This window comes from Sphingopyxis sp. J-6 (genome assembly GCF_046603995.1).
GTDB lineage: Bacteria > Pseudomonadota > Alphaproteobacteria > Sphingomonadales > Sphingomonadaceae > Sphingopyxis.
In genome coordinates, this window is record NZ_CP145810.1 from 2,652,289 (window position 1) to 2,707,114 (window position 54,826).

58 protein-coding genes (2 of these 58 running past the window's edge) are annotated in these 54,826 nt (G+C 65.9%); 22 read left to right on the forward strand and 36 right to left on the reverse strand.

Annotated features, from left to right (window positions below; genetic code table 11):
- From V6U71_RS12755 to V6U71_RS12770, 4 genes are all read right to left on the reverse strand, one after another.
- On the reverse strand, positions 1-1,411 hold the 5' portion of the coding sequence (locus V6U71_RS12755; RefSeq protein ID WP_411338824.1) for a TonB-dependent siderophore receptor. 764 nt of this gene lie to the left of the window's left edge; only the first 1,411 of its 2,175 coding nucleotides appear in the window; it begins with the start codon at positions 1,409-1,411; its stop codon lies beyond the left edge, outside the window.
- Positions 1,412-1,555: 144 nt separating this feature from the next.
- A complete protein-coding gene (locus tag V6U71_RS12760; RefSeq protein WP_411338825.1) occupies positions 1,556-2,596 on the reverse strand; it encodes a histidine kinase dimerization/phosphoacceptor domain -containing protein in 1,041 nt (346 codons plus the stop codon).
- Between the two features lie 44 nt (positions 2,597-2,640).
- A complete protein-coding gene (locus V6U71_RS12765; protein ID WP_411338826.1) occupies positions 2,641-3,087 on the reverse strand; it encodes a response regulator in 447 nt (148 codons plus the stop codon).
- Complete coding sequence (locus V6U71_RS12770; protein ID WP_411338827.1) at positions 3,080-4,582, reverse strand: sensor histidine kinase; 1,503 nt, start codon at positions 4,580-4,582, stop codon at positions 3,080-3,082. Before V6U71_RS12770 ends, V6U71_RS12765 begins: the two co-directional genes overlap by 8 nt.
- Before the next feature lie 467 nt (positions 4,583-5,049).
- Between V6U71_RS12770 and acnA the strand changes: the two genes are divergently transcribed.
- From acnA to V6U71_RS12785, 3 genes are read left to right on the forward strand one after another with little or no spacing between them, the layout of a single operon-like run.
- On the forward strand, positions 5,050-7,722 hold the full coding sequence (gene acnA, locus V6U71_RS12775) for an aconitate hydratase AcnA (RefSeq protein ID WP_411338828.1): 2,673 nt from the start codon (positions 5,050-5,052) through the stop codon (positions 7,720-7,722).
- Between the two features lie 19 nt (positions 7,723-7,741).
- Positions 7,742-8,038, forward strand: coding sequence for a ribosomal protein L7/L12 (locus tag V6U71_RS12780; RefSeq protein WP_411338829.1), 297 nt, complete (start codon positions 7,742-7,744; stop codon positions 8,036-8,038).
- Positions 8,039-8,062: 24 nt separating this feature from the next.
- Positions 8,063-8,332 carry a CBU_0592 family membrane protein gene (locus V6U71_RS12785; RefSeq protein ID WP_411338830.1) on the forward strand — a complete coding sequence of 90 codons (270 nt, stop codon included), beginning with the start codon at positions 8,063-8,065 and terminating at the stop codon, positions 8,330-8,332.
- Here the strand turns inward: V6U71_RS12785 and V6U71_RS12790 are convergent.
- Positions 8,329-9,786: an amidohydrolase family protein gene (locus V6U71_RS12790; protein WP_411338831.1), complete on the reverse strand. Its 1,458-nt coding sequence runs from the start codon at positions 9,784-9,786 to the stop codon at positions 8,329-8,331. The two genes, V6U71_RS12785 and V6U71_RS12790, sit on opposite strands and share 4 nt — an antisense overlap.
- 212 nt (positions 9,787-9,998) lie before the next feature.
- Here V6U71_RS12790 and V6U71_RS12795 point away from each other — a divergent pair, with 212 nt between their 5' ends.
- The 6 genes from V6U71_RS12795 (at position 9,999) to V6U71_RS12820 (ending at position 17,725) form a co-directional block, all read left to right on the forward strand.
- Positions 9,999-10,382: a nuclear transport factor 2 family protein gene (locus V6U71_RS12795; protein ID WP_411338832.1), complete on the forward strand. Its 384-nt coding sequence runs from the start codon at positions 9,999-10,001 to the stop codon at positions 10,380-10,382.
- 112 nt (positions 10,383-10,494) lie between these two features.
- A complete protein-coding gene (locus V6U71_RS12800; RefSeq protein WP_149037600.1) occupies positions 10,495-11,427 on the forward strand; it encodes a LysR family transcriptional regulator in 933 nt (310 codons plus the stop codon).
- A gap of 134 nt (positions 11,428-11,561) precedes the next feature.
- Entirely contained in the window at positions 11,562-12,353 is a 792-nt protein-coding gene (locus tag V6U71_RS12805; protein ID WP_411338833.1) for an alpha/beta fold hydrolase, read from the forward strand.
- Positions 12,350-13,567: an FAD-dependent monooxygenase gene (locus tag V6U71_RS12810; RefSeq protein ID WP_411338834.1), complete on the forward strand. Its 1,218-nt coding sequence runs from the start codon at positions 12,350-12,352 to the stop codon at positions 13,565-13,567. The genes V6U71_RS12805 and V6U71_RS12810 overlap by 4 nt, the downstream gene beginning before the upstream one ends.
- A 148-nt stretch (positions 13,568-13,715) precedes the next feature.
- On the forward strand, positions 13,716-15,809 hold the full coding sequence (locus tag V6U71_RS12815) for a TonB-dependent receptor (RefSeq protein ID WP_411338835.1): 2,094 nt from the start codon (positions 13,716-13,718) through the stop codon (positions 15,807-15,809).
- 113 nt (positions 15,810-15,922) lie between these two features.
- Positions 15,923-17,725 carry a gamma-glutamyltransferase family protein gene (locus V6U71_RS12820; RefSeq protein ID WP_411338836.1) on the forward strand — a complete coding sequence of 601 codons (1,803 nt, stop codon included), beginning with the start codon at positions 15,923-15,925 and terminating at the stop codon, positions 17,723-17,725.
- Positions 17,726-17,749: 24 nt separating this feature from the next.
- On the opposite strand, the gene V6U71_RS12825 is transcribed toward V6U71_RS12820, so the two are convergent.
- The 3 genes from V6U71_RS12825 to V6U71_RS12835 form a co-directional block, all read right to left on the reverse strand.
- Positions 17,750-18,232, reverse strand: a complete 483-nt coding sequence (locus V6U71_RS12825; RefSeq protein WP_411338837.1) for a GAF domain-containing protein — start codon at positions 18,230-18,232, stop codon at positions 17,750-17,752.
- Positions 18,233-18,263: 31 nt separating this feature from the next.
- A complete protein-coding gene (locus tag V6U71_RS12830; protein WP_411338838.1) occupies positions 18,264-19,304 on the reverse strand; it encodes a bile acid:sodium symporter family protein in 1,041 nt (346 codons plus the stop codon).
- Between the two features lie 88 nt (positions 19,305-19,392).
- Complete coding sequence (locus V6U71_RS12835; protein WP_411342353.1) at positions 19,393-20,601, reverse strand: MFS transporter; 1,209 nt, start codon at positions 20,599-20,601, stop codon at positions 19,393-19,395.
- 310 nt (positions 20,602-20,911) lie between these two features.
- On the opposite strand from V6U71_RS12835, the gene V6U71_RS12840 reads away from it, so the two are divergent.
- Genes V6U71_RS12840 through V6U71_RS12850 form a run of 3 tightly spaced genes read left to right on the forward strand, consistent with a single transcriptional unit; the run spans position 20,912 to position 23,456 of the window.
- Positions 20,912-21,340 carry a VOC family protein gene (locus V6U71_RS12840; protein ID WP_054587286.1) on the forward strand — a complete coding sequence of 143 codons (429 nt, stop codon included), beginning with the start codon at positions 20,912-20,914 and terminating at the stop codon, positions 21,338-21,340.
- On the forward strand, positions 21,337-23,052 hold the full coding sequence (locus V6U71_RS12845) for a gamma-glutamyltransferase family protein (protein WP_411338839.1): 1,716 nt from the start codon (positions 21,337-21,339) through the stop codon (positions 23,050-23,052). The genes V6U71_RS12840 and V6U71_RS12845 overlap by 4 nt, the downstream gene beginning before the upstream one ends.
- Before the next feature lie 29 nt (positions 23,053-23,081).
- A complete protein-coding gene (locus tag V6U71_RS12850) occupies positions 23,082-23,456 on the forward strand; it encodes a carboxymuconolactone decarboxylase family protein (RefSeq protein WP_411338840.1) in 375 nt (124 codons plus the stop codon).
- A 600-nt stretch (positions 23,457-24,056) separates the two neighbouring features.
- On the opposite strand, the gene V6U71_RS12855 is transcribed toward V6U71_RS12850, so the two are convergent.
- The 12 genes from V6U71_RS12855 to trbB are packed head-to-tail and all read right to left on the reverse strand — an operon-like array spanning position 24,057 to position 33,493.
- Positions 24,057-24,263, reverse strand: a complete 207-nt coding sequence (locus V6U71_RS12855) for a helix-turn-helix transcriptional regulator (protein ID WP_082395575.1) — start codon at positions 24,261-24,263, stop codon at positions 24,057-24,059.
- Entirely contained in the window at positions 24,260-24,484 is a 225-nt protein-coding gene (locus V6U71_RS12860) for a DUF2274 domain-containing protein (RefSeq protein WP_411338841.1), read from the reverse strand. The genes V6U71_RS12855 and V6U71_RS12860 overlap by 4 nt, the downstream gene beginning before the upstream one ends.
- Positions 24,484-25,719 (reverse strand): TrbI/VirB10 family protein, encoded by a 1,236-nt coding sequence (locus V6U71_RS12865; RefSeq protein ID WP_411338842.1) that lies wholly within the window; start codon positions 25,717-25,719, stop codon positions 24,484-24,486. Before V6U71_RS12865 ends, V6U71_RS12860 begins: the two co-directional genes overlap by 1 nt.
- Complete coding sequence (gene trbG, locus V6U71_RS12870; protein WP_411338843.1) at positions 25,716-26,552, reverse strand: P-type conjugative transfer protein TrbG; 837 nt, start codon at positions 26,550-26,552, stop codon at positions 25,716-25,718. The genes V6U71_RS12865 and trbG overlap by 4 nt, the downstream gene beginning before the upstream one ends.
- Positions 26,549-27,232 carry a conjugal transfer protein TrbF gene (trbF, locus tag V6U71_RS12875; protein WP_411338844.1) on the reverse strand — a complete coding sequence of 228 codons (684 nt, stop codon included), beginning with the start codon at positions 27,230-27,232 and terminating at the stop codon, positions 26,549-26,551. Before trbF ends, trbG begins: the two co-directional genes overlap by 4 nt.
- 4 nt (positions 27,233-27,236) lie before the next feature.
- The gene (trbL, locus tag V6U71_RS12880) at positions 27,237-28,517 is read right to left on the reverse strand and encodes a P-type conjugative transfer protein TrbL (RefSeq protein ID WP_411338845.1); all 1,281 of its coding nucleotides are present in this window, start codon (positions 28,515-28,517) and stop codon (positions 27,237-27,239) included.
- Positions 28,514-28,741 (reverse strand): putative entry exclusion protein TrbK-alt, encoded by a 228-nt coding sequence (gene trbK-alt / locus V6U71_RS12885; RefSeq protein ID WP_282950316.1) that lies wholly within the window; start codon positions 28,739-28,741, stop codon positions 28,514-28,516. The genes trbL and trbK-alt overlap by 4 nt, the downstream gene beginning before the upstream one ends.
- Before the next feature lie 25 nt (positions 28,742-28,766).
- Positions 28,767-29,477, reverse strand: coding sequence for a P-type conjugative transfer protein TrbJ (trbJ, locus tag V6U71_RS12890; protein ID WP_411338846.1), 711 nt, complete (start codon positions 29,475-29,477; stop codon positions 28,767-28,769).
- Complete coding sequence (gene trbE, locus V6U71_RS12895) at positions 29,474-31,915, reverse strand: conjugal transfer protein TrbE (protein WP_411338847.1); 2,442 nt, start codon at positions 31,913-31,915, stop codon at positions 29,474-29,476. Before trbE ends, trbJ begins: the two co-directional genes overlap by 4 nt.
- Positions 31,912-32,181 (reverse strand): VirB3 family type IV secretion system protein, encoded by a 270-nt coding sequence (locus tag V6U71_RS12900; protein WP_411338848.1) that lies wholly within the window; start codon positions 32,179-32,181, stop codon positions 31,912-31,914. The genes trbE and V6U71_RS12900 overlap by 4 nt, the downstream gene beginning before the upstream one ends.
- The gene (locus V6U71_RS12905) at positions 32,181-32,513 is read right to left on the reverse strand and encodes a TrbC/VirB2 family protein (protein WP_411338849.1); all 333 of its coding nucleotides are present in this window, start codon (positions 32,511-32,513) and stop codon (positions 32,181-32,183) included. The genes V6U71_RS12900 and V6U71_RS12905 overlap by 1 nt, the downstream gene beginning before the upstream one ends.
- Entirely contained in the window at positions 32,513-33,493 is a 981-nt protein-coding gene (gene trbB / locus V6U71_RS12910) for a P-type conjugative transfer ATPase TrbB (protein WP_411338850.1), read from the reverse strand. The genes V6U71_RS12905 and trbB overlap by 1 nt, the downstream gene beginning before the upstream one ends.
- A gap of 218 nt (positions 33,494-33,711) precedes the next feature.
- On the opposite strand from trbB, the gene V6U71_RS12915 reads away from it, so the two are divergent.
- Genes V6U71_RS12915 through V6U71_RS12930 form a run of 4 tightly spaced genes read left to right on the forward strand, consistent with a single transcriptional unit; the run spans position 33,712 to position 36,068 of the window.
- On the forward strand, positions 33,712-34,230 hold the full coding sequence (locus V6U71_RS12915) for a helix-turn-helix transcriptional regulator (RefSeq protein WP_411338851.1): 519 nt from the start codon (positions 33,712-33,714) through the stop codon (positions 34,228-34,230).
- 58 nt (positions 34,231-34,288) lie between these two features.
- Complete coding sequence (locus tag V6U71_RS12920) at positions 34,289-34,618, forward strand: hypothetical protein (RefSeq protein ID WP_077029197.1); 330 nt, start codon at positions 34,289-34,291, stop codon at positions 34,616-34,618.
- A 41-nt stretch (positions 34,619-34,659) separates the two neighbouring features.
- Complete coding sequence (locus tag V6U71_RS12925; protein WP_077029196.1) at positions 34,660-35,148, forward strand: hypothetical protein; 489 nt, start codon at positions 34,660-34,662, stop codon at positions 35,146-35,148.
- Entirely contained in the window at positions 35,097-36,068 is a 972-nt protein-coding gene (locus V6U71_RS12930; protein ID WP_411338852.1) for a JAB domain-containing protein, read from the forward strand. Before V6U71_RS12925 ends, V6U71_RS12930 begins: the two co-directional genes overlap by 52 nt.
- Here the strand turns inward: V6U71_RS12930 and V6U71_RS12935 are convergent.
- From V6U71_RS12935 to V6U71_RS13010, 16 genes are all read right to left on the reverse strand, one after another.
- Positions 36,044-36,475, reverse strand: a complete 432-nt coding sequence (locus V6U71_RS12935; RefSeq protein ID WP_077029195.1) for a CopG family transcriptional regulator — start codon at positions 36,473-36,475, stop codon at positions 36,044-36,046. The genes V6U71_RS12930 and V6U71_RS12935 overlap by 25 nt on opposite strands.
- Positions 36,472-38,460: a conjugal transfer protein TraG gene (locus V6U71_RS12940; RefSeq protein WP_411338853.1), complete on the reverse strand. Its 1,989-nt coding sequence runs from the start codon at positions 38,458-38,460 to the stop codon at positions 36,472-36,474. Before V6U71_RS12940 ends, V6U71_RS12935 begins: the two co-directional genes overlap by 4 nt.
- A gap of 18 nt (positions 38,461-38,478) precedes the next feature.
- On the reverse strand, positions 38,479-40,221 hold the full coding sequence (locus V6U71_RS12945) for a relaxase/mobilization nuclease domain-containing protein (protein WP_411338854.1): 1,743 nt from the start codon (positions 40,219-40,221) through the stop codon (positions 38,479-38,481).
- Between the two features lie 222 nt (positions 40,222-40,443).
- Positions 40,444-41,172, reverse strand: a complete 729-nt coding sequence (locus V6U71_RS12950; protein ID WP_411338855.1) for a lytic transglycosylase domain-containing protein — start codon at positions 41,170-41,172, stop codon at positions 40,444-40,446.
- A gap of 3 nt (positions 41,173-41,175) precedes the next feature.
- Positions 41,176-41,508 (reverse strand): DUF736 domain-containing protein, encoded by a 333-nt coding sequence (locus V6U71_RS12955; protein ID WP_411338856.1) that lies wholly within the window; start codon positions 41,506-41,508, stop codon positions 41,176-41,178.
- Entirely contained in the window at positions 41,505-42,095 is a 591-nt protein-coding gene (locus V6U71_RS12960) for a S26 family signal peptidase (RefSeq protein ID WP_411338857.1), read from the reverse strand. The genes V6U71_RS12955 and V6U71_RS12960 overlap by 4 nt, the downstream gene beginning before the upstream one ends.
- Positions 42,092-42,598, reverse strand: coding sequence for a DUF2840 domain-containing protein (locus V6U71_RS12965; protein ID WP_411338858.1), 507 nt, complete (start codon positions 42,596-42,598; stop codon positions 42,092-42,094). The genes V6U71_RS12960 and V6U71_RS12965 overlap by 4 nt, the downstream gene beginning before the upstream one ends.
- Before the next feature lie 35 nt (positions 42,599-42,633).
- Positions 42,634-42,885: a helix-turn-helix transcriptional regulator gene (locus tag V6U71_RS12970; RefSeq protein ID WP_054727809.1), complete on the reverse strand. Its 252-nt coding sequence runs from the start codon at positions 42,883-42,885 to the stop codon at positions 42,634-42,636.
- Positions 42,886-43,002: 117 nt separating this feature from the next.
- The gene (locus V6U71_RS12975) at positions 43,003-43,668 is read right to left on the reverse strand and encodes a DNA -binding domain-containing protein (protein ID WP_411338859.1); all 666 of its coding nucleotides are present in this window, start codon (positions 43,666-43,668) and stop codon (positions 43,003-43,005) included.
- Positions 43,574-43,846, reverse strand: coding sequence for a transcriptional regulator domain-containing protein (locus V6U71_RS12980; protein ID WP_368389942.1), 273 nt, complete (start codon positions 43,844-43,846; stop codon positions 43,574-43,576). Before V6U71_RS12980 ends, V6U71_RS12975 begins: the two co-directional genes overlap by 95 nt.
- 121 nt (positions 43,847-43,967) lie before the next feature.
- Positions 43,968-44,285 (reverse strand): DUF736 domain-containing protein, encoded by a 318-nt coding sequence (locus V6U71_RS12985; protein ID WP_054727811.1) that lies wholly within the window; start codon positions 44,283-44,285, stop codon positions 43,968-43,970.
- Positions 44,286-44,566: 281 nt separating this feature from the next.
- Positions 44,567-45,034, reverse strand: coding sequence for a hypothetical protein (locus V6U71_RS12990; protein WP_411338860.1), 468 nt, complete (start codon positions 45,032-45,034; stop codon positions 44,567-44,569).
- A gap of 126 nt (positions 45,035-45,160) precedes the next feature.
- Complete coding sequence (locus V6U71_RS12995; RefSeq protein WP_167346271.1) at positions 45,161-45,325, reverse strand: hypothetical protein; 165 nt, start codon at positions 45,323-45,325, stop codon at positions 45,161-45,163.
- 252 nt (positions 45,326-45,577) lie between these two features.
- Positions 45,578-45,997 carry a type II toxin-antitoxin system VapC family toxin gene (locus tag V6U71_RS13000; protein WP_137893785.1) on the reverse strand — a complete coding sequence of 140 codons (420 nt, stop codon included), beginning with the start codon at positions 45,995-45,997 and terminating at the stop codon, positions 45,578-45,580.
- Positions 45,994-46,239 carry a FitA-like ribbon-helix-helix domain-containing protein gene (locus V6U71_RS13005; protein WP_411338861.1) on the reverse strand — a complete coding sequence of 82 codons (246 nt, stop codon included), beginning with the start codon at positions 46,237-46,239 and terminating at the stop codon, positions 45,994-45,996. The genes V6U71_RS13000 and V6U71_RS13005 overlap by 4 nt, the downstream gene beginning before the upstream one ends.
- A 100-nt stretch (positions 46,240-46,339) precedes the next feature.
- Positions 46,340-46,666 (reverse strand): DUF736 domain-containing protein, encoded by a 327-nt coding sequence (locus tag V6U71_RS13010; protein ID WP_054727820.1) that lies wholly within the window; start codon positions 46,664-46,666, stop codon positions 46,340-46,342.
- Between the two features lie 464 nt (positions 46,667-47,130).
- On the opposite strand from V6U71_RS13010, the gene V6U71_RS13015 reads away from it, so the two are divergent.
- The 6 genes from V6U71_RS13015 to V6U71_RS13040 all read left to right on the forward strand — a co-directional run.
- The gene (locus tag V6U71_RS13015; RefSeq protein WP_411338862.1) at positions 47,131-47,862 is read left to right on the forward strand and encodes an ImuA family protein; all 732 of its coding nucleotides are present in this window, start codon (positions 47,131-47,133) and stop codon (positions 47,860-47,862) included.
- Positions 47,783-49,330, forward strand: coding sequence for a DUF6504 family protein (locus V6U71_RS13020; RefSeq protein WP_411338863.1), 1,548 nt, complete (start codon positions 47,783-47,785; stop codon positions 49,328-49,330). The genes V6U71_RS13015 and V6U71_RS13020 overlap by 80 nt, the downstream gene beginning before the upstream one ends.
- 127 nt (positions 49,331-49,457) lie before the next feature.
- The gene (locus V6U71_RS13025; RefSeq protein ID WP_137893787.1) at positions 49,458-52,778 is read left to right on the forward strand and encodes an error-prone DNA polymerase; all 3,321 of its coding nucleotides are present in this window, start codon (positions 49,458-49,460) and stop codon (positions 52,776-52,778) included.
- A gap of 113 nt (positions 52,779-52,891) precedes the next feature.
- On the forward strand, positions 52,892-53,335 hold the full coding sequence (locus tag V6U71_RS13030; RefSeq protein ID WP_411338864.1) for a glycine zipper 2TM domain-containing protein: 444 nt from the start codon (positions 52,892-52,894) through the stop codon (positions 53,333-53,335).
- A gap of 265 nt (positions 53,336-53,600) precedes the next feature.
- Positions 53,601-54,725, forward strand: a complete 1,125-nt coding sequence (locus V6U71_RS13035; RefSeq protein ID WP_411338865.1) for a diguanylate cyclase domain-containing protein — start codon at positions 53,601-53,603, stop codon at positions 54,723-54,725.
- 70 nt (positions 54,726-54,795) lie between these two features.
- Positions 54,796-54,826: the start of a hypothetical protein gene (locus V6U71_RS13040; RefSeq protein ID WP_411338866.1), read on the forward strand. The gene runs 464 nt beyond the window's last position; 31 of the gene's 495 nt are visible here — the first part of the coding sequence; it begins with the start codon at positions 54,796-54,798; the stop codon falls past the right edge of the window.

Consider the following 54,826-nt stretch of genomic DNA (forward strand, 5'->3'; position numbering starts at 1 on the left):
GCGTATAGAGCGCGACCTCTTCGCTCCGCTTGTACCAGCTCAGCCGGCCGCCCGCGATCAGCTTCAGCCGCGCGCCGAGTTGCAGCCGCGTCGCGCCATAGACCGCATATTGCTCGGTGGTGCCGATGCCACTCATGTCATAGCGCGGACCCCAGGTCGGCTCGGGATAGACATTGCCGTCCCATTCGTTGAAATCCTCGATCGGCGCGACGCTGGCGGCGTCGGGATCGCGGTTGGTCCAGCCGGTCTTCAGATGGCTGTACATGCCGCCGACGATCAGCTCGTGGCGCTGCCCGAACAGGTCGAACCCGCCCTTCACCGTCGCGCTGCCGTGCCACTGCTCGGGCTTGCTTTCGTACCAATAGGCCCAGGGGTTGATCCCCGCGCCGGTGACCGGATCGGGATAGCCATCGGTCCACAGCAGCTTCGATTCCTCGAACTGCTGGTGATAGCTGACGTCGCCGCGCAGCGTCCAGTCGCTGCCCAGCCGCTGCTCGATCGTCAGGAAAGCCGTCTTTTCGACCGTGTCCCACAGGTTCCACCGTGCGCCGGTCGTCTTCGACCGCGGCCAGTTGGTGCGCGACCCGTCGCTGTACCAATAGGGCAGTTGCCCCCACAAAATCCCGTCGCGATTGTCGCGCTGGTAACTCGCGCCGACGCTGACGCGCGTGCTGTCGCCCAGATCGGCGTCGATCACACCATAGAAGAGATAACCGTCGCTCTTCTCGATATCGACGAAGCTCTCCTGCGTATAATATTGCGCGACGAAGCGGCCGCGCACCGACCCGTCCCTGGTCAGCGGCACGGTGACGTCGCCGGTCGCCGCCATCCGCCCCCACGATCCCGCTTCGAGCTCGAAGCTGCCGGTCAGCGAACGCGAGTCCGCGTGTTTGCGGACGAGGTTGATTGTCGCCGAAGGCTCGCCCAGCCCCTGCATCAGCCCGTTGGCACCGCGGATCACCTCGACCCGGTCGTAAAGCGCGCTGCTGTTTTCCTCGAGCCCGATATTGCCGGTGGCAAAGGGCGCTCCGTCGAGCTGGAAATTGCTGATCTCGAAGCCGCGCGCCGCCAGCATGTTGCGGCCGCGGTCGACTGCCTTCACCGAGACGCCGGTGGTATAGGAAAGCACGTCGGCGATATTGACCGCGCCCTGATCCTCGATCTGCTCGCGGGTGATGACGCTGATCGACTGCGGCGTCTGGCGCGGCGACAGCGACAGGCCGGTGGCCAGCGTGTTGTCCTCTTCGCCGCGGCCATAGACGACGATCTCGTCCTTGCGATCCTGATCGTCGGCGCCGGCGTCCGCACCGGCATCGCCCTCGGCCGCGATCGCGCCCGCCGGGACGGCCAGTGCGCCCGCAAAAAGCGCCAGCGCGCTCGTCGCAGCGGTCAGCAAGCGATGCATTTTCATCATAATCCCCTTTTCGAACCGGCACTTCCGCACCCGCCGCCGATGCGGCGCACGATGTCGGGGCGGGCCCTAGGGGTTAACGCTATTGCAAGTCAATCTTAATTATGTCTGGGTCGCGGCAACAGCTTCGCCGCATCGCAAAACTCAGTCCGGCACCGCTGCCGGCCTGATTTCGCCCGGCTTCAGGTCGACACGGATCGACGCCCGCGTGCCGGGCTGCGCCTTCGTCGGGTCGACCGAGACATAGGAAACCGCCGCCTTGTGCGTCCGCGCGAGGGCTTCGATCAGCCGCGTGCCGAGCCCGGTGCCGCGCGCGACGCCGTCGCCCGGCATCCCCGCCCCGTCGTCCTCGACCGCCAGTTCGATCGTCGCACTGCCCGTCTGGCGCAGCGACAGGCGGATTTCCCCGCCATGATCGTGGGCATAGGCATATTTGCACGCATTGCTGACCCACTCGTTCGCGATCATGCCCAGCGCCACCGCCTTGTCGGTCGCGACGCGAACGGGTTCGACCGCAGCCGTGACCCGCCGGACGCCTGCGCCGTTCGACCAGGTTTCGGACAGGTCGTGCGCCAGTCCTTCGAGATAATCGTCCATCGCGACGAACTCGACGTCGTTGGTGGTGTAGAGGCGGCGGTTCACCTGCGCGACCGTCGCGATCCGCTGCTGCGTCTTTTGCAGCGCCTCGCGTGCGCCGGCGTCGGCGAGGCTTTTCGACTGCAGCGCGACGAACGACATGATCATCTGGAGGTTGTTGGCGACCCGGTGGTTCACTTCCTTGAGTAGCGCCTCCAGCCGGGCGTTGCTGGCGCGCAGCTCGGCCTCGGCGGCTTCGCGGCCCCGGCGGAGCTGGGCGCGTTCGAGCACCTGGCCGAAACTCGACGCGAGCAGGTCGAAGAAATCCTCACCGACCGATTTGACCACATAGTCGTCGGCGCCGGCCTTGAGCGCGGCAACCGCGATCCGGCTTTCCTCGGACCCCGTGACATAGACGACCGGCGGACAGTGGCGCAGCGCGCGCAGCGCCTCGAGCGTCGCGAGGCCGTCCTGCCCGGGCATATAATGGTCGACCGCGACAAGGTCGAAGGCGGTGACCTTTGCCATGTCGACGCCCTCGCCGCCGCTCGCCGCGAGGCTGACCTCGAAGCCCTTGCGCGCAAGCGCCCGCGCCGCAAGCCGGCGCATGCCCTCGTCGTCGTCGATATAGAGAATGTGGGTCAGCGCGGGTCTCAGGCCGGATCGGGATCGGGGACCTGGATCACCGACAGGAACAGGCCGAGCTGGCGGATGGCGTCGGCGAAATTCTCATAGTTCACCGGCTTGGTAATATAGACGTTGCAGCCGAGGTCGTAGCAGCGCTGGATCTCGACCTTGTCGTCGGTGGTCGTCAGCACGACGACGGGCGTCCGGCGCAGCGGGCTGCCCTCGGCCTTCAGCTTCGCGAGGATGTCGGTGCCGCTCATGTCGGGCAGGTTGAGGTCGAGCAGCACCAGCGCAGGCCCGTTGCGCACCGGCCCCTCCGCTGCGTCATACAGGAATTCCAGCGCCGACGTGCCGTCGAGGAAATGGTGGATCGCGTTCGATATCCCCGCGCGGCGGATATTCTTCTCGATCAGGCGGGCGTGGCCCTCGTCATCTTCGATCATCACGATATTGACGGGTTTCTGGTCAGGCATCCTCTTCTCCGCTTTGCCATTCGAGTGGCAGGATCAGCCGGAAGGTGGACCCCACACCTGGTTCGGACTGGATTTCGATATAACCGCCGAGGCGATAGGCAAGCGCGCGGGCGTGCGCAAGCCCGATCCCCTCGCCGGGCTGGTCCTGCTGTCCCGAGCGGCGGAACAGGTCGAACACCCGTTCATGGTCGCGCGGTTCGATACCGCGGCCATTGTCGGTCACCGCGACCCACGCGCGCCCCAGATCGGCGCCGCCGCTCACGCCGATGACGCCCGCACGGCCCGGTTGCAGATATTTGAGCGCATTTTCGATCAGGTTCGACAATATCTGTTCGACCGCCAGCCGGTCGTTGACCACCACCGGCAGCGTGCCGACCGCGACGTCGGTCCCCGTTTCGTCGATCCGGTGCTGCAGGCTGCCGACGATCCCCTCGACCAGCACGGTCAGGTCGAGCCGTTCGGGCGCCAGCGTCCGCCGCCCCTGCCGCGACAGGTTGAGGATGGCGTTGATCAGCCGGTCCATCTTCTGCGTCGAGGTGCGGATAAAACCAATCGATTCGGGCAGATCCTCCTCGATCGCCAGCCGCGTCGCCGCGTCGGGCGCCCCCCACCCCCCGGCCTCGCCCTTGGCGAGATAGGCGGTGATCGCCTGCCGCGCCGTCTCCAGCTCGGCGGTAAAGCCCATCACATTGACCAGCGGCGAGCGCAGGTCGTGCGAGACGATATAGGCAAAGCGCTGAATCTCGGCATTCGCGCGCTTGAGCTCGCCGGTGCGCGCCTCGACCAGCTCCTCCAGCCCGTCGTTGAGCCGCCGCAGCTCGATGCGCGAGGTGCGCAGCTCGACGAGGTTGCGCCGCACCAGCAACAGCGTGACCGCCGCGACGAGGACGATCAGCAGCCCGGTGACGATCAGCAGCGTGCTGAACAGGCGCTGCGTCCGCTGCTGCCGTTGCTCGCGGTCACGAAGCAGCGTGAGTTCGTCGTTCAGCATCGCCTCGACCACCGCGCGCGCAGCGCGCACCTCCAGCACCCCCTTGTCGGTCCCGAACCCGGCGAGCAGCGCCTCGCGATCGGCGCCGCGCAGCCCGAGCGTCTTGCGATAATGGGCGCCATAGACGTCCAGATGCGTGCGCAGCCGCGCCACCCGCGCCCGCTGCTCCGGATTGTCGGCGATCAGCCGCGCCAGCGCGTCGAGCTGGGCGCGCGGCCTTTGCTCGGCCTCGGCCATGATCGTCGCAAATTCTGGGTTCTGGGTCAGGATCAGGCCGCGGCGCGCGGTCTCCATCCGCTCGACCGCGCTCGCATAGGCGCCCAGCCCCGCCTCGACCGCCAGCGTGTGCGCGACCAGCCGCGCGTCGGTCTCATTCTGCCGCTGGACATAGAAAGCGACGCTCGCCGCCGCGAGCATCGCCGCAAAGCCCACCGCGAGCAGCACGATGATCAGGCGGTTCGCACGCGTATCCCGGCCGAGCGAGGACAGTCTGGTGGATTCCATATTTTCCCAATGCCTTGCGAAAAGCCCGCCCGCAAGCATCGCCGGCCGCGATCGTCGCCTCGAGTTGATCTGGGTTATAAGTTTCGCACTAAATGGCGACTTGCCGCGGGCCGGCTTACCGCGAGGGAGAGCGCAGCGCCGGGAGCAAGCCGGCGTCAGGGGGCCGGAAACGGCCGATTGCGGACCTTTCCCTCTTAGTCACCCCGGACTTGATCCGGGGCCTATGACTTCGGTGCCGCATGAACCCCGGATCAAGTCCGGGGTGACGAGGCGTGGGAACGCGGTCTATTTCCTCCGCGCCTCCGCGTCTCCGCGCGAACCAACTCCCCCACCCCCTTGCATTTCCCCGCCCCCGGCGTAAGGCGTCGCCAACATAAACCTGCGCGTGCGACTCCCGCTGGCCCCGCTCTCCCGCTTTGCCACCGGTCGGTCATTCCCCGCCGCGCCAATATGGGGACTGCAATCCTATGACGACCACGGGCAACGACACGCTGGGCACCCGTTCGACGCTGAGCGTCGGCGGCAGGAATTACGCTTATTATTCGCTCGACAAGGCCGCGGCAAAGCTCGGCGACGTGTCGCGCCTGCCCTTTTCGATGAAGGTGCTGCTCGAAAACCTGCTGCGCTTCGAGGATGGCGGCTTCACCGTCTCCACCGACGACGTGCAGGCGCTGGTCGACTGGCAGAAGGACCCGCATTCGAACCGCGAGATCCAGTATCGCCCGGCGCGCGTGCTGCTGCAGGATTTCACCGGCGTCCCTTGTGTGGTCGACCTCGCCGCGATGCGCGATGCGATCGCCAAGCTCGGCGGCGACACGACAAAGATCAACCCGCTCGTCCCCGTCCACCTCGTCATCGACCACTCGGTGATGGTCGATGAATTCGGCACGCCGAAGGCGTTCGAGCAGAATGTCGAGATCGAATATTATCGCAACGGCGAACGTTACGACTTCCTGAAATGGGGATCGAAGTCGCTGTCGAACTTCAAGGCAGTTCCCCCGGGCACCGGCATCTGCCACCAGGTCAACCTCGAGCATATCGCGCAGGCGGTATGGTCGAGCGACGACGCCGACGGCAACACCGTCGCTTACCCCGACACCTGCGTCGGCACCGACAGCCACACGACGATGATCAACGGACTCGGCGTGCTCGGCTGGGGCGTCGGCGGGATCGAGGCCGAGGCCGCGATGCTCGGCCAGCCGGTCAGCATGCTGATCCCCGAAGTCGTCGGCTTCAAATTCACCGGGACGCTGAAGGAAGGCGTCACCGCGACCGACCTTGTGCTCACCGCGACGCAGATGCTGCGCGCCAAGGGCGTCGTTGGCCGCTTCGTCGAATATTTCGGCCCAGGCCTCGCCTCGCTGAGCCTCGCCGACCGCGCGACGCTCGCCAATATGGCGCCCGAATATGGCGCGACCTGCGGCTTCTTCGGCGTCGATGACAAGACGCTCGATTACATGCGCCTGACCGGCCGCAGCGAAGAGAATATCGCGCTGGTCGAAGCCTATGCGAAGGCGCAGGGGCTGTGGATCGTCGACGGCGCCGCCGACCCCGTGTTCACCGACACCCTCGAACTCGACCTGTCGACCGTCGTCCCGTCGCTCGCCGGACCGAAGCGGCCGCAGGACCGCGTCTCGCTCCCCGACGTCGACGATGTGTTCAACGCCGACATGGCGAAGGTCTATAACAAGACGCAGGCGCGCGTGCCGGTCGAGGGCAAGGATTTCGACATCGGCGACGGCGACGTCACCATCGCCGCGATCACGAGCTGCACCAACACCTCGAACCCCGGGGTGCTCGTCGCCGCAGGGCTCGTCGCGAAAAAGGCCGACGCGTTCGGGCTGAAGCCCAAGCCTTGGGTCAAGACCTCGCTCGCCCCGGGGTCGCAGGTCGTCACCGACTATCTCGTCAAGGCGGGGCTGCAGCAGCATCTCGACAACATCGGCTTCAATCTCGTCGGCTATGGCTGCACGACCTGCATCGGCAACTCGGGTCCGCTGGCCGAACCGATTTCGAAGGCGATCAACGAAAATGGCCTCGTCGCCGCGGCCGTCATCTCGGGCAACCGCAACTTCGAAGGCCGCGTGTCGCCCGACGTGCGCGCCAACTTCCTCGCCTCGCCGCCGCTCGTCGTCGCCTATGCGCTGAAGGGCACGGTGATCGAGGATTTCACCACCACGCCGATCGGACAGGCCGAGGACGGTCAGGACGTCTTCCTCAAGGATATCTGGCCGACCAACCAGGAGGTTGCCGACGTGATGGCCGGGGCGCTCGACCGCGGCATGTTCGAGGCGCGCTACGCCAATGTCTACAAGGGCGACGAGCACTGGCAGAAGATCGAGGTCGAAGGCTCGGACACCTACCAGTGGCGCGCCGGGTCGACCTATGTCGCGAACCCGCCCTACTTCGAAGGCATGACGATGACCCCGGCGCCGGTCAGCGACATCGTCGATGCAAAGCCACTCGCGATCCTCGGCGACAGCATCACGACCGACCACATCAGCCCCGCCGGCAGCATCAAGGCGGACTCGCCGGCCGGAAAATGGCTTATGGAACATCAGGTTAGCAAGGCCGACTTCAACAGCTACGGCGCCCGCCGCGGCCACCACGACGTCATGATGCGCGGCACCTTCGCCAACATCCGCATCAAGAACGAGATGGTCCCCGGCATCGAAGGCGGCATGTCGCGCTATGGCGAAGAGGTCATGCCGATCTATGACGCCGCGATGCGCCACAAGGCCGACGGCACCCCGCTCGTCGTCATCGCGGGTAAGGAATATGGCACTGGATCGTCGCGCGACTGGGCGGCGAAGGGCACCAATTTGCTTGGCGTCCGCGCGGTGATCGTCGAGAGCTTCGAGCGTATCCACCGCTCGAACCTCGTCGGCATGGGTGTGCTGCCGCTGCAGTTCCTCGAAGGCGACACGCGCGAGACGCTGGGTCTGACTGGCGACGACACGTTCACCATCACCGGGGTCGCGGATCTGAAGCCGCGCCAGACCGTCACGGTAAACGTCACCCGCGCCGACGGCTCGACCTTCAGCTTCGACACGCTCTGCCGCATCGATACGGCGAACGAGGTCGAATATTATATGAACGGCGGCATCCTGCACTACGTGCTGCGCAAGCTCGCGGCGTAACGGATAAGGGTCGGCGGCGATGATCGGCAAATTGCTCTTCCTCGCCGCCGGCCTGCTGATCGGGCTTTTCCTCGCGCGCTTCATGCGCGGCGGCGGGCGCCGCGACCTCACCGCACCGCCGCCGGCGCGCCCGCCGATGCCGCGCATCGGCGAAGCGCGGATCGTCGATGCGCAGATCGACGACGACGAAATCCGCGAATTGATCCGTCAGAACCGCAAGATCGAGGCGATCAAGCGGCTCCGCGACCAGACCGGCCTCGGTCTCAAGGAAGCGAAAGACGCGGTCGAGGCGATCGAAACCCGGATGCCGCGCTAGGCGCTCACCCGAAAAGGACAGGTTATGGACGCGCTGGGACTGGCGATCGAAGTCATCGGCTGGTCGGCCGCGGTGGTGATCCTCGTTGCCTATGTGCTGCTGTCGCTCGGCAAGCTCGAGGCGCGGAGCTATCTCTATCAATGGATGAACGTCATCGGCGCCGCCGGTTTCATTCTCAACTCGGGCTATAACGGCGCGATCCCGTCGGCAGTGCTCAACGTCATCTGGGCCGGGATCGGCCTCGTGACGATCGGCATCGTCTGGCGCGCACGCCGCACGCCGCTGGCGCACTAAGGCTTCGCCGCCTCCCGGTTCCACGCCGCCACCTTGGCGCGGGTGTCGGCGAGCATCCTGTCCAGCGCCGCGCGGTCGTGCACCTGCCCCCGCATCACGACGGTATCGATCGCCCGCGTCGCCGCGATGTCCTGCAGCGGGTTCTGGTCGAGCAAGACCAGATCGGCCGCCATGCCGGGCTTGATCGCGCCATAGCGGTCGAGCCAGCCGAACCACGCGGGTCCGGCGCGCGTCGCCGACGCGAGCGCCTGCGCCGGGGTCAGGCCTCTTTTCGTGAACAGCTCGATCTCGTCGTGCAGCCCGAAGCCCGGATAGTTGAAGCTGTTGAGGAAGCCCGCGTCGGTTCCCGCGATGATCGGCACCCCGGCCTCGGCGAGCATCGGCAGGATCGTACCGACCGCGTCGCTATGCGCGTGGCGCGCCGCGATCGCCGCCGCGTCCGCCCTTGCGGCGCGCTCGATCCGCCAGTCATAGGTCTTGCGCAGCTTCGGGCCGATATAGGCCAACCCGGCATCCTTGCTGTGATCGTCACGGTCGAGATAATCGAGAATGCGGCTGCCGTTGAGCGTCGGGGTGACATACACGCCTTTCGCAGAAAAATCGCGATAGGCGGCCATCGCGACATCGCGGTCGAACCCCGCACCGAGCCGCCGGTTCGCCTCGGCCCGATCGATCCGCCCTGCCGCAAAGTCGGCGGCGATCGCGGCCTCGTCCTTCGCTCCCGCATTATAGGCATAGTCGAGATGCTCGATCGAACTGATCCCCGCATCGACCGCCTGCTCGACCGTCAGCGCCATCGGGATATGCCCCGAGGTGCGGAGCCCCACCGCCTTCGCCTGCCGCAGCGCATAGAGGAACAGCTCGGGTTTCAGCGTATTGTCGGTAATCTTGACGAAATCGACCTTGTCGCGATTCTTCAGGCGATCGAGCGCCGCATCGACATCGGCCTCGCTGCCGACCTCGATCGTCCCCTTCCATACCGGCGCGATCCCCTCGATCTTCGCGCCCGAGGTCAGCAGGCGCGGGCCGAACAGGCTGCCGCTCGCGATCTCGCTGCGCCATGCGAGCACCTGATCGGCAAGGTCGCCCGAACAGTCGCGGATCGTCGTGATCCCGTTCGCGACGTAGAGCGGCATCAGCGCCCGGTTCTCCTCGATCAGGTCGGGTCCGCCGCCGAAATGGACGTGCATGTCCCACAGCCCGGGAATGAGATAGCGCCCCTCGCCCTCGATCATCCGTGCCGCACGCCAGTCCTTCGCGACCCCGGCATCGTCGCCGACCGCGACAATGTCGGCGCCCCGCAGCACGACCGCCTGTTCGGCAATTGTCTTCGCGCCCTCGACATCGACGACGGTGACATGGCGAATGATGACATCGCCCTCCTTCGGCCGCGCGAGCGCAGGCGGAGCAAGAACGAGCAGCGCGGAAGCAAGGGTAGCAAGCAGGCGTTTCATCAAGGGACCTTTCGGATCGGGTCTGACCCATAACGCACCGGGCCACGACTGCCCAGCAGCGCGGCAAAAACAACGCAGCCTGCTCCCGGCCCGCACATGCCGCACGCTCATCATCGCCATGAGCCATCGGTCTTTGCGGCCCGACCGGCCGCCAATTAGGCTCCCCTCCCGCCGGCGACCGGCAGGATCAGCGAAGGAAGGACACAGCGCCGATGGACGCCGCCCGCATGGAGATCGAGGCACTCGAGGCCGCCCGCGCCCGGGCGATTGCAGCAGGCGATCTCGATCGGCTCGCCGCGATGGTGACCGGCGACTATCACCATGTCGACGCCGACGGACAGATACGCGACAAGGCAGGCTATCTTGCCGCGATCCGCTCCGCCGCCGGCCGCTATCTCGACTATCGCCTGCGCGACAACCGGATCGAAGTCTCGGGGACCATCGCCTGGGTCCACGGCAGTTTCGACAACAAGTTCGAAGCAGCGGACGGCTCCCTCAGATGCAAGGTGGCCCGGCACCTGCGCCTCTATCGGTTCGAAAATGGCAATTGGCGCAATTTCTATCATCAGGGCACTTTGATCGCGGCGGCCGAATGATCCCGCTGCGAAGCCCGAAAATTGACGCGCGCCGTGCAGCCGCTATCAGATTTGCGGATCGGGGTGCGAGGAACCCGGCCCGCCGGCGGCCGGATCTGTGAAGGTGTGCGCGATGGAACTCAGGCAGCTGCGCTATTTCAAGGCGGTCGCCGACGCGTCCAGTTTCGTCCGCGGCGCCTATTATCTGAATGTCGCGCAGCCTGCCCTCAGCCGGTCGATTGCCAAGCTGGAGGATGATGTCGGACAGGCGCTGTTCGTTCGCCACAACAAGGGGGTCTCGCTGACCGACGCCGGCGAGCGCTTCTACGAACGCGCCGCCGCCATCCTCGAATCGGTCCGCCAGCTCGGCGACGAAATGGCGACCGAGGGCGGCGACTTCTCCGGCATTGCCACCCTCGGCGCGCCGCAATCGATCCACAACAAGCTGTTGCTCCCGGTGATGACCAGCTTCCTCGCGCGCTACCCCGAGTGCCGCGTCGACCTGGTACAGGGATCGAGCTCCTATCTGCGCGACAAGGTCGCCGACGGCGATATCGATGTGGCGCTGGTTTCGAACATGCCCGAGGCCAGCGGCGTCCTGATGACCCCGCTCGTCGACGAAAGCTTCTGCCTGATCTGCCCGAAGGAACGGCTGGGCGATTTCGGGGCGAGCGTGGACGTTCCGGACCTCGTCGGCCTGCCGCTGATCCTCGTCGGCTATCCGAACAGCATTGTCGACAAATTTCAGGAAACGCATCCCGAACACGCCGCCAAGCTCATCGTCCGCAGCAAGGTGAACAGTTCCGCGCTCATGAGCGATCTTGTCGAACGCGGCGCAGGTTTCGGCATCGCGCCGAGTTGCGTGATGGCGCCGCAAGGCAATTCCTCCGTCGGCTTCGTCCCGATCGAGGGCCTGCGCACGTCATGGGCGATTGCCACCCACTGGAACCGGCAGGGATTCAAGGCGATTTGCGAGATACAGGACATGCTCGTCGCCTTGTGCGACGACCTTCTGGAACGCGGCGAATGGCCGACCGCCGAAAGCAGGAGGGCCACCGCTGCCTAGCCGGACAGACCTCATGCCCCCGAGGCATATGTTCGATGAAAACTCAGTCTTGGACAGGCAGCGCCCGCGGTTCCTATGCATGACAATAAGGTGTCACGGCAGGCTTTGCTGTGATGACGCTGGGAGATCGGGCCATGGAACAGGCCATTACTGAAACAGTCGCGCTGCGCTTCGACGAAAACGGGCGCGGCGAACCGCTTATCCTGCTGCATGGCAGCAACGCCGATCGCCGCCAATATGCGAATTTCATGCCGCTGCTCGGCGACGGCATTCACGCCATCGCGACCGATCAGCGCGATTCGCCCGACAGCCCCTGCCCACCCGAGCCTTACAGCATGGCGGACCATGCACACGACCTCGCGCATTTTCTCGACGAGCGCGGGATCGATCGGGCGCATGTCTTCGGCGCTTCCTATGGCGGAGCGGTCGCAATGACCTTCGCGATCCTCTATCCCGACCGCGTCAAAAGCCTGATATTGGGGGTGACCGGTTCGGAGCGCTCGCGCTTTCACGCCCCCGATCTCAGCGCGCTTCGCAACGACGATCCCGATGCCGTCCGCCGTTTCATGATGGAAGCGGTGATCAGCCCCGAGGCGATCGACAACGAGCCCGACCTCGTCGCCGAAATCAACGACGTCCTGCTGATCCGCGAGCCTGCAGCCTTTGCCCGGCGCGCAGCCGCCATCGAAGCGCATGATATGACCGCGCGCCTCGGCGAAATAACGGCGCCGACCCTCGTCCTTGCTGGCGAGCATGATCCGATCGCGCATGCCGCAGAAGCTCGCGACATGGCTGCCGCCATTCCCGGCGCGCGTTTCGAGATGCTGACAGGAAGCCGCCACGGCATCACGCTGCAGTATCGCGAGCGCACGGCGAAGATGATTCGCGACTTTGTCCTCATCAACAGCCAGGAGGCGGAAGCATGAGCCGCGCACGCAAAGCTCTGGTCAGCGGCGCCAGCATCGCAGGTCCGACCGTCGCCTACTGGCTCGACCGCCATGGCTTCGATGTAACCGTCGTCGAACGCGCCGACGCACTCCGCAGCGGCGGCTATGCCATTGACATTCGCGGTACCGCGATCGATGCCGTCGAACGGATGGGCATGCTGCCCGAGCTTCGCGAAGCGCATATCCGCACCCGCCACTGGCGTTTTCGCGGTCCGCGGGGCGTCATCGCGAGCATCCCCATGGAGGATATTACCGGCGGCGTGGCCGGCCGCGACGTCGAGATTCCTCGCGGCGCGCTCGCCGAGATTCTCTATGCGCGAACCCGCGACAACATACCCTATCGGTTCAACGACTGCATCGTCGCGATGAAGGAGGACCGGGACGGTATCGACGTCACCTTCCGCAGCGGCCTCGAGGAACGCTATGACGTCGTCATCGCCGCCGACGGTCTGCATTCGACGACGCGCGAGCAGGCCTTCGGCCCCGAAAGCCAGTTCAGCAGCTATCTCGGCTGCTGCTTCATCGGCTTCACCGCGCCGAACAGCTTCGGCTTCAACCACGAACTCAATATCTACAATGTCCCGGGGCTTGCCGCGGGCGCTTATGAAACCGGCGCGGAACGGATGAATTGCCTTTTCGCCTATCGCCGGCCCGAACCCGCCTCGTCCGAATATGCCGACCTCGACGGCGTTCGCCGCGATATTCGCGCGCGCTATGCCGGACAGGGCTGGATCATTCCCCAGCTCCTCGACGCCATGGATGCCGCCGACGATCTCTATTTCGATTCGATGATGCAGATCCATATGCCGAAATGGTCGAGCGGCCGGGTCGCCGTCGTCGGCGATGCGGCGTACGGGCCGTCCTTCTTTTCAGGACAGGGCACGAGCACCGCGATCGCCGGCGCCTATGTCCTCGCGGGCGAACTCGCCGCGCATGACAGTCATCAGGCAGCCTTCGACGCCTACGACCGCGAAGCGAGAAAATTCATCGAGGACAATCAGGCAACGGCCTATGGCGGCAGCGACCTGATGGTGCCGCCGACCCGGCTGAAGCTCTGGAAACGCAACCGCATGATGAATCTGGCGCCGATCCTCACCCGCCTCGGGATGATGCGGCAGGAAGAGCGCGATATCAACAGCTCGCTGAAATTGAAGGATTATACGCCGGTGACCAAGGCGCAGGCGGCAGCCTGACGGCGCGGCCCCAAGGCCGCCCCGCAAGGAAGCACGGAACGAAAGTCATTCGCCGCGAGGTGACTCGCGGCACGGGAAACCATTGCCCGCGTCAGACGGGCGGGAACGACGACAACGAGATAAAGGGGATGGAGTTATGCACGTTAGAATGATGATCCTGACCGGCTCGGCTCTCGCGGCCTTCATCGCGCCACTGATGGCGGCGCCATCGGCCCATGCGCAGGAAGCGACGGAGCAAGCCGAAGAGCAGAGCTATCCGAACGAGATCATCGTCATGGCGCGCAAGCGCGCCGAGCGCCTGATCGACATTCCGGAAACCATCGCGGCGATCAGCGCCGATACGATCAAGGATGCCGGCATCGTCTCGCTCGAGGACGTCGGCCGCCAGACGCCGAATATCATCCTCAACCGGCGCCAGGATAATGAACCCAACGTCGTCATTCGCGGCGTCGGCGGCTTTGGCAACACTCAGGGCGTCGGCTTCTATGTCGACGACGTCCAGAATTTCACCGACCAGTCGGCCTCGATCGAAGATGTAGAGCGGATCGAGATCCTCAAAGGCCCGCAGGGCACGCTCTACGGCGGCAGCAATATCGGCGGCGCGATCAAATATGTGCTGAAGCGCCCCGACGACAAGTTCGGCGGCGAAGCCCGCGTCGAATATGGCAGCTTCGATACGGTCAACGCGTTCGGCGCGGTCAATCTGCCCGTGGGCGAGAATTTTTCGGCCCGCATATCGGGTTATTACAACCATACCCGCGGTTTCGTCGCCAACACCTTCCTCGGTGGATATGCCGACCGCAGCACCGAATGGGGCACCCGTATCGCGATCGGCTGGCAACCGACCGACAATCTCGATATCCAGCTCAGCTATCGCCACAACGAGCTCGCCAACGGCGGCAACGTCTATACGACCGCGACCGAAAGGCCCGACGGCAGCGCCATCTATCGCCGCACGATCGAACTCAACACCGATGTCGAGAACCGGAAGAGCGTTGACGGCATCATCTTCAGCCTTGCCTATGACATGGGGTCGGTCGCATTCACCAATGTGACGTCCTATACTCGCCGCAAGGTCAACTTCGCCTGGGATCTCGACTATAGCGCGGCCGATGCGGTCGTCGCCTTCAATGGCGACCGCAACACGGCGAAGGTCTTCACGCAGGAACTCCGCCTCGCGTCGACCGGAACGAGCGACTTCGACTGGCTCGTCGGCGCCTATTATTCGTCGGTCGCCGACCGCGGCATCACCAACAACGCCGACCTGTACCTCGGCCCCGATGCCGGCGGGCCGGTCTTCATTCCCGACTTCAACAATGGCGACTCGCTCGAGAAGCAATATGCGCTTTTCGGGACCGCCAACTACCGGATGGGCGCTTTCCGGATCGGCGCCGGTCTCCGCGTCGGCCGCGTCGAATTCAAGGGCACCGACCGCAATATCCCGATCACTGTGCCGGTCAACGAGACGGTGGTGCTGCCGAAGATCACCCTCTCCTACGACGTCGCGCCCGATGTCATGCTTTATGCCAACTATGCGCTCGGCACCGAACCCGGCCGCGTCAATCTGATCAGCGGCACCGCCGGCGCCTACCGGTCGGAAAAGGCTTCGGCCTTCGAGGCGGGCATCAAGGGCACGGCGCTCGACCGCACGCTGACCTTCGAACTCGCGGGCTATTATATCGACTACAAGCGCCGCCAGTTCGAAACGCAGATCGTCCGGCCAAACGGTGTGATTACAGAGGAAGTCGCCAATATCGGGCGTTCGGTCAGCTATGGTCTGGAAGGCGGCCTGACCTATCGCCCGGTCGACGGTCTCACCCTCTCGGGATCGGCGGGCTATCTGAACTCGAAGTGGAAGGACAAGAGCGCCCTCTACTATTTCCAGCCGGTCGACGGCCTGACCGTTCCCAACGCCCCCGAATTTACCGCGAACGCGAGCATCGACTACAAGATCCCGGTCGGCAGCGACATCGAGATCGGGCTGCGTGCCGATTATAACCATGTCAGCAAATTCTTCTGGAACATCAGGAACACCGCGAACCAGCCCGCCTATGATCTCGTTAACCTGCGGGCGTCGATCGGCGACCCCGAAGGGCGCTGGGAGTTCGCGGTCCGCGCCGAAAATGTGTTCAACCAGAAATATTTCAACGAGCTGACGGCGGACGTGTTCACGGTCGGCGAAGCGCTCGCGGTTCCGGGTGCTCCCGCCCGCGTCATGGCGTCGCTTTCCTTCAAGATGTGAAGCCGCGCGGCCGGGCGTCATGCCCGGCCACACTCCGTCCGCCAAACAAAGCGGGCGGCAGATACAGACCAGCAGCACTCCGACAGCCGATATGTTTCAAGGAATCCCTCCCCATGACCGAATTCACCACGCGTCCCGAACTCAGCGGCACCTTCGGCGCCGTCGCGTCGACGCACTGGATCGCGAGCGCGGTCGGAATGCGGTTGCTGGAGGCCGGCGGCAATGCGTTCGACGCCGCGGTGGCGGCGGGATTCACGCTGCAGATCGTCGAGCCGCACCTCAACGGGCCGGGCGGCGATGCACCCATCCTCGCGGCGCGTGCAGACGATGCGCAGCCGACGGTCATTTGCGGGCAGGGTCCTGCGCCGTCGACGGCAACCATCGCCGCTTTCGACGAGCGCGGCCTCGAAATGATCCCGGGGACCGGCCTGCTCGCCGCCTGCGTGCCGGGCGCATTCGGCGCATGGATGACGCTGCTTCGCGATTTCGGGACGCGGTCGCTGCGCGACGTCATCGAGCCCGCGATCTATTATGCACGCGCCGGCCATCCTTTGCTCGGCAATGCGGCCGATGCGATCGCTTCGGTCGCCACGCTGTTTGCCGACGAGTGGACCAGCTCGGCGGAGCTCTACCTGACCACTGGCGGCATACCCGCAGCGGGCTCGCTTTTCCGCAACCCCGCGCTCGCCGATTTCTACGAGACGCTCCTCGCGCACGCTGAAGCCGTCTCGGGGAACCGTGAGGCGCAGATCGAGGCCGCGCTCGCCTATTGGTACGACGGCCCCGTCGCCGAAACGATCGACCGTTTCATGCGCACCACCGAGGCCATGGACACCAGCGGCCGGCGCCACCACGGCCTGCTCTGCGGCGCCGACATGAACGGCTGGCGGCCACCGGTCGAGCGGCCGATCAGCATCGACCACGGCGATTACCGGCTGTTCAAATGCGGCGCATGGAGCCAGGGCCCGGCCTTGCTGCAGGCCATCCAGATCCTGAAGGGCACCGATATCGGCGCGATGCCGCCCGAATCCGCCGACTATGTCCATCTCGTCTGCGAAACGCTGAAGCTCGTCATGGCCGATCGCGACGCCTGGTACGGTGACGCGATTCCGGACGGCGTGCTCGATGACCTGCTCAGCGACACCTATGCCGCGGAAAGGCGGGCGCTGATCGGCGGCGCGGCGAGCCACGAATTGCGCCCCGGATCGCCGCTCGGCTTGGCGCCGCGCATTCCGTCACGCCGGCAGAAGACGGCGAGCGCCGGCGTGGCCGGCGGCGGCGAACCCACGATGGCGCGGCCGCTCGAAGTCAACGCGCTGCAACGCGGCGACACCTGTCATGTCGATGTCGTCGACAAATGGGGCAATATGGTCTCGGCGACGCCCTCGGGCGGCTGGCTCCAGTCGAGCCCGGCGGTTCCCGGTCTCGGCTTCGCGCTCGGCACGCGCATGCAGATGTTCTGGCTCGACGAGGGCTTGCCCGGGTCGCTCGCGCCGTCGACCCGGCCGCGCACGACGCTGACGCCTTCGCTCGCCTACCGCGACGGCAAGCCCTATCTCGCCTTCGGCACCCCCGGCGGCGACCAGCAGGAGCAATGGTCGCTGCTCCTCTGGCTTGCGCATGCGGTCCACGGCCGCCCCTTGCAGGCCGCGATCGAAACCCCGGCCTTCCACACCAATCACATGCTCGCGAGCTTCTGGCCGCGCGAGGCCCAACTCGGCTCGCTAGTCCTCGAGAGCCGCTTCCCCGCGGCGACAATTGCCGGACTGAAAGCGCGCGGCCACGAAGTCACGCTGGGCGGTCCATGGTCCGAAGGGCGCCTGTCGGCCTGCGCCCTCGACCGGCAGCCCGGCGGATCGCTACTTCGCGCCGCCGCGAACCCGCGCGGCATGCAGGGCTATGCCATCGCTCGCTGATCGTTCGATCGCGCCGCCGGTCTGTCAGGACAGCGCAGGTACCAGGAACTGGGCGATAAGCCTTGCCGCCGCGATATCGTCGTCGGAAAAGCTGCCTTCGGCATCGAGAATGTTGAACGTGCCAAGGCATCGTCCGCCATACAGCACCGGGGTGTTGATTACGGCGCCGAGCCCCATGCCGGCGAGCGTCGCATGATCGTCGAACGCCCAGCGCAGCGCCGCGGCGTCGCGGCCGACATATTGCTCGCCCCGGATCAGGACCAGCTCGCCCCACGGCACCCCGCGCTTCGATTTGCGCCCGCCGACCGGATATTCGGCGCCGGCGCTCGTAAACAGGCGTTCGAGCGCAATCTCCTCGGGATGAAATCGCATGACGGTGCAGAGGCGGTGGCCAATGATCTGCCGTGCGCAATCGGAAGCCGCCCCGAACAGTGCCGACGGCGTATGCGGGCCGCGCGAAACAGCAGCCAGCGCCGCGAGCGAAGCGAATAAAGCCTGACTGTTCACCCCATCGTCTCCGTGTCAGTGCGCGGCCGGATCACCCGTTCGCGGGCACCGCGGCCGCGACCGGCGCCTCTGCCTGCGCCCGCCGGACATAGCGCCGCGCAAGGGCTGAGCAAGCGACGAGCTGTAACGGATGATAGAGCATCAACGGCAACAGGATCGCGCCGAGCGCCGGATTGGCTCCGAAGATGATCTTCGCGATCGGCGCGCCGTTGGCGAGGCTCTTCTGCGAGCCACAGAACACCGCCGTGATCTCGTCTTCGCGCGAGAAGCCCAACGCGCGGGCGGTCAGCGTTGTCGCTGCAATCACGGCCAAGAGCATCACGATCACCAGCGCCGCGACGATGATCATCGTCGTCACCGGATAGCGCGACCAGATTCCCTGCGCGGTCGAATTGCAGAAGGCGGCATAGACGATCAGCAGAATGACCCCGCGATCGAGCTTGGTCACGACCGGCTTGTGCTTCGAGACGAAACCGACGAGCCAGCGGCGGAGCAACTGGCCGACCGCAAAGGGCAGCAACAGCTTGGTCGCAATGTCGATCACCGTATCGGCGAGCGGCAGTTGATGCGCGGTGCCGGTGGTCTGGAGCAGCGCGATCAGCGCCGGCGTGATGAGCATACCGGCAAGGCTCGACAGCGTGACGTTGAATATCGCCGCGGGAATATTGCCCTGCGCCATCGATACCGTCGCGACCGACGACGAAATGGTGGTCGAGAGCGCGCAGAGGTAGAAGAAGCCCAGCCGCATCTCGGGCGCGATGAAGCCCGCCGTGCCGACATAGACCAGCGCGCCGAGAAGCGGGAACAGCCCGAAGGTGCAGAGCTGGACGACGATATGCAGCTTCCACGCCTGCGCACCCGCCTTCAATGCCTGCGGCGACAGGTTGACGCCGTGGAGGAAGAAGACGAGCGCGATGCCCGCCTCGGTGATCGGTCCCAGCGGAATGGGGCCGCCCGAAGCACCGATCCCCGGCGCGACAAGGGCCAACGCGACGGCCGCGACGAGAGCCAGGACGAAGCCGTCGGGAAGAAAGCGCCGGAGGCCGGCATCGGAGGTCTGAGAGCTTGCCATGGCCGGCCGTTAGCACCCCGCCCGGCCCCGGGGCCAAGACTGTCTTTTCATCGCCCGGATACCCGGGGTGAATAGCGATCCGCCCGCGTCACACCTTGTCGCGAAAGCGCGGCAGCAGCGTGAAGAGGATCATCGTCACGATCAGCAGCGCCGCACCGGCCCACAGCCCGATCATATAATTGCCGAACCGGTCATAGAGAAAGCCGAGGATCAGCGGGCTGATCCCCGTGCCCGCGATGAAGGCAGCATAGAGCCAGCCGAAAGCGCGGGTATAACCCTCGCGGCCGAAATAGCGCGAGACGAGATAGGCCATCAGGTCGGCCTCGGCACCCAGCGAAAAGCCGATCGTGACCGCCGCGACCGCCGCATAGGTCGCGCCCCAAACCGCCAGCAATGCAAAGCCGGTGACGGCGGCGCACGAGATCAGGATCAGCACGTGCGGCGCGAAGAAGCGGTCGGCCGCAGCCCCGCCGGCAACGCGCCCGACCATGCCCGACAATCCGATCAATCCCGCCATCGCCGCTGCGTCGGCGCCGCTGAGCCCCGCATCGGTCAACATCGGCACGAAATGGACGAGCAGCCCGCCGATCGAGAGCGCGAAAAAGCCGAAAGCGCAGAACAGGATAACGAAGATCCGGCGAAGCTGCGGCGCCGGGTAAAGCGGCCCGGTCACCGGCGCGCCCTCGAGCGTAAGCGGAACCGCGGGTGCATTGTCGCGCAGCAGGAGCAGGAACGGCAGCATCGCCGCGATCAACGCCGCGAGCATCAGATAACCGCCGCTCCACCCGCCCCGGTCGATCGCCGCCGATACCAACGGCGGCCCTATGGTAGCGGCGAGGCTCGGACCGAGCAGCGTGATGCCGAGCGCGAGGCCGCGCGCGCGTGCGAAATGATTGGTGATGACGCGGGTATAGGCGATCGGCGCCGCCGCCGCGCCGACCGCAGCGATCAATATGTGGCCGGCGTAAAGGAGTGCGAGCCCCGAAAGAAAGAAAGCGAGAGCGACATAGAGCGACGAGGCGCCGACGATCGAGAATGCAACCGTACGCCGGACGCCGAAACGGTCGATGACCCGCCCGACCACCGGCGAGGCCGCCGCCAGCGCCAGCGTGAAGAGGAGCACTGCCAGCGACAGCTCGGCCCTGCCCCAGCCGAAATCCTTCTCCAGATGCGGAATGAAGACGCCCGCCGTATAGATCGGCAAGGCCGATACGCCGAGGCAGCAGCCGAGCATACCCGCCAGCAACAACGTCCACCCCGTCCGGAACTCGCCGGTCGCTCCGCGCTCGATCGCCATCGTCACACCATGTCTCCCGTCCCTTGCCGCCGCCGACCGCTTGCCCCGGCCATCATCCCAGGGCGCGACCATGTCCGCGATCCGCAGGCATAGAAAGCGCGGCGGACATATGTCCAAGACCCTTGAGGAATGCGGCCCATGACTATGTTCTATATGACCGGAACCTGCCGATGCGATATGCCCCTTCCCGAACAGGCGTCCCCGCGCCGACCGCGCCCGGCGTCCTCGAACGGGCGGCCGGGAGCCCCGGCATCGCGGTGATCGACGAAGATATCGCCGTCAATCAGGACGGTCAGGAAAGGAGCCGCACATGCACCTGAAAGGCCTCGATCATGTTACGATCAACACCGCCGACCTTGATGCAACCCTCGCCTATTATTCGCGCTTCCTCGGCATGGAGTCCGGCTGGCGGCCGGTGATGCCGGTACCCGGCATCTGGCTCTACGCGCCCGGTGGCGATTATCCGATCCTGCATGTCATCAGCGTCAGCGCGACGACCACGCCCGACGAGCGCCGCGCCGTCGATCACCTTGCCTTCCGCTGCGAGGGGCTTGCCGATCATCTCGCCAAGATGGACGCGGCCGGCGAAAGCTACGAAGCACGTCCGGTCCCCGAAACCAACCTCGTGCAGGTTCACCAGAATGACCCGAACGGCATCCGCGTCGAGCTGACGTTCGAGGACGAACCGCTTCCCGATCATATCGTCTGGACCGATTTCCAGGCGGCTTCGGACGAGTGACCGCTACACCGGCACTTTCCCGCCCGCAGATCGAGGGCAGGCGCCACATCGTCTCGTGCGGCAATTTCCTCGCGGCGCGGGTCGCCGACGCCATTCTCGCCGCCGGCGGTAACGCGGTCGATGCCGGGGTCGCCGCGGGCATCGCGCTCGGCGTCGTCGAAAGCGAGATGGTCGGCTTCGCCGGTGTCGCGCCGATCATGGTCCGGATGGCCGCCACCGGCGATGTGATCACGATCGCGGGCCTCGGCTGGTGGCCGAAGCTCGCGACGGAGGGCATGTATGCCGATACCGGCGCGATTCCCGACGGGCTCGGGCGGACCGTCGTCCCTGCGGCGCCCGACGCCTGGCTGACGGCGCTCGAAAATTACGGCACCATGTCCTTCGCCGAAGTCGCGGCGGGGGCCGAGGATCTCGCGACCAATGGCTTTGCCATGTACCCCTTCATGTCCGAAATCATCGGCATGTTCGCTGCCGACCATGCGCGGTGGGAGAGCAATGCCGCAATCTATCTCCCGGGCGGAAGGCCGCCCGAGCCCGGTAGCCTCTTCGTCCAGTCGGACCTCGGCGCGACGATCCGCTATCTCATCGATCAGGAAAAGGCGCATGCGAAAGGCGATCGGCGGCGCGGCCTGCAAGCGGTCCGCGATGCCTTTTATCAGGGCGACATCGCGCGCACGATCGTCGCCTATCATGAAGCGAACGGCGGACTGCTGCGCATGGACGATCTGGCGGGGTACAGCTCGGAGATCGAACGCGCGATAAGCCGCAAGTTCGGCGACGCCGACGTCCACACCTGCGCGCCATGGTGTCAGGGCCCGGCACTGCTCCAGATGCTGGCGATGGTCGACCGGCACGCCGTTGCGGCGATGGGCCACAACAGCGCCGATTATGTCCACCATCTCGCCGAAATCATCAAATTGGCCTTCGCCGACCGCCACGCCTTTTTCGGCGACCCGCGTTTCGTCGACGTGCCGGTCGAGCGCCTGATATCGGATGCCTATGCGACCGAAAGGCGGCAGATGATCGATCGCGCAAGGGCGGCGCCCGAAATGCCCGCCCCCGGCCCGGCGCTAGGCCCCGCGTCGGAGCGGCCTGTCCTCGCACCAAGCGCTGCGGCGGGACGCTCGCTCGACACCTCTTACGTTGCGGTGGTCGACCAATGGGGCAACGCCTTTTCGGCAACGCCGAGCGACATATCGAACGACACGCCGGTGATCCCGGGCCTCGGCATCGCGGTGTCGTCGCGCGGCAGCCAGAGCTGGGCGTCGGCCTCGCATCCCTGCTCGATCGCCCCCGGCAAGCGCCCGCGGCTGACCCCCAGCCCGGCTCTCGTCTCCTATGCCGACGGCTCGGTGATGGCGTTCGGCACCCCCGGCGGCGATGTCCAGTTGCAATCGCTGCTGCAGGTTTTCCTTGCGATCGAACTCTTCGGAATGGAGCCGCAGGCGGCTGTCGAGGCACCGCGCTTCGCAAGCTACAGCTTCCCCGACTCGTTCGAACCGCACAATTATCTGCCGGGCCGGCTGGCGATCGAAAAGCGGCTGGCGAATCGGGTCGGCGACAATCTTGCGGCGCGCGGTCACGACATCCAGACATGGCCCGATTATCCGTGGCGGGCAGGCGCGGTCTGCATCGCGCGGCGCGACGGCAACAGCGGCCGGCTCACCGCAGCCGCCGACCCGCGCCGCCCTGCCTATGCGATCGGCTGGTAGGGGTCTCCGTAACGCGAAAAGGAGAGCAAATGACAGGCGAGTTCGACAGCGCACATGGCCGCGCCACGCGCGCCCGGATCATGGGCGACGAGTTGGTGGACGCGGTCTATTCCGCGGCCGACGATATGCAGCAGGACGTGCAGGACTATGTCAGCGCCCTATGCTGGGGAGAGATATTCAACCGCGACGGCCTGTCGCAACAGGTGCGGATTCTCATCAACATCGCCGCGCTGGCGTCGATCGGCGAACGCGACACGATGAAGCATCACGTCCGCGCCGCTCTCCGCCTCGGCTGTTCGCGCGTCGAGATTCGCGAAGCCATCATCCAGGCCGGCAGCATGACCGGCATCGGCCGCGCCGCCCTCGCCTGCCGCGCCGCGAGCGAAGCGCTCGGCGAAGAGTAACCCGGCCCGCAGACAGCGCCTTCCGTCGACAACGGACCGCGCTCGATGCAGCCGGAGAAAGTCGGGCACATCCCCGATCGTTACGGGGCACCCCGGCACGAATCGCGCCCCACGACGCCGCTCGAAGCTTCGTCGTCCATGGGTGGCTACGGATGTGGGGATACCCCTGGTGGCAGGGCTTGTATCGAACGCAAAAATTAGCATCTAACTTAACAATAGGTTAGGTCGTCAAGAGGGCTTAATTCCCCCACATTTTCCCCCACACATTTCTTCAGCTGGCGATAAAAATTCGAACGAACGTTTTTCATATAGCCGATCGTGTTGCAGAATTTGGTCGCGATGGATCGCCCCTTGAGAGGAGAATAAGGGTCCCCATGCCGTGGTGAGAGGAAGCGGATCAAAGCCGCAGCAACATGACGCACCGCGCGAAGCTGAACATCGGCTTAGGGCATCGCCGGACGCGGAATCTCGTAGGTCGAAATCCGCAGAACGTGGCGTGACCTGCGGTGGCAAAGCGAGTGCGGTTCGTGCAAACAAGGGTATCACGGGTGGCCGGGCGAAATGTTGCTCGCAGTCAGATCGGCCGACAAGGGCGATCCCTTAACCCGTAATGTCGGTTCGATAAGAAGGTGGGTCTGCAATCCATCGATCAAGTTGCGACTCTCGCCAGCCGACGGCAGTTTTGCTCAAGCGGATCTGGCTCGGAAAGGTGCCGTCGGCAATCTTCTCGTAGATCGTTGATCGCGAAAGCCCGGTGCGCGAAATTACAGTTGCGAGGCGAACAAGTCGGTCGGGGCGGTCGCTCATGGCTTCCTCCGGCGCTGCTTGCTAAACTCCCGATCGCTCCTAATAAAGCGTTCGATCATAGCAGGAATGAGCCGCTCGGGAGGGATCGCCTCGGGCAATCCGTTCAACTTGGCATGGACCGCGCTATAGTCTTGAAGGTCCCGCACAAGAGCGCCCGGGAGCTCAATCGTCAGTTTGACGGGCTTCTCGTCAATTATCGGGCCAAGGCGAAGCTTGCTCATCACCTACGCTCGCTGTTCTCAAAAACGAGATCGCGCGTCACGATGACGCGGAAGGCGAAGCCGGGGCGCACCGTTAGCGTCGGCGCTACGGAAAGCTCTCGCTCGATAATTCGCCGCCCCGCCTCGTTCGTGCTGTCCTGCAGGCCGGACCGAAGCGCCCGGACAAGATCGCCCTCGCCGCCCGCGGCCAATTCTGTACCGACTCCGAGTAGTGACGAAACCAAGGCGGCGCGCAGCATGCGCCCCCAATGATTGTTCACGCGATCCTCTAGTCCTGCATAGCCGGCCGCATCGGCACCCGGCTGACGATCAAGGCGAATGGACCGTCCTCCGGGTAAAATGAGCCTGTCCCAAGCGAGCAGTACCCGGCGCTGGCCCGCCGCGACCTCGCTGTCATACTCACCGATCAATCGAGCGCCCTGCGGAACCAGCAACAAGCGTCCCGTAGAACTATCGTAGACATTCTGCGTGACCTGCGCAGTGATCTGGCCGGGCAGGTCCGAGCGGATACCGGTAATCAACGCTGCCGGGATAACGGTTCCTGCCTGAATGACTGCGGCCGAGCTTGGCACAACAATGCGCTCACCGCTTTCGGTCGCACCACGCGGACCACCGGCGAAAAAAGCCTGCCGGCTCGTTTTTGCACCTTCTGGTTCATTTGCGGCCCGGGCTTGTGAAGACAGCGCCTCGGCTGCAGCCGTTCCGGAGATCGTGTCGCCGGTTCCCTCCAGGAATAGCCGACTGCCTTGGGCGGCTTCACGCTCCTGCATAGCGCGCAACCTTGCCTGTTCGCGGGCCGATTGCGCCGGGTCGGCTGGCGGCGGCCCCATCGCCGGCGCGGGCATCGGCTCGCCCGCCTTCTGCGCCGAGACGATCGGTCGGCCTAGATCGCCCGGCAGGGGCGGACCGAGTTTCGGGACGGCGCCATAATCGGCCGGCGCGCCGGTCACGGTCTCCGAGCGGTTCGGCGCCGCGACCTCGTAAAGTTCCTGCGCGGCTTTGGGATCAACTGGCCGCAGCGCCCAGAGCAAGGCGCCGCCGATTGCGATTCCTGCCGCCCCGCCCAGCACGGCGAGTGTCTTTCGCGACAAGCGCATCACGCTCGGCAGCTCGCCCTCGAGACGAAAGCCGTCGGGACTGGGGGGCGCTATCGCCGCCGCCTCCGCTTCGGGAACCGCGATACCTGCCTCCGCGGAATCGAGCTGATCCCCCGGCACGTCTTCGCGCCGGCTCACGGGCGGCCTCCCATTACCGGCGTGTCGCGCGAGATGCGAACCTTCTTCGCCGCCTTACCTGCCCCGAGCCGTAGCTCGCCGCGTTCGAACAGCCGGTCGACGATCATGAAGCGGCCATCGACTCGGTAATTCAGGAGCTCGGCCGCCCCTTTCTCGCCGACCGCAAACAGCGGCGGCATTTCGCCGGTCGCAACCGAAGGGCCGAACTCGACGAAGAGCTGCCGGCCGTCGTCGAACGCGCGCAACGGTCGCCATGCGACCTTGTCGCCGCTGATCCGATACGCGAAGTTGAGCGACGGCAGGTCGATCCCGCCGGCGACCGGCGCGGCCCGCACACGCTCGGCTTCGGCGGCGCGAAGCGCGATCAGCTCGTCCTGCGGATAGCGCCACGAAACAGCGGCCATATAGGTCGATGGCGTCGCGCGAAGCTCGATGTGATAAGTCCTGCGGCTCGTGTTGATGATCAAATTCGTGACAATGTCGGGCCGCGTTGGTTTCACGAGGATATGAACGCGCCGCGTCGCGCCCTCGCCGCTCAGCGTGTCGCCTATGATCCACCGAACCGTATCGCCGGCGGCGACCGGACCGGGTCCGACCAGCTCCTCTCCTTCCTGCAGCGCGATGTCGGTCACCTGCCCCGGTGCCGTATAAACTTGGAACAGCGCGCCTTCGGCCCAGGCATATTGCTGGATCGCATTGAGGAAGGTCGTGCGCTCGGGCTGCACGCGCGCTGCATCATTGGCGCGACCGACCTGCGTGCGCGGATCGCCAGGTGCCGCGTGGAGGGGCAAAGCCAACAGTGCGGCGCCTACGAGCATTGAAATTTTGATCATTGGCTGAGCTCCTTGGAAAGATTGATGGCGGTCACCCGGAGACCGAGGGGATTTTTTTGCAGCGCCTCGGGGGTGCGCGGCGGCATGATCGTGACCGTCACGATCGCCGACCAGCGCGAGGTCTCGATGAGGCCGCCGTCCTGATAACGGCGCTCGGTCCAGGCGATGCGGAAGCTGTCTTTCGACGCGCGGATCACGCTCGATACGTCGACTGCAACCTGCCGCTTGCCGACTTCGGCGAACGGGTCGTTGTTACGCGCATAGTCATTGAGCGCCTGCGCGCCCGAGGTGGCCGTAAAGTCATAGGCACTCAGCCAGTTCGCGCGGAGCACGACGGGATCGGCAGGGATCGAGCGGATATGCTCGATGAAGCGCGCGAGATGAAAAGCGACCTGCGGATCGGTCGGCGCATAGTCGGCGTCGGCAGGCGCGACGGCCCTCGCCTCTCCAAGCTTGTCGACCTCCACCACCCAAGGCGTAATCGTGCCGCGCAGCGACTGCCAGACGAGCGCCGAGGCAAGGCCGCCCGAGAGCGCGAGGCAGCCGAAGAAGGCGAACCGCCAATTCTTCGCCTGGACGCGCGCCGAGCCGATGCGGTCGTCCCAGATCTGCGCGGCACGCTGGTAGGGCGTTACCGGCTCGGGCGACTTGCCATAATGTCGGTGGGGTCGTCTGAACATTGTCTCAATCCTTCTGGCTGATGTCGGGGGCTGAACCGGCGCCATGGCTGTCGCCTTGTTTCAGGGTCTGCGCGCCGATGGTGGCGCCGGAGGTGATCGCCTGGCGCCGCTTCATGGCGGCTGCCCATGCCGGCTGGCCGGAATTCTCGGCGCCAACTGCGGCAGGCGCGGTCTTGCCGGCCGGCCCCTCGGCAAAATTCTGGCGAAGCTTCGCCGCAGCCTGCCGGAGCGGCGAACCCGCGCCGCTCGCCGCGTCGCGCGCGACATTGGCCATGCCCGATCCGAAAGCCCGCATCCCCGACTTGCCCGCGGCGCCGCGGGCGTAGGAGGCCGAGGCCGATCCGGCAGCGCGCGAGGCTCCCGCCGCTCCCTTGCCGGCCATCGAAGCGGCCGCGCCGGTCGCAAGGGTCGCGCCTGCGGCACCGGCGGCGATCGTCGCTCCGGCGGCCAACGTCGTCCCCGCTGCGGCGCCAGCGCCGAGCTGCGGGCCACCGGCAACGATACCGTTGGCAACGCTCGGACCGAAGATGCCGAGGCCGAGCAGCGTGAGCGCGCCGAGCGCGATCGCCATCACCTCGCGGATATCGGGCTCGGTCCCGAGCCCAGCCTCCATGAGGCGCTCGAACAGGGTGACTCCGATGCCGGTGATCACCGCGAGGACGAGCAGCTTGATGCCCGAGGAAATGACATGGCCGAGCACCCGCTCGGCCATGAAGGCCGTGCGATTGAAGAAGGCGAAGGGCAGCAGGACGAAGCCCGCGAGTGTCACGAGCTTGAACTCCAGGATCGTGACGAAGACCTGCACCGCGAGGATGAAGAAGGCGAGGACCACGATCACCCAGGCGATCAGCAGGATCAGGATCTGGACGAAGTTGGTGAAAAGCCCGACGGGGCCGACCAGATCGGCGGTTGCTTCGAGCAACGGCTCGGCGGCATCGAGACCCGTCGCGGCGATCATGCCGGGGCGCATGAAATCGCCGATCGCCATAGCTCCGCCGCTCGCCTTCAGGCCGAGCCCGGCGAAACTCTCGAGCAGGATGACCGACAGCGCCTGGAAGTTGCCGATGATGAAGGCGAAGACGCCGATGTAGAGCGTCTTCTTGACGAGCCGCTGCAGCACATCCTCGTCGGTGCCCCATGCCCAGAACAGCGCCGCGATCGTCACGTCGATCACGATCAGCGTCGAGGAGAGGAAGCCGACCTCGCCGCCGAGCAGCCCGAAGCCGCTGTCGATATAGGTCGAGAAGACCGACAGGAAATTGTCGATAACGCCGGTGTCGTTCATTGCTCGGGCTTTCCAGAACGGAAGAAATGGCGCCGCTTCGCCTCCCAGGCCGCCTCACACTCGGGATCGGCTTCGGTCGCGGTTCGGCAGCGGCGCAGCGTGTCGCCATAATCGGGGGGTGCGTCCGCTCCGGAGATCTGGGGAGCGGACGCACGGGGCACAGGCGGGTCGAGCGCAGCGATGAGGGCAAGGGTCAGCGCAAGACCCAGGACGATTGCCGCCATCACCAGCCCGCCCGCCCGGCCCATCTCAATTGCCCTTGCGGAAGCGGCGGAAGCGTTCGCGGCCTTCGGCCTCGGCAGCAGCGGCGCGCGCGGCACCCATCATCTCGGCGCGCCCCTGCGCCGTCATGACCGCGGCAAGGTCGGCGATCTGCTGCGACTGGATCGCGAGCAGCTGATTGCCCGCCTGCGCGGCCTGGAGCGCGCCGGTCGCCGACTGGCTGGCGCCGACGATCGTCGAGATCGACGTCCGCGTCCCGCCCATGTTCGAGACGATGCCGGCCTGGACCTTCATCGCATCCTCGAAGGCGCCGACGCTGTCGTTCCAGCGCGCCTCGGCATTGGCGACGAGCGCCGACGCCGGACCCGAGAATGCCGTGCCCTTGTAGCGCTGCTCGAAGCCCTTGCGGATGTCGGCGACATCATAGGCAATCCCTTCGGCTTCGGTCAGCAGTTGCTTGGTCTGGTCGATCTGCGCCTGCAGTTCGCCGAGCGTCGACACCGGCAGGCTCTGGAGGTTGCGCGCCTCGTTGAGCAGCGAGGTTGCCTGGTTCTGGAGCTGCTTGATCTGGTTGTTAATCTGCTCGAGCGTGCGCGCTGCGGTCAGGATGTTCTGCGAATAGTTGCGCGGATCGTGGACGATACCGCCGACCTGCGCGCTCGCCGGCGCAGCGACCATCGGACCCGCAGCGGACGCGAGCAAGGCGGCGACAAGGACGCGGGCAATATATTTCTTCATTGGGAGGACTCCTGGTTGGGGGCGGCAGTGGGGGGAAGCAGCTCGGCCGCCCATTCGAGCTTGCGGTGGGAGAGCCAGGCGGCGGCGAAGCCTTCGCTGCCGTGCGCGGTGAAAAGCTCGCCGATGCGGGTCTGGTCGGTCTTCGAGGAAGCGGCCGTGAAGGCGAGCGCGATGTCGCCAAGACCCAGGTCGAAGAGGCGATTGCCGCGGCGCGACTGGCAATAATAGTCGCGCTTCGGCGTCGCCCGGCTCAATATCTCGATCTGCCGGTCGTTGAGCCCGAACCGTTCGTAGATGCGGGCGATCTGCGGCTCGAGCGCACGCTCGTTCGGCAAGAAGATGCGGGTAGGACAGCTCTCGATGATCGCCGGCGCGATGCTCGACGTCTCGATGTCGGCGAGGCTCTGTGTGGCGAAGACAACGCTGGAGTTCTTCTTACGGAGCGTTTTGAGCCATTCGCGGAGCTGCCCCGCGAATGCCGGGCTGTCGAGAACCAGCCAGCCCTCGTCGATGATGATGAGCGTCGGCGAACCGTCGAGGCGCCCGGCGATGCGGTGGAAGAGATAGGATAGCACCGCGCCCGCTGAAGCCGCGCCGACGAGACCTTCGGTTTCGAAGACCTGCACGCGCGCCTCGCCGAGCTTCTCCTCGTCGGCGTCGAGCAGCCGCCCCCAGGGACCGCCGACCAGATAGGGCGCCAGCGCCTGCTTGAGCTCGATCGACTGGAGCAGGACCGCGAGCCCGGTCAGCGTGCGCTCCGACATCGGTGCGGTTGCGAGCGAGGTCAGCGCCGACCAGAGATGCTCCTTCGCGGCCGGATCGATCTCGACGCCCTCGCCCGCGAGCATCGCGGCGAGCCATTCCGCCGCCCAGCTCCGCTCGGCCGCTTCGTCGATCCGCGCGAGAGGCTGCAGCGCCACCCCGCCTTCGCTGTCGTGCAGCGCGCCGCCGAGATCCTGCCAGTCGCCGCCCATCGCGAGTACGGCGGCGCGGATCGAGCCACCGAAGTCGAAAGCAAAGATTTGCGCTCCCGGATAGCGGCGGAACTGCATCGCCATCGTGGCGAGCAGCACCGACTTGCCGGCACCGGTCGGCCCGACGACGAGGCAATGCCCGACGTCGCCGACATGGAGGGAAAGGCGGAACGGGGTCGAGCCTTCGGTCTTGCCGTACAGCAAGGGGGCATCACCGAAATGCTCGTCCCGTTCCGCCCCCGCCCACACTGCTGAGAGGGGGATCAGGTGGGCGAGATTGAGCGTCGAAATCGGAGGCTGGCGGACATTGGCATAGACATGGCCGGGCAGGCCCCCGAGCCAGGCCTCGATCGCGTTCATGCCCTCGATCGTGCAGGTGAAGTCGCGGCCCAGGATGACCTTCTCGACGAGACGCAGTTTCTCCGCCGCAAGCGCCGGATCGGCGTCCCACACGGTCACGGTGGCCGTCACATAGGCGATGCCGGCATGATCGGCCCCGAGTTCCTGCAGCGCGACATCGGCATCGGCCGCCTTGTTCGAGGCATCGCTGTCCATCAGGACCGACTGCTCGTTGGTCATCACCTCCTTCAGGATCGCCGCGATCGACTTGCGCTTCGCGAACCATTGACGGCGGATTTTCGTCAGCAGCTTCGTGGCGTCGGTCTTGTCGAGCATGATCGCACGCGTCGACCAACGGTAGGAGAAGGCGAGCCGGTTGAGCTCGTCCAGCAGCCCCGGCCAGGTCGACGATGGAAAGCCGGTGATCGTCAGCGTCCGCAGATCCGAGGAGCCGAGCCGCGGCTCAAGCCCGCCAACGAGCGGCTGATCGGTCAGCAGCGCATCGAGATACACTGGCGTCTCGGGCACGCGAACGCACTGGCGCTTGGTCGAGACGGTCGAGTGGAGATAGGTCAGCGTCTCGCCGTCATCGAGCCATTCGGCCTCAGGCATGAAGCCTTCGACGAGGTGAAACACCCGGTTCGTGCGATCGACGAAGCTCACGACATGCTCGCGCGGGTCGACGCCCGAACGCGCCATGCCCTCATAAAGCCAGCTTTCCGCGCGCGAGGCGTCCTCGGCGGGCGGCATCCACAGGAGGGTCAGGAAATAGTGGCTCTCGAAATGCGCCCCTTCCTCCCGGAATTGCTCGCGGCGCTCCATATCGACCAGCGCCGAGGCCGGATCGGGAAACTCCGATTGCGGATAGTCGCTCGCGGGCAGGCGCTGCGCCTCGACAAACACAGCCCAGCCCGAGCCGAGGCGCCGCAGCGCATTGTTGAGCCGCGAGGTCACGGCGACGAGTTCGGCGGGCGTGGCGCTGTCGAGATCGGGACCGCGGAAGCGCGCCGTGCGCTGCAGCGATCCATCCTTGTTCAGCACCACGCCCTCGCCCACCAGCGCGACCCACGGGAGAAAATCGGCAAGGCAGGCGGATTTCGAGCGATATTCGGCGAGGTTCATCATGGCCGCATCCAGACAGGATATTTGAGGTGACGCCGGGCGACGTCGACGAAAAGCGGATCGCGGCGCGCCGCCCAGACCGAGAGCGCGTGGCCGATCGCCCAGATGGCGAGGCCCGCGATCCAGAGCCGGAGGCCGAGGCCGATCGCGCCCGCGAGCGTGCCGTTCACGATCGCGAGCGACCGCGGCGCGCCACCGAGCAGGATCGGCTCGGCGAGCGCCCGGTGAACAGGTGCGAAGAAGCCAGGCACTTCCCCTTCCCGGTCCATCAGACCAGCGCTCCGCCGCCGAAGGAGAAGAAGGAGAGGAAGAAGCTCGACGCGGCGAAGGCAATCGACAGGCCGAACACGATCTGGACCAGCCGACGGAAGCCGCCCGAGGTGTCGCCGAAAGCGAGGCTGAGCCCGGTCACGATGATGATTATCACCGCGACGATCTTGGCGACCGGCCCCTCGATGCTCTCGAGGATCGACTGAAGCGGCGCTTCCCAAGGCATCGACGAGCCTCCCGCATGGGCCGGGGCAGCGACGACGAGCGCGACGAACAGTGCGGTCGAACAGAGCATGGCGCGGCATGCGCCATGCCGGCAGGCATGGATCATCATAATTCTCCTTCGGGCTTGATGAGCGGGGTGATGCAGAACTCGCCGGTCGCAGGGTCCAGACCATCGACACGGGTGAGTTCGGAAAGGCGGCGCCCGGTACCGTCGCGTATCAGCACGGCGACAAGGTCGATCGTCTCGGCGAGCAGCGCGCGCGGGACCGTCACCACGGCCTCCTGAATAAGCTGCTCCATCCGGCGCAAAGCGCCGAGGGCGGTCCCGGCATGGATCGTGCCGATGCCGCCGGGGTGACCCGTGCCCCAAGCCTTCAGAAGCTCGAGCGCCTCTGCTCCCCGGACTTCGCCGATCGGGATGCGATCAGGCCGCAGGCGGAGCGAAGAGCGGACGAGGTCCGCGAGCGTCGCCACGCCGTCCTTCGTTCGCATCGCGACGAGATTGGGCGCGGCGCATTGAAGCTCGCGCGTATCCTCGATCAGCACGATACGATCCGAGGTCTTCGCAACTTCGGCGAGCAACGCGTTGGTGAGCGTGGTTTTTCCGGTGCCGGTACCGCCCGCCACCAGAATATTTTTCCGCTCGGACACTGCACAGCGGAGGATCTCGGCCGAGAGGTCCGACATGATACCGGCGACTGCATAATCGTGAAGGCTGAACACCGCGACGGCGGGCTTGCGGATGGCGAAGGTCGGCGCTGCCACCACCGGCGGCAACAGCCCTTCGAAGCGCTCGCCGGTCTCCGGGAGTTCGGCAGAAACGCGCGGCGAGCCCGCGTGGACCGCGGCGCCGACATGATGCGCGACGAGGCGAATAATGCGTTCGCCATCGGCCCCGGCGAGAAGGATGCCGCTGTCGGCGATGCCGATGCCCAGCCGGTCCACCCAAAGCCGACCATCGGGGTTGAGCATGATCTCGATGACCGAGGGGTCGGCCAGCCATTCGGCGATGGCGCCGCCAAGCGCGGTCCGGAGCATGCGCGCGCCGCGTGACTGCGGCTCGTTGCCGGTCGGTGCTGCGCCCATCGGAGTCCCCGTTCATTGGTCCGGGCAACGGCGCCCGGCTCGACGGGGACGAGTAAGAGACGCAGAAAAGCTCCGGCTTCAACAAGGATTTGCGAGCGTCAAACGATCGGAAAGAATGACTAGCCATTGCCTATGCAGGCCGCGCGGCTTGAAGCCGCCTTACCGCGACTCACGCCGATGAAGCTTGCGTGCGGCGCCATTTTGACAATTGTGTAAACATGAATGATTCGGGGTCGCACCCACCTTACGACGAAGCTCGATGGAACCGCCTGACAGAGAAGCAGCGCGCGTGTCTCGACCTGCTCATCGAGCACAAGACCTCGAAAGAGATCGCTCGGCTTCTCGATATTTCGAAGCACACTGTCGATCAGCGGCTAAATCTGGCGCGCGACACGCTTGGCGCGCAAGACCGGAACGAGTCCGCCTTCATCTACCGGCAGATGAAGGAGAAATACGACCGAGTGACATACGACGCGGTGGAGGTTCCGGCGACGCCGGCATTGGTGCGATCCGAGTTCCCGGACGGCGGCTCGCCCAACCTCATGGAACTGCACGACAGTTCGGCGTTGCGGGGTGGGTCATCGGGAATTCGCCCGCCGTTCAGAGGTCTTTTCAAGCGCGATCATAATTCGGCAAACCGGCTTTGGATCTATCTCGCCGGACTTGCCGCTGCGGTCTGGATTGTCCTGGGTGGTCTCGGCGTTGCTCAAGCGCTGAACCAGCTGATCCAGAACTGACCTCTCTTCAAATCGGTCCAATTGGCTGAGGCCTTGCGGCTTCGGCGAAGGAGAACCTATGTCTCAGAATATTGCCGCAATGGCGGCCCGGCTGCATCGCGACGTTCCAAACGCCGAAGGAAGTATCGACGACGCCCTGATAGCCGTGGCTTCGCTCACGACCAGCGTCGTTATGGCCCGGCGAGCGATCGGCGCGCCGGCGAAGACCGGCCAAGGAACGATCATGCGCCTGGTCGAGGCGCAGATGTCGCTCGTCAAGGTCAGCGGCAGCATTCTTCGTGCGCACAATGAACTAGCCGAGATCGGCAAGGAAACGGCCGGCTACGATCTGCGCGAATGCCCGTCCGTTGCCGGCACGGAGGTCGGTCCGCTTTCGTCGGCTGCATGAAGCGAATTGACCGAGAGCGATCCGCATGAAAAGTCACGAGAATGCGCATAGCCATTTTCGCCACGATACTGCTGATCGCTCTCGTCTATGCGGCGTGGAAGGGTGGCGGCCCGGAGCGAGCGATGGTCGGGATAGCCGTTACCATCGTGGTCTGGGATCGCTTGTTGGTCGCTTCCGGGCTGGTCTCATATTATGCGCTCGATATTGGATATCTCGCGCAAGACGCATTCGGCGCTCTCTCGACGCTAGCCTTGGCGATGATCGCGTACCGCTTCTGGACCATTCCCGCGGCGATCCTTCATGCTTTACCACTGCTCGCCCATCTGAGCCGAGCCGTGGACCTCTCCATCAGTCCTGTCGTGTATCTGACGATGCAGGTCGCATCGTCCTGGCTGGTACCACCCCTGCTCATCCTTGCAACCTGGCATCACCAGCGTCGCCTGAAGCAGTTCGGCAGCGATCCGTCCTGGCACATCTCGTGGAAATCGCAGCCCCGGGACGCGGCGCAGCAGTCGCCAACGCTCTCCTAGACGAATTCCAGTCGCTCGGCCGCCTGTGGGCACAAGAGCCCGAGGCCATAGCGGGGATCGTCGGCAGCAATTCGCTAGTGGCGTCCCTGATCCTTCACGCCCGCGACGCCGCAATCGCGGCGGCGAGTTCCGACATCCGCGGAATTCGCATCGATCCGTTCGCAGCTGAGGTCAGACGGTATCTGATCCTGTCGATGGGCAGCCTTGCCGACGAGCGCTTCCGCATCCTTTTTCTGGATTCTTCGCACCGCCTGATCGCCGACGAAGAGATGCAGCGCGGGACGATTTCCCAGATCAGCCTCTATCCGCGAACCATCTTTCGCCGTGCGCTCGAGGTGAACGCCGCCGCGATCATCCTCGTGCACAATCATCCGAGCGGCGATCCGAACCCAAGCGCGGAAGATATCGAGGTGACGCGGCGCCTCGACCAGATAGGCCGTTCGCTCGGGATCGAGGTGCTCGACCATATCGTCGTCACCGCCGCCTACGCACATCACCTCATCAATCGCGATCCGACGGCCAATCGGGATCCAGCAGCGCCTTTCACGCTCCGCAGCCCCGACAACCAGCAGACATCGGACGGCGAGGACTTGGCGCTCGCCAATGCCCGCGCAATGATGCGGAGACGGCTGCTTCGCCAGCAATTACTCGGCGCGCCCGAACTCTTCGGCGATCCGGCCTGGGAGATGTTGGTCGACCTCTTCATCCACGAATGCGAGCGAAAGCCCATCTCGGTAACCTCGCTATGCGTCACACCCAGCATTCCCATGAGCAGCGCCATTCGCCTCTGCCAGAAGCTTTGCGACGCCAACCTCATCCGGCGAAAGCCTGACCTCTACGATGGTCGCCGCGTCTTCGTCGAGCTCAACCCCGACGTGTCCCACCGCCTCCGCGCCTATTTCCTCGCCGGGTCCGATTGAGCTTCGCCGCGGCTCAATTCTGCCGCCAGCTTGGCGCCACCATCCATCCGCTTCGCGAGTGCATCGACAAATCCCTCCCACCGCCGCTTGCCGGTCGCCTGCGCCGCAGCGAGCGCGGCGTCGGGAAGCGGTGTCGTGCTGTTAAGCCAGTGCCGCACAAAGAGCGCCAGCGTCTCGTTGGTGAGGTCGGTATGCCATTCGAGGCGTTCCAAGAGCCGGCCCAAGCGGTCGAGGCGCCGGATCAGCAAGGCCTCGGCACGGTCCTGATCTTGGGGCAGCAACAAGGCGGTAAGCGCGGCCTCCACGACCTCGGTCTTGGTGGTGCCGCGCTGGCGGGCCCGATCTTCCACGCTTCGCACGAGGCCAGCGTCGAGGCGGAACGTCTGCTTGATATGGGCGCGGCTCACAGCTCGATCCCGTCACCGGGATCGAGCGAGGCATTCCGCGCCGCGCGCGACAGGCGGCGATCGGCAGCCGCGCGGGCGCGGGCTGCGTCGCCCTGTGCGTCGTCGTCGGCATAGTCGAACTCGCCTTGCATCGGACGGTTTGGCGGCGCGACATCTTCATGTGCCGGAAGCTCGGGTTCCTGCCGGATCCCGCTATTCGCCGTGTCGCTCTCGCTGTCATTCTGCTCCTTGGCTTCAGGCGCCGGCAACGCGAGGCGAACGGGAGCACCCCCTTCCCTCCGCGCCCAATCATTAGGCTTCATCGGTCCGGCCTTCCGATCGGGCGGCGCGACGACCCTGGCGCGGAACCGGGCATCGAGAAAATAGCGGGCCTTCGTCGCCCGGATCGGCGCAAGACCCGCGACCATCACGATTTCATCGTCCGGCGGGAGCTGCATCACCTCCCCGGGGGTCAGTAACGCGCGCGCGGTCTCGGTACGCGACACCATCAGGTGGCCCAGCCATGGCGAGAGCCGGTGGCCAGCATAATTCTTCATCGCCCGCTGTTCTGTGGCGGTCCCGAGTGCGTCCGAGATGCGCTTGGCGGTTCGCTCGTCGTTCGTCGCGAAACTGACGCGGACATGGCAATTGTCGAGGATCGCGTTGTTCTGGCCATAGGCCTTCTCGATCTGGTTGAGCGACTGGGCGATCAGGAAGGCCTTGATGCCGTACCCAGCCATGAAGGCGAGCGCGCTTTCGAAGAAATCGAGCCGGCCGAGCGCGGGAAATTCGTCGAGCATCAGCAACAGCCGGCGCGGTCGCGCCGCGGGATTGAGTTCCTCGGTCAGTCGCCGCCCGATCTGGTTGAGGATGAGGCGGATCAGCGGCTTGGTCCTGCTGATGTCTCCCGGCGGTACGACGAGATAGAGCGAGACCGGAACATCATCCTCCATGAGGTCGGCGATCCGCCATTCGGACGATCCGGTGACGGCCGCGATGACCGGATCGCGGTAGAGGCCAAGAAAGGACATGGCGGTCGAGAGCACGCCCGACCGCTCATTCTCGCTCTTGTTAAGAAGCTCCTGCGCCGCTGCCGCGACCACCGGGTGGACCGATGTGCCGAGGTGCTTCGTGGTCTTCATGCGCCGCAGCGTCGTCTCGATTGGGCGGCGCGGGTCCGACAGAAAAGCGGCGACGCCCGCGAGCGTCTTGTCCTCCTCGGCATAAAGGACATGGAGGATCGCACCGACGAGGAGCGCGTGGCTCGTCTTCTCCCAATGGTTTCTTTTCTCGAGGCTGCCCTCGGGATCGACGAGCACGTCGGCGACATTCTGCACGTCGCGCACCTCCCACTCGCCGCGGCGGACCTCGAAGAGCGGATTATAGGCGGCCGACGCCTTGTTGGTCGGATCGAAGAGCAGCACGCGACCATGCTTCGCGCGGAAGCCAGCGGTAAGCTCCCAATTCTCGCCCTTGATGTCATGGACGATGCAGCTGCCGGGCCATGTCAGCAGCGTCGGGATGACGAGGCCGACACCCTTCCCCGACCGCGTTGGCGCGAAACAGAGCAGATGCTCCGCGCCATCGTGCCGCAGATAGCGTTTCCCGAGCCGCCCGATGATCACCCCGTCCTCGCCGAGCATGCCGGCGGCGCGAACTTCGCGATCGCTCGCCCAGCGCGCCGACCCGTAAGTCTCGGCGCGGCGCCGCTCGCGCGCACGCCAGATCGACATGAAGATCGCGACGATGATTGACAGAAAGCCGCCCGACGCCGCGATTGCCGCGCCGCGATAGAAGACCGGCGGCGCATAGGCATCGAAGGCGAACCACCACCAGAAGAAGGCCGGCGGGGGATAGACGGGATAGCCCGATAGGTAGAACCACGGATCGCCCAGCGCCGCCTGATAGCCAAGCTCCCATGCCGTCCACTGCGTCGCGGTCCATACCGCGCCGAGGACGATAAGGAAGATGACGGTGATTTGTCCCCAGAGGATGCGGTCGTTCATGGGCTTTCTCCTGTTCGGTTAGATGCCGATCCCGCGGCCGCGGCCGAGCGACCAGTCGATGCCGCCGGTCGCAGTCGCGGTTCCGCTGATATGCTTGCCGAGGTGCGGCTCGAGCGCCGGTCGCCAGGGCACGAGCTGGAAGCCGAGCCCGTCGTCGATCATCGCGAAGCGTCCCGAGGCGAGCTGCACGCGCTCGCGGTAGATGCCGCTCACATGCTCGCCCGGTGCCGATGGCCGATGCTCCAGTCCGGTCCGCGCCACGATCGCGCCAACGGCCGCGTCCAGCTCGCTGCGGCGGAGCGTCTCGATCCGCTCGCGGGGTGACTGGCGCTCCATGTCCCGCGGCACCAATTCCTCGCGCTCGAGAAAAGTGGTGCGCGCCTTCATCGCATCCTGAACCTCACGGCCGAACCCTTGCGAGCGCATCGACCGGTCGGGCGCGGCAAGCTGCCGATCGAGCCAGGTCGCGCCGCGCGCCTCCACCTGCTCGCCGAGCGGCAGATCCGAGCGAACCGCGAGCGAGATATGGCGGGCGCCGTCGCGGCCGTCCCAGTGCCTCAGCTCGACGATCGCGCCAGGCTTTGCGTCGCCAGTCCACTCGAGGTCTGGAAAACGGATATGGTGGGTTCGGCCGTCGATCCCGTCGACGATCGCATAGGCGGAGCCCGCGAGTTCGTCGTCGAGCCCCCGCGCCACCAGACGGCCGATCACAGAACCGTCGCCCTGCTCGCCGATCGCCATGGCCGAGGGATCGAACGCGATCCCGCGCGCGGCCATCTCGCGGTGCATGGTCTTGATGATGTCGCCGCGTTCCCCGATCGCGCGAAGCCTCTCCTCGGCCGCCGGATCGACGAGATATTGGGCGGGACCGACACGCGATGCGAGCCCCAGCGCCTCGAGTTTCGCGGCGCGCCCCAGCAGGTGCCGGTCGGCTCCCGCCTCGCGCCCCGCGACCGGGCGGAGGTCAACGATTTCATTCTCGCGCGATCGCCGCGCAAGCTCGGCATCGAGGCTGGTCCAGCGCTCGGCCTCGACTTCGCGGCGCAGGGCCGCATCGACCTGACGCTCGCTCCTAGGGCCAAGCTCCAAGGTCGCGATCTCCGACGCTCGGCCGCGCACACCCTCTGCCATATAGCCCCGGTCGACGACGAGATCGCTGCCGTCGTCCGCGACCCCACGCACCAGGACATGGATGTGCGGATTGTCGGTATTCCAATGATCGACCGCGACCCAATCGAGGCGCGTGTCGACATCGACCTCGAGCTGGCGCATCAGGTCGCGCGTGTGGCTGCGCAGGTCGCCAAGCTCGGCCGCGTCCTCGGGACTGACGATGAAGCGGAAGTGATGACGATCGCCGCTACAGCGCTCAGCGAAGGCTCCGCGATCGGCCTCATCGCCGGCGGCATCGAACATCGAGGCGTCGCGTCCGTCGCGCGTCACACCGTCGCGCTCGAGATAGGCGATGTGGCGCCCGAGCGGGGCGGCACGATATCCTGCGCCGCGGTGTCGGACGATCCGCGCCATGACGGTGACGCGGCGCATCGCCGGGCCGTGCCGGATGGCGGCAAGCGCCCGGCGACCGCGCCCATGACGTCCAGTCCCGCCGCGCGAAGGCCCGGCGCGCCGGAGCCGCGTCGCGCCCGAACGCGCGGCCGCACGCCGCACCTCCGCCGCGAGCCGCTTGCCGCGACCGGCGGAGCCAGCCCCCGCGTCTTGCCCCCTTCCCGGCCTGACCCGGAAATCATGGTCGTCATCGCTCATCGGCTGATGCCAGACGGCAAGCCATTGAAAGAAAAGGCATACCCCGCCTGCGATATGGCACCGCAGGCTGTCTGCCATACGCAAAAGCCGAGGCAAAACAACCACATACCGCCAGCGAGCTGGCAGGTCTTTTATCTTGCCCTGCCCCCTTCCCCTTCCCGACCAGCCAGAACAGCCGAGCCAACAGGTTCGGGCAAGGCATCGAAGCCGAGGCGCGACAGATCATTGGTCGCAGCCGGAAAGCGGAACGAAGAGCGCCGCAGGCGCGCGAGGTGCCGCACGTCCCGCTGCATCGGCGCTGCGTCCGGATTGCAGCGGACCTGCACCGGGCTGCGCCGCCCCATCGTCGACGGGGCGTTCGGCGAACAACGATGCGCTGCGCCAGGACGGTGCCGTCAGTGTCGGCGCGGGGGCGAGCGAAGCGACGCCCGATGCGCCGATCGCCGGTGCAATCGCGGCAACATACGCAACCGTCTCGGCGGGAAGTGGGCGCCGTCCCGCCGCATAAGCATCGGCGCGGCCCGGACCCGCATTATAGGCAGCGAGCATGAGCGAGACGTTGCCATATCGGTCCCACATCATGCGCAGATAGGCTGCACCCGCATGGATGTTCGCTCGCGTGTCGAAGGGGTCTGATCCCAGTCCATATCGCGCAGTCAGCATGGCCCAGGTCGCGGGCATGATCTGCATCAACCCCATTGCCCCCGCGTGCGACACGGCGCGCGATCGGCCGCGGCTTTCGACATGCATGACACGCCATATCCATGCCTCGGGTATGGCGAACCGCTGCGAAGCCTCGCTGACATGGGGCGCATAAGGATGAGCGGCAGGCGCGGCGACAGGCTGCTCGCGCGCTGCCGCCGGAACGGCAGGCAGCGCCGTGAGCGCCAGCAATGCGGCAGCGGCGAGGCGCATGGCGCGGAAGCGCGCCGAGCGAGCCGGAGGCCGCATCGCTCAACCCTTCGCCTGCGCTGCCGGGCGCGACCACAGAAGATGATGTTCATCCTCGTTTCGCGTGGAGCGAATGAGATTGGCGCGGAGCGGCGCGGGCAAGGCCGGGTCGTCGATCTGCAGCGCGATATAGGAACCGGCGCGCTCGCCGCTGCGGTCCCAGCCCGCTCCGATCTCGATTCCATCGTCGGCCTCGACGAGCAGCACCCGCCAGCTTGGCGCGTTTTCCGCGTCGGACGGCGCAGCCGGAACGATCGCGATCATCGCGTCGAGCAGGAGAGTCCGGATCGATCCCGCATAGCCATCGCCTGCGGTCTGAAAGCTTCCGATCATCATGATGTCTGTTCCTCGTCCGGCAAGTTGGTGGAATGCCGCGCGCCGTTCCGGCGCCAGCGAAGCGGCGCGCCGGAGGCGTCGCGGGTGAGAATGGGATGCGCGGTGCCGATGACGGCGGATGCCGGGAGCGGCCCGAAATATCGGCCGTCGAGGCTGTCGGGAGACAGGCCGAGGACGAACAGCTCGCCGCGCCCCAGCCGGCGGCAACCGAGCCAGAGCGGCAGCGTTCGTCCCATGCGGTCGGCCGATCGCGCGCGCGCCGCAGGCGCGCCGTCGATTGTGACGAAGACGCCGCTGCGGCACACGAGCGCGCCGCTCGTTGCTGCGACCCGCTTCAGGAGCGGCACCCCGCGCGGCAAATAGCCGCGCTCCGAGAGCCAGGCGGAGAGCGGCGCGGGCGGCGCAATGGCGACGAGGTCGCCGCGCGCAGGCTGAGCGCCGACGTCGATGGCGTAGAGGCCGACCGGCACGCTCGCGCTCGCGTTCCAGATGAGCCGCGGCTGCGGCGCGAGGATCGCGGCCGCGCCGAACAGCCCGCAAAAGAGCGCGCCGCAGGCAGCGGTCGTGCGGAGCCACCGCCGGTTCATGGCCGGGCCTCGCCGCGGCGCAGCCACGCGGCATGGCGTTCGGCCGAGTAGGAGCGGAACGGCAGCGCGGCGGCGAGCCGCTGCCCGATATGGCGCCAGTGATCGGGCGACACGTCGCACGCATCGACGCCCGAGGCCTCGATCATGTCGATCTCGCGGCACACCGCCCGGATCAGTTCGAGGTCGGAAAGGCTGAGAAGAATTTCTCCTCCGGGTTGAACACCGGGATGGGTCGCATAGGGCGCACCGGGTATGACCGCCCTGACGATGGCAAGGCTCCAGAACACGCATCCGAGATCGCCCGCGGTGCAGCCGATCAGCCCGAAAGTCGCATGCGGACGGAACGACGCGATGCGCTTGTGCGGACCGCCGGACCGCTCGGCAGCAACCCGCCCGAAGCGGAGCTGCTGTTCGAGACGGCCCTCGATCCATGTCAACTCGACGTCGGTGAGACCGCTTGCGGGGAGCCGAACGCCGGCAGGCGGAAGGGCGGCGGCCGGCACGGGCGACGGCAAAGCCGAGGCCATTCGCGCGCGCATCAGCGGCGACCCGGGCGTAGCGGCGAGATGTCGCCAACGCCGGGATCCGACGTCGATGTCTTGCGTCCGATCGCCGCCCAGGCGTCGAGATCGGCGATCGCATAGACGACCCGGCCGCCAAGCTTGTGATAGCGCGGCCCAGTCCCGTAGCAACGATGCTTCTCGAGCGTTGCTGCCGAGAGGCTCAAGTGGACGGCCGCTTCCGGCGTCCGGAGATAGCGGGCGACGACGGGCGTGGGACGATCGGACAATGGGGCCTCCTGCCAAGTACCGGAACCCGCTTCAGGGTTCAGGAACGAGGAGGCGTTCTTGGGAAATCACGCGAAGGATTCGGAACGGACAAAGCGAAGGCCGTCGGAATGTCCCGATCAGGCTGCGCCGAGCAGCGCGTTGAATCCGCCGTCGCCCATGGCAACGGCGGCGCGCTGCCAGCGCGCAATGCGGCGGCGTTCGCTCGATGCGTCCCATTCGGCGGCGGAATAGTCGCGCGCCTCGGCGAGCAGCAGCGCCGCTGCCATGTCGCGGGCCGATGCGCCCTCGGCTATGGCGTCGAGAAGGCGAAGCCATTGGACGAGGCGCCAGTGCTCGGTCGCGCCCGGGACACTGTCCGGCGCGGGACGAGCGCCACCCGTATCGAGAAGTTCACGGTGCAGCGCCATGATCAGCGAGGCACGGAGGCCGGCCTGCCCATCGGCGGGTGTGAGATACGCCAGCCGCTCGTTCGCGCGGCAGCACCGGATCAGCAGACGATAGCGCCGTCCCCCGGCGAGCAGGACGACATGCCAGTCGCGGTACGAAAGCAACTCGGCGGCAATCTCGGGTCCGTCGACGATCTGGGCGAGGCGCAGCGCGGCAAAGCCCTTGGGCGCCGGGCGCGCGATCGTGACGAAGGCGCAGGTCTGCGGCCGCCACAGGGCGGGTGCGGCCGCGGCCGGAAGATCAGGATCGAAGGCGAAAGACCAACCCCCAGCGGCTGGCGAGCCGCCGAAAGAGCCGCGGGCGGTCGGCGCCCGGCGCCGCCGCGGCGGCGGCATAGCCGCTGCGATAGGCGGGGCTTCGGCGCAGGAATTCCTGCGCGAAGTCCGCGCGATCATATCGCTCGAATATTTTCGGAAAATATGGCGACTGCCATCCGACTGCCTGATCCATTCGCACCTCCGACCCGTTTGAGGAGAATAAACCGCCGCTTTCAGCCAATATTGCCCCGCCCATGGCGGCGTGGTTACCGGCGCATACATCATGGACTTAGCGCAAAAATATCCGAGCTACGCACGCTAAAGCCCTCAAATTGGATATAACATCGCCCGGCCGAGACCGGGCGATGGGCGCCGCATCAATTGTCGTTGCGGCGATTCTGACGGCTCCAGACCAGATCATATTCGCCCTCGTCGCCAGCGAAGAGCTGCGCGAAGATCGGGGCGATGAAGCTCGGGTCGTCGAGCTTGACCGAAAGATAGGGACGCTTGTCCTGGCTCGTCTTCGACCAGGCTGCGCCGACCTCGGCATCGCCGACGAATACGCGGTGGCTCGGGGCGTTGCCGCTGTGATTCTGCTCGGGGGTGATACGGACCGCTTGGGCCTGCACCGAAAGGGTGACGATCTCGCCCTGATATTCACCCGAGACGAGTTTGAAGCTGCCGATCTTGCTCATGACGATGTCCTTTGCTGCATGTCGGGCCGCACCAGCGCGGCCTCGATGCGCATCGACAGCCGGCACGGGAGCGCGCCGCAGCCGCCAGGCCCGGAGCGAAGCGGAGGACGGCGGGCCAAGGCTTTCTTGGCTCGCGAGGAACGGCGGAACGCCGGGGGAAGAAAGTCGCAGGCCCGCGGTTGCGGCCAGCGATCCAGCGTCAGCGGCTTGCCGGCAGATGGCGCAGATCGGAGGCCGGGCTGGTGCGAGATGCTGCGAGGCTTCGACGCGAGATCAGTCTTTCAACCGACCCGGTTGAGGAAGGAGTTCGGGCTCAAGCCGTGCCGAGCGCTCCGTCGCACGGGGGGATTCCTCTCGGCTGTCCCGAGCCCCCGCCAGGCTGCAACGGCCGCCGCGAGAGCGCCTGCAAGTCCGAGCGCCTCAAGCGTATATCCTCCGCCGATCGCGAGCCCGGCCAGCCCCTTCGCGGCCTGATAACCGGCAAAACCGGCGGGGCCGGAAAATGCCGCCGCGACGATCGCGCGATAAAAGGGCGGCAGGACAGCGCAAAGTGCCCGTCCGGCAACGAGGATGAGAACTCCGACCAGCAATCCTGCCGCGATCGATGCCGGATAGCCGAAGTCGCGGCCGATGAGGTAAATCGAGATGCCGACGCCGGCGTAAAGCGGAAGCGCCACCGCAGCCAGGCGAAACATCAGCACGGCGATATAGATGGCGGCCGCGGCGCCGAGGATGATGATGAAGGTCACGGGCGTCCTCCTGTCGGACGCGCTCTCCACCACCACCGCATCGCAATCTGCCTCGCGGGCATAGCGAAATCGCCCCGAAGGTGAAACCGGAACCGGGTCCACCCTGGAGCGAAATCCGGCGCGATATCAGCGGTTGAACGGGTCATATTCGCAGACGATGCAAGCGGGGTCGCCGTCGAACTCGTCGAGCGGCATGACCGAATATCCAGCCGATGTTTCAACGAGGACGATGATCGTCATCATCGTGCGGGCGAGATTCCAGCCAAGCGATTGGGCGGTTGAAAGCGGCATATCGAGGCTCCTGTCGGGGAGCGGGACCATCCCGCTCGACAGTCGCCCCGCCGGACGGGGACAGGCCGCAATCACCGCAGCGAAGCGAAGGCCCAAGCGCAGCGCCGGGACCCCTTGCGGGTTGATTGAAGGAGGCCGGTCCTCGGCCCAGGGATCAGCGGCTATTCGAGAGCGGGTGGGGCCGCTTCCGGGCCGGAGACATGGCGCTGACCGAGCGTCGGTTTGCAGGATTACGCGTCGATGACGGAAATCTCATCTGCTCCAGGGATCGACGATCTCGATACCGCAATGTTCGAAATCCCGGCTGTTTCGCGTCGCCAGAATAGCTCCCCGCGAACGGGCGATCGCGGCGATCTGGGCGTCAAACTGGCTTATCGGGCGCCCCATGCCACGGCGTGCCGCTGCGATTTCGGCAAATGCCGTCGCTGCGTCGCCGTCGAATGCCAGGAGGCGACCGGAAAAATCCTCGGAGAACATCAAGAGTGCGGCGGCTGCCAGTTCGTCGCGCCGCCGACCTTTGTCAAGAATTGCGATACCGTAGAGAATTTCCGCCTGGGTGACCGTCGTCACGAAGAGCGACGAAGCAGCTTGCCGCCCGATCCAGTCGAGAACCCGCGGCTCAGGCGCGGCCCGTAAGACTTCGGATAATATATTGGTGTCGAGGAGGATCATGAGAGATCGATGGGCTCGCGCGTGTCCTCGCGTGGCGCAATGTCGAGTTCGATGCCGCCGAGCGGCGCGAAGCGCGCGCGAATGGCCGCCGCGAGATTGCCCATCGGCGCATCGTCGGTAAAAAGCGCCGAGCGGAGGATGTCGCGCACCTCTTCTTCCATCGAACGGCCATGCGCTGCCGCCTGCAGCCGCAGCCGGCGCTTCAGCGCGTCGTCGATGCCCCTGATCGTCATGCTGCCCATGTCGCGTCTCCTTGAGCGTAGATATTAGTCATTGACTGCAAAACAATCAATGACTGCAAAGGAAAGTGCGGCCCCGCTCGAAGGCGGAGCCGCAATGCTGTCAGTTGCCGGGGGCGTTCCAGATCAGCACCTTCTTCGAGGGATCGTCGCCCGGCGCGTTCGCGACATTGCAGAAGATCTCGCCGAGTTCGGGGGCCGACAGCGACACCGAGATATATTCGGCGCCGGTCGAGCGCGCGGTTTTCGTCCAGCCGCCGCCGAGTTCGAAGCCGTTCCGGCGGCTGACCACGCGGAAGTCGGGCTCGCTTTCCTTCATCTTGCGGCCGTTCGGAACGATCGCGATCGGCACGGTGACCATCAAGGTCGCGAGCGTGCCCTCGTAGCTTCCGTCGTCCTTGAGGGTCAGATTTCCAATGGTGGTACCCATGTTCAGTCTCCTTTGATGCTCGGGGACCATCCCCGATGGCGCCAGAAGGAGGGGCCGTGAGCCGCCGTCACCGAGCGCATGCGAGGGCGAACCCCCGCAGGGGGTTGACGGCATTAGGCGAGCCGAGCCCCGCAATCAGGCAGCCAATGCGGGAAAGGTCCCATGCAACGGGAGACAATGGGCCTCAGCGGAATCATGACTCCGGACGCGAAAGCCAGGCTCGCGGCCGTCGCGATTGCCCCGCTCCGCGCTCCGTTGCCGCATCCCGGCGCAAGGGCCCGAACCTTCAGTATGCCCCGCCGCCGGCTCGTACCTCCCTCCGGCCGGCGGCGCCCCCGGCACCCTCGCTTTCCGGTCTTTCATCCACAGCGATGACACCGCTTCGCCGCAGCGCGCCTTGACGAACAGCGGGCGATGAGAACAAAGAAGGAACATAAGACCAGCTTACCGAGTTATCCGCACCTATGCGCCAGTCCGTCGTTCTTGAAGATATTCGCGCCAAAATTTCGCAAATCGAAGGCGTTGGCGCGCGTCATGACGTCATCCCGTTCGGGATCGATGATCTCGACTCGCGAATCCCGGCGCGCGGAATCGCGACGGGCGCGCTCCACGAGCTCGCCGGCAGCCCCGAACTGGCCGACGATGCGAGCGCCACGATCTTCCTCGCCGGCATCCTCGCGCGGAGCGACGGCCCGGTTTTCTGGTGCCTGCGCTGGCGCGATCTCTTCGCCCCCGCGCTTCATCTAGCCGGACTGCATCCCGACCGGCTCATTCATGTCGAAGCGGGCAGCGACACCAACGTCCTCCTCGCGATGGAGGAGTGCCTCCGCCATCCGGGGCTCGCCGGGGTCGTCGGCGAGGTCAAGGAGTACAGCACCACCGCGTCGAAGCGGCTGCAGCTCGCCGCCGAAGCCTCGGGCGTCCCCGCCTTCATCTTCCGCCGGGCCTGCAAGGCCGGCGAGCCTGCCGAAGGCAGCGCCGCTTTGACCCGCTGGCGCATCACCGCGAGTCCGACCGAGGATCTCGGCATCCCCGCGATCGGACGCGCGCGCTGGCGCGTCGCGCTCGAGCGCGCGCGCGGGGGCAATCCCTACAACTGGATCGTGGAGGGCTGCGATGCGACGGGTCGTATCGCTCTTCCTGCCGCACTGGTCGACCGACCGGCTGCGCAGGAAGATGCGCAAGCCGCAGCCTGACGGCAGCGCCCCGCCCCGCCCGCTCGTTACCGCGATTCCCGACCATGGCCGGCGTATCGTCGCGGCGACGTGCCGCGAGGCGCAAATGCTTGGCATCCAGACAGGCATGACGATCACGAAAGCGCGGGCTTTCGCGCCCGAGCTGGATGTCGTCGACGCCGAGCCCGAGGCTGATCTCGACGGGTTGCGTCGCCTCGCCCTCTGGGCAGGTGCACGCTATTCGCCGGTTGTCGCGCCTGATCCGCCCGACGGGCTCTGGCTCGACATCACGGGCTGCGCGGCCATCTTCAGCAGCGAGCGAGCCTTGCTCAAGGATCTTCACCGCCGCGTCGCGGCCTTCGGTCTCAGCCTGCAAATTGCGGTCGCGGACACGGCCGGCTGCGCGCATGCGGCCGCCCGCCATGTCCCCGCCGGGCGGCCTGTCACGGTTGAACCCGGAGCGCACCGTAAGGCGATCGCGCTCCTACCCGTCTCAGCGCTCCGCCTGCCGTCCGCCGATGTCGAAGGCCTTCGCAAATTGGGCTTCGAGCGGATCGAGCAGCTGATCGGGAGCCCACGCGGTCCGCTCGCGAAACGGTTCGGGCGCGAACTGCATCGCCGGCTCGACCAGGCACTCGGCACGCTGCCGGAGCCGATCGAACCGCTCTTCCCCGAAGAGCTGCCGCAGGCGAGGCGCGGCTTCATAGAGCCGCTCGCGACGGCGGACGCCTTGGCGCAGGTGATCGGCGACCTTGCGCACGATATCGCGGGCCAGCTCAACCGCGCGGGAACGGGCGCGCGGCGCCTCGACTGCTATTTCCACCGCGTCGACGGGCAGACGCAGGCCATCCGTATCGGAACCGCCTCGCCCTCGCGCGATCCCCGGCATCTTGCGAAGCTGCTCGCCGCGCGGATCGAGAGCATCGATCCCGGTCTCGGGATCGAGGCGATGACCCTCGTCGCCGCGCTCGCCGAGCGGCAGCCAGGGAGCCAGGCCGACGCGCTCGAAAATATCGGACGGCGCGGACCCGATCTTCCCGCGCTGGTCGACACGCTCGCCAATCGCTTCGGGCAGCGCGCGCTCCAGCGCGCGGCGCCGCGACCGAGCGCGATGCCCGAGCGCTCGGTTGCTGCCCTCCCCGCGCTCGCGCCCGAGACAGGCGAGAGCTGGAGCGACTGGCCGCGGCCGTCGCGCATGCTAGCGCGGCCCGAACCAGTCGATGTCGTCGCCTTGCTCCCCGACGATGCGCCGCGCCTCTTCATCTGGCGCCGTAAACGCTACCGGGTCACCCAAGGCGATGGACCCGAGCGGCTCCAAGGCGAATGGTGGCGCGAGGGCGGGATCGAAGGCGAAACCCACCTCACCGTCCGCGACTATTATCAGGTCGAGACCGAGACGGGCGGCCGTTACTGGCTCTTTCGCCTCGGCGACGGGGTCAATCCCGCAACCGGTTCGATGCGCTGGTTTATTCACGGAGCATTCGCTTGAGAATGCGACCGGTATTGAACCGCATTCGCTTGAGAATGCGACCGGTAGCGAACCGCATTCGCTTGAGACTGCCACCGGTGTTTAACTGCATTTGCGTGATGCGGCCATCAAGCAGCGTTGCTTTCGCATGACCGATGACGGGGCGGCCTATATCGAGCTGCAGGTCACGACGCATTTCAGCTTCCTGCGCGGGGCCTCGTCGCCCGAGGAGCTCTTCACCGCCGCTGCCATGCTCGGACTGCCCGCGCTCGGCGTCGCCGACCGGCACAGCGTCGCCGGGATCGTGCGCGCGTGGGACGCCGAGAAGGTTACCGGCGTTCGCGCGTTGACCGGCACGCGCCTCAATCTTGCCGATGGCACGGCACTTCTCGTCTATCCAACCGACAAGATGGCCTATGGGCGGATGTGCCGGCTGCTCAGCGTCGGAAAGACGCGCGCCGGCAAGGGCGCCTGCCATCTCGACTGGCCCGATCTCGAGGACTGGAACGAGGGTCTGCTTGCGATCCTGCTTCCCGACCGCGCCGATGGCGCAGCCGAGGCGGCGATCGCCCGCGCCAGTCGCATCTTCGGCGATCGCCTCTATCTCGCACTCACGATCCGGCGCCGCCCCGGCGACGCGATCAGGCTGCGCGATCTCGCAGCCTTGGCCGCCAAAGCGAAAGTGCCGACGCTCGCAACGGGCGACGTCCTCTATCACATGCCCGACCGGCGCCTGCTGCAGGATGTCGTCACCTGCATCCGGGAGAAATGCACGATCGACGAGCTTGGTGATCGCCGCGAGCGCTTCGCCGACCGCCACATCAAGACGGCGGCCGAGATGGAGCGCCTGTTCCGCCGCTACCTCAAGGACAGCTCGCCGGTCGCCCGCACGGTCGATTTCGCGGCGCGCTGCACCTTCAGTCTCGAAGAACTGCGCTACCAATATCCCGACGAGATCCAGGTTCCTGGACGCACCCCGCAGGAGGAGCTTGAGCGGCTGACATGGGAGAAGGCTCCCGTCCGCTACCCCGAAGGCGTCAGCACCGAGGTCCGCACGCAGCTCGAGCATGAGCTGCGATTGATCGGAGAACTCGATTACGCCCCCTATTTCCTGACGGTTCACTCGATCGTCGCCGAAGCCCGCCGCCGCGAGATCCTCTGCCAGGGCCGCGGCAGCGCGGCGAACAGCGCGGTCTGTTACGTCCTTGGTATCACTTCGATCGATCCGGTGCGGTCCGAACTCCTGTTCGAACGTTTCGTCAGCGCCGAGCGCCGGGAGCCGCCCGATATCGATGTCGACTTCGAGCATGAGCGGCGCGAGGAAATCATCCAGTGGATCTACGAGACCTATGGCCGGACCCGCAGCGCGCTGACCGCAGTCGTCACGCGTTATCGTTCGCGCGGCGCCGTCCGCGAAGTCGGCAAGGCGCTCGGGCTTAGCGAAGACATCACCGCGGGGCTCGCCGGCGCGGTCTGGGGTTACAGCCGCGAGGGCGTCGAGGAAAAGCATGCCGAAGCGCTGAACCTCGACCTCGGGGACAAGCGCCTCGCGCTGACGCTCGAGCTCGCGCGCACGCTCATCAACACGCCCCGCCACCTTTCGCAGCACCCCGGCGGCTTCGTGCTGACGCGCGACCGGCTAGACGAACTCGTGCCAATCGAGCCCGCCGCGATGGAAGACCGGCAGGTCATCGAATGGGACAAGGACGACATCGACGCCCTCGGTTTCATGAAGGTCGACATCCTTGCTTTGGGGATGCTGAGCTGCATGCGCCGTGCCTTCGAATTCCTGCACGATCACAAAGGACTGAAGCACGATCTTTCTACCATTCCCGCGGAAGATCCCGCGACCTATGCGATGATCCGCAAAGCCGACACGCTGGGCGTTTTCCAGATCGAGAGCCGCGCCCAGATGGCGTCGATCCCGCTCATGGCGCCGCGCACCTTCTACGATCTCGTCATTCAGGTCGCGATCGTCCGGCCGGGCCCGATCCAGGGCGACATGGTCCATCCCTATCGCCGCCGCCGAAACGGACAGGAGGAGGTGACTTACCCGACCCCCGAACTCAGGCGCGTGCTTGAGAAGACGCTGGGGGTCCCGCTCTTCCAGGAGCAGGCGATGCGCGTCGCGATCGAATGCGCCGGCTTCACCCCGAGCGAGGCCGATCTCCTCCGCCGCGCGATGGCGACCTTCAAACTCACCGGCGGGGTCAGCCATTTCCGCGACAAGCTGATCGATGGCATGGTCGGCCGCGGCTACGACCGCGAGTTTGCCGAAAAGACCTTCAAGCAGATCGAGGGTTTCGGCTCCTACGGCTTTCCCGAAAGCCACGCCGCGAGCTTCGCGCTCATCGCCTATGCCTCGTCGTGGATGAAATGCCATCATCCCGACGCATTCTGCGCCGCGCTGCTCAACGCCCAGCCGATGGGTTTTTACGCGCCCGCGCAGATCGTCCGCGATGCCCGCAATCATGGCGTCGAGATCAGGCCCATCGATGTCAATCACAGCCGCTGGGACTGCACACTCGAAGAAGCGGCCAACGGCAAATATCATGCGGTGCGCCTGGGTCTGCGCATGGTCCGCGGTCTCGCCAATGAGGATGGCGCCGCGGTCGCCACGGCCCGTGCCGGCGAGCCCTATAGCAGCGCCGAGGAAATCCAGCGCCGCGCCGGGGTCGGGCGCGGCGCGCTCGACCGGATCGGCGACGCGGACGGCTTCGCCTCGCTCGGAAGCTCGCGCCGGGAAGGGCTATGGGAAGTGAAGGGCCTCGGACCTGCCGCCCTTCCCCTCTTTCAGGCTGCCGACGAACGCGCCGGACGTCTCCAGCGCGAAGCGCTGGAACCCGAAACGCTGCTCGCGCCGATGGGCGAAGGCGCCGAGGTCGTCGAGGACTATAGAGCGTCCGGTCTGTCACTCAGGGCCCATCCCCTCGCCTTCCTGCGCGACGAGCTTCGCTCGCGAAAGATCATCACGTGCCGGGAGCTTCACGGCATCAAGGACGGCCGCTGGGTCAACCTCGCCGGGGTCGTTCTCGTCCGCCAGAAGCCGGGCTCGGCAAAGGGCGTCATGTTCATCACCCTCGAAGACGAGACCGAGGTCGCGAACCTCGTCGTGTGGACCAATGTCTTCGAGAAATATCGCCCCGTGGTCCTCGGCGCCGCGATGATGGGTGTGCGCGGTCAGGTTCAGCGCGAGGGCGAGGTCATCCATATCGTCGCGCAAAGGCTCGACGACCTCTCCCCGCTGCTCGCGAGCGTCGGGCAGCGCAAGGACATCGCCGATATCTACAAGGTAGGCCGCGCCGACGTCGTCAAGAGCCCCGTGGGTCCCGACCCGCGCGATCCGGAGACGAAGCCGCTCGGCCGCAATCCGCGCGACATCTATATTCCCGACCTCCGCCTCGGGTCCGGCATCATTCCCGGCCAACCCACCGAAGGCATCAAGATCAAGCCACGGGATTTTCGTTAGCTTTCAAATGGCAGGCAGCGGAACCCGACATGGTTTCAGGGGTCTAGATCATGAGGGGCCAGCGCATGCCCCGCCAAGGTCGGCCAGGCACGCAACCAAATGGAGTGATGCCGATGAACCGCCTGATGATCCTTCCCCTCGCAGCCGTAACCGCCATGGTCGGTGCGTGCGCCTCCACGGGCAGCAGCTACGCCTATGACGACGGCGGCTACGGCTATTATGATCGCGCCTATTACGACCAATATGGCCGCTATGACTATGACCGCCCCGATCCGCGCTACAGCGGCTATTATGCGGAGAATTATTATCGCAACGACCGGCGCTATCGCGAACGCCGCCTCAACGACAACGACCGCATCTATCGCGGCCGCGACAATAAATATTATTGCCGCCGAAACGACGGGTCGACCGGACTGATCGTCGGCGGGATCGCCGGCGGCGTGCTCGGCAACGTCATCGCCGACGGAAGGTCGGAAACGCTGGGCACCGTGATCGGTGCCATCGGCGGCGCAGCCGTCGGGCGCGAAATCGATCGCAGCAATGTGCGCTGCCGATAGTCGCAAAATAATCGACGGCCGTTGGAACGATCTCGCGGTCCGCGCGTATCTACTTTGCAAGCTCGGGTCTCAGGACCCGACTTCAGGAAAGCCCCGCAGCCTTGTGCAGCGGGGCTTTACCTTTTTGGACGTCGAATGCGCCCCACTTCCAACTTTGTTAACGCTCGGGGTCTAAGCTGAGCGTGCGGGATCTCAGGAGGTTCGGCCGTCCGCAGGCGGAACCGGTCCTCCCGGTGGGCGGTAATTCTCGGCAAGGAGCTGAGCGATGTCGACCCCGGTCAAATATTCACCCGACGCGATCGAAATCGAGCTGATCCGAAGTCTTTACGACGGCCTGCTGCCCTCGATCGTGATGTCGCTCGGCTTTCTCATCTGCGGGGCGCTGATCATCGAACAATCGGGCGATATGTTGATCGCCGGACCCTATGCGATTGGCGTCCTCGCCTCGGTCGCCCGGCTCCTTGTCGCCTCGCGCGACGCAACCGCCGCGGATAGTCCCGCAATCACACTCGATGAGGCCCGCCGGCTCGAGCGCCGCTACGCGGCGAGCTATATCGTCTTTGCAGTTATGCTCGGCTCCTTCGCAGCGCGGGCGCTTGCCCTCCCCGATCCAGCCATCGACAAGCTCGCGATCTGTCTCGTCATCGGCTATGCGGCGGGCGTCGCGGCGGGGACGAGCCTTCGCCCGCGCATCGCCATAGCCTCGCTCCTTCTCGCCGTCATGCCGCCGGTCGTCACCATGCTTGCTGCCGGAAAGCCGCTCCATATCGCGACCGCGCTGATGACCGCTGCGTTCCTCGCAGGCGGTATCTTCAGCTTGCGAAAAAGACATGCCCGCGCCCTCGACGACATTGGCCGGCGGCTCACCTTCGCCTCGCTCGCGCGAAGCGACGAGCTCACGGACTTGCCCAACCGGCTGGCGCTGCGCGAATGGTTCGACCGCCATGTACGCGCCGCTAAGCTCCGCCCGATCGCACTACACTGCCTCGACCTCAACGGCTTCAAACCTGTGAACGACAGCTTCGGCCATCCCGTCGGCGACGCGTTGCTCGCCGCGGTCGCGAGAAGAATTTCGGGAACCTTGCGCGAAGGCGACATTGCCGCGCGGCTGGGAGGCGACGAGTTCGTGATCATCCAGCTTCAGATCGGCAATCCTGACGAGGCCTATATGCTCGCGGAACGCGTCGCAGCCTCGATCGCGCGTCCCTTTGCCGTCGGAAGCCATGATGTCCGCGTTTCGACGTCGATCGGATATATCGTGTGCGACGACCTGTCGCGCGACCTCGAACAACTGATCAGCCTCGCCGACGAGGCGCTTTATACAGCCAAGCGAAGCGGCCGCAGCATCTGCAGATATCAGGATGCTGCCGCGGTGCAGGCCGCTGCGTAAAACCGGCGCGGGCCCAGCAACATCCGTTCACGTCGCGCGTTGCTGATGCGAGGGGGATCAAGGACGACTGATGCCCCGTATTCTTCTGCTGATGACCTCCG

Bases quoted from the DNA above. Each gene is read 5' to 3' on its own strand.
- V6U71_RS12905 (WP_411338849.1), bottom strand. From the start codon at position 32,513: ATGATCCATGCCTGCCGGCATGGCGCATGCCGCGCCATGCTCTGTTCG.
- V6U71_RS13030 (WP_411338864.1), top strand. From the start codon at position 52,892: ATGAACCGCCTGATGATCCTTCCCCTCGCAGCCGTAACCGCCATGGTC.
- V6U71_RS12995 (WP_167346271.1), bottom strand. From the start codon at position 45,325: ATGCCGCTTTCAACCGCCCAATCGCTTGGCTGGAATCTCGCCCGCACG.
- V6U71_RS13025 (WP_137893787.1), top strand. From the start codon at position 49,458: ATGACCGATGACGGGGCGGCCTATATCGAGCTGCAGGTCACGACGCAT.
- V6U71_RS12810 (WP_411338834.1), top strand. From the start codon at position 12,350: ATGAGCCGCGCACGCAAAGCTCTGGTCAGCGGCGCCAGCATCGCAGGT.
- V6U71_RS12985 (WP_054727811.1), bottom strand. From the start codon at position 44,285: ATGAGCAAGATCGGCAGCTTCAAACTCGTCTCGGGTGAATATCAGGGC.
- V6U71_RS12855 (WP_082395575.1), bottom strand. From the start codon at position 24,263: ATGAGCGACCGCCCCGACCGACTTGTTCGCCTCGCAACTGTAATTTCG.
- V6U71_RS12815 (WP_411338835.1), top strand. From the start codon at position 13,716: ATGATGATCCTGACCGGCTCGGCTCTCGCGGCCTTCATCGCGCCACTG.
- acnA (WP_411338828.1), top strand. From the start codon at position 5,050: ATGACGACCACGGGCAACGACACGCTGGGCACCCGTTCGACGCTGAGC.
- V6U71_RS12860 (WP_411338841.1), bottom strand. From the start codon at position 24,484: ATGAGCAAGCTTCGCCTTGGCCCGATAATTGACGAGAAGCCCGTCAAA.
- V6U71_RS12955 (WP_411338856.1), bottom strand. From the start codon at position 41,508: ATGATGATCGGAAGCTTTCAGACCGCAGGCGATGGCTATGCGGGATCG.
- V6U71_RS13035 (WP_411338865.1), top strand. From the start codon at position 53,601: ATGTCGACCCCGGTCAAATATTCACCCGACGCGATCGAAATCGAGCTG.
- V6U71_RS12975 (WP_411338859.1), bottom strand. From the start codon at position 43,668: ATGCCGCCGCCGCGGCGGCGCCGGGCGCCGACCGCCCGCGGCTCTTTC.
- V6U71_RS12780 (WP_411338829.1), top strand. From the start codon at position 7,742: ATGATCGGCAAATTGCTCTTCCTCGCCGCCGGCCTGCTGATCGGGCTT.
- V6U71_RS13015 (WP_411338862.1), top strand. From the start codon at position 47,131: ATGCGCCAGTCCGTCGTTCTTGAAGATATTCGCGCCAAAATTTCGCAA.
- V6U71_RS12785 (WP_411338830.1), top strand. From the start codon at position 8,063: ATGGACGCGCTGGGACTGGCGATCGAAGTCATCGGCTGGTCGGCCGCG.
- V6U71_RS12760 (WP_411338825.1), bottom strand. From the start codon at position 2,596: ATGCGCCGGCTTGCGGCGCGGGCGCTTGCGCGCAAGGGCTTCGAGGTC.
- trbG (WP_411338843.1), bottom strand. From the start codon at position 26,552: ATGATCAAAATTTCAATGCTCGTAGGCGCCGCACTGTTGGCTTTGCCC.
- V6U71_RS12940 (WP_411338853.1), bottom strand. From the start codon at position 38,460: ATGAACGACCGCATCCTCTGGGGACAAATCACCGTCATCTTCCTTATC.
- V6U71_RS12925 (WP_077029196.1), top strand. From the start codon at position 34,660: ATGCGCATAGCCATTTTCGCCACGATACTGCTGATCGCTCTCGTCTAT.
- V6U71_RS12765 (WP_411338826.1), bottom strand. From the start codon at position 3,087: ATGCCTGACCAGAAACCCGTCAATATCGTGATGATCGAAGATGACGAG.
- V6U71_RS12960 (WP_411338857.1), bottom strand. From the start codon at position 42,095: ATGAACCGGCGGTGGCTCCGCACGACCGCTGCCTGCGGCGCGCTCTTT.
- V6U71_RS12920 (WP_077029197.1), top strand. From the start codon at position 34,289: ATGTCTCAGAATATTGCCGCAATGGCGGCCCGGCTGCATCGCGACGTT.
- V6U71_RS12800 (WP_149037600.1), top strand. From the start codon at position 10,495: ATGGAACTCAGGCAGCTGCGCTATTTCAAGGCGGTCGCCGACGCGTCC.
- trbL (WP_411338845.1), bottom strand. From the start codon at position 28,517: ATGAACGACACCGGCGTTATCGACAATTTCCTGTCGGTCTTCTCGACC.
- V6U71_RS12795 (WP_411338832.1), top strand. From the start codon at position 9,999: ATGGACGCCGCCCGCATGGAGATCGAGGCACTCGAGGCCGCCCGCGCC.
- V6U71_RS13020 (WP_411338863.1), top strand. From the start codon at position 47,783: ATGCGACGGGTCGTATCGCTCTTCCTGCCGCACTGGTCGACCGACCGG.
- V6U71_RS12980 (WP_368389942.1), bottom strand. From the start codon at position 43,846: ATGGGCGGGGCAATATTGGCTGAAAGCGGCGGTTTATTCTCCTCAAAC.
- trbB (WP_411338850.1), bottom strand. From the start codon at position 33,493: ATGGGCGCAGCACCGACCGGCAACGAGCCGCAGTCACGCGGCGCGCGC.
- V6U71_RS12945 (WP_411338854.1), bottom strand. From the start codon at position 40,221: ATGAGCGATGACGACCATGATTTCCGGGTCAGGCCGGGAAGGGGGCAA.
- V6U71_RS12950 (WP_411338855.1), bottom strand. From the start codon at position 41,172: ATGCGGCCTCCGGCTCGCTCGGCGCGCTTCCGCGCCATGCGCCTCGCC.
- trbE (WP_411338847.1), bottom strand. From the start codon at position 31,915: ATGATGAACCTCGCCGAATATCGCTCGAAATCCGCCTGCCTTGCCGAT.
- trbF (WP_411338844.1), bottom strand. From the start codon at position 27,232: ATGTTCAGACGACCCCACCGACATTATGGCAAGTCGCCCGAGCCGGTA.
- V6U71_RS12790 (WP_411338831.1), bottom strand. From the start codon at position 9,786: ATGAAACGCCTGCTTGCTACCCTTGCTTCCGCGCTGCTCGTTCTTGCT.
- V6U71_RS12850 (WP_411338840.1), top strand. From the start codon at position 23,082: ATGACAGGCGAGTTCGACAGCGCACATGGCCGCGCCACGCGCGCCCGG.
- V6U71_RS13000 (WP_137893785.1), bottom strand. From the start codon at position 45,997: ATGATCCTCCTCGACACCAATATATTATCCGAAGTCTTACGGGCCGCG.
- V6U71_RS12835 (WP_411342353.1), bottom strand. From the start codon at position 20,601: ATGGCGATCGAGCGCGGAGCGACCGGCGAGTTCCGGACGGGGTGGACG.
- V6U71_RS12770 (WP_411338827.1), bottom strand. From the start codon at position 4,582: ATGGAATCCACCAGACTGTCCTCGCTCGGCCGGGATACGCGTGCGAAC.
- V6U71_RS12900 (WP_411338848.1), bottom strand. From the start codon at position 32,181: ATGGACCGGGAAGGGGAAGTGCCTGGCTTCTTCGCACCTGTTCACCGG.
- V6U71_RS12840 (WP_054587286.1), top strand. From the start codon at position 20,912: ATGCACCTGAAAGGCCTCGATCATGTTACGATCAACACCGCCGACCTT.
- V6U71_RS13005 (WP_411338861.1), bottom strand. From the start codon at position 46,239: ATGGGCAGCATGACGATCAGGGGCATCGACGACGCGCTGAAGCGCCGG.
- V6U71_RS13010 (WP_054727820.1), bottom strand. From the start codon at position 46,666: ATGGGTACCACCATTGGAAATCTGACCCTCAAGGACGACGGAAGCTAC.
- V6U71_RS12915 (WP_411338851.1), top strand. From the start codon at position 33,712: ATGAATGATTCGGGGTCGCACCCACCTTACGACGAAGCTCGATGGAAC.
- trbK-alt (WP_282950316.1), bottom strand. From the start codon at position 28,741: ATGGCGGCAATCGTCCTGGGTCTTGCGCTGACCCTTGCCCTCATCGCT.
- V6U71_RS12820 (WP_411338836.1), top strand. From the start codon at position 15,923: ATGACCGAATTCACCACGCGTCCCGAACTCAGCGGCACCTTCGGCGCC.
- V6U71_RS12830 (WP_411338838.1), bottom strand. From the start codon at position 19,304: ATGGCAAGCTCTCAGACCTCCGATGCCGGCCTCCGGCGCTTTCTTCCC.
- trbJ (WP_411338846.1), bottom strand. From the start codon at position 29,477: ATGAAGAAATATATTGCCCGCGTCCTTGTCGCCGCCTTGCTCGCGTCC.
- V6U71_RS12805 (WP_411338833.1), top strand. From the start codon at position 11,562: ATGGAACAGGCCATTACTGAAACAGTCGCGCTGCGCTTCGACGAAAAC.